We start from the raw sequence: 57,671 nt of genomic DNA, 5'->3' as shown, positions 1-57,671 counted from the left end.
CAGGAGCAAGAAAACGCGGAAAATCTACTGGGCTATAGTTTTAAACAAACCACAACAAGAGAGCGGCACGCTGGTACACTGGTTGGTTAAAGATGCGTCTAAAAATGTAACCAAAGCCTTTGCCAAAGAGAACAAAGCTGGTGCCCGATCGGAGCTAAACTATAGATTACTCGCATCTCAGCAAGGCAAGTATCTACTGGAAGTAAACCCGATTACCGGCAGACCGCACCAGATACGTGTGCAGTTGGCGAGCATGCGCTGCCCTATAGTTGGTGACCTGAAATACGGCGCTCCTCAACCCCTGCCCGATAAAAGTATTGCCTTACACGCCCGCGAACTTCATTTTGAGCACCCAACACTAAAAACAACTATAACTGTAAGCGCCTCACTTCCCGCAACCCCGGTCTGGAAACCGTTTATTTAATGAATAATGACTAACTAGTGATGAGTATAAGTTAATGATGTCCGGAAGAAAAAAGCGGATTAATTATTCATTCATCATTACTCATTATACATTATACAAAAACCTGATTTTCGTCACCTTTCTGAACTTTTATAGTTCCAGTGCTATTTTCATTCAAAACCTATTGTAATTTTGCAGTTAACTGGCACTGTATTAATGTATAGTTCCAGTCTGATCAAACTAAATACCCAATATAATCACATTAATGGCCATCCTGATTTTCTTTTTAGTACACTGGTACTTATCACTTTTTGTACAGACATTCTTTCTGCATCGCTATGCAGCGCATAAAATGTTTACCATGAACCCTTTCTGGGAAAAGGCATTTTACCTGCTTACCTATATTGCGCAGGGTTCTTCGTTTTTGTCGCCGCGCGCTTATGCTATTCTGCACCGCATGCACCACGCTTTTTCTGATACAGAACGTGATCCGCATTCGCCGCACTTCTCTAACAATGCCTTTGCGATGATGTGGAAGACCAAAAATATTTACAACGATGTATTGAATAACCGTGTCGAGCCAGAGCGTCGTTTTGATGGAAATTACCCGGTATGGAACCTGATCGAGAAAATAGGCGATTCATACTACTCCAGAATTGGCTGGGGCGTGCTGTATGTATTGTTCTACATTCAGTTTGCAGAATACTGGTGGATGTACCTGCTGCTGCCAATCCATTTCCTGATGGGTCCTGTACATGGTGCTATCGTAAACTGGAGCGGTCATAAGTATGGTTATCAGAACTTCGATAACAACGATAAGTCAAGAAACTCCCTTTTCTTCGATTTCCTAACAGGTGGTGAATTGTTCCAGAATAACCACCACAAGCTACCAAACCGTGTTAACTTCGGTGTTAAGTGGTGGGAAGTAGACCCAACCTGGCCGGTTATCTGGACGCTGAATAAACTAAGCATTATAAAACTAAAGCCTGTTAAGGTGAAAGTAAAAGCCAACGCATAACAAAAAGCCCTTCGGAAACGGAGGGCTTTTCTGTTTTACCTCACCCCACCCCTCTACTAAAACAGGAGAGGGGACATTGTCTTTAGTTTTATAGTTAGCGTTGGTCATCCCCCTACCCCCTTCGAAGGGGGACTTTGCTGCTACTGCTATAGTTTCAACTATTGTTCTATAGTTACAGACTACGAGCAGGCAGGCGCAGCGTGACCCTTGAAATTATTACCACGGAAAGGCGATGCAATTATAACCTATTAATAAACTAAAGTTGTAGCTATCGAATGACCTCAGTCTTTGGGTTGAGCGCCTTTGACTTGTTGCGGTGCCGCAGGCAATCCGAGCGCAGCGAGGGTAGCAAGAAGGCAGCAGCGCGATACCCGAAGACGGGGCCTCGCGGCCGTGAGCGCACCAAAGCTGGATTGAAACGATAGGCTAGTAGAGCTCCCAGGATCAGCAGTAACTATAGAAGAGACTGCTTGTGTCCAGTAACAACTATAGTTTACTATAGAACGATAGCTGTTTAGTAACTATAATCTCGTTACACTCGACATGACAATACAGCCCTATAACCCAAAATCAACTATAACACTGCAACTTAACAGCATAAAACGATAAGATTGCTGTATAAACTATAGTTTGAAATTAACTAAACTATCCTTACCTTTGCCGATCTAAAAAATGGCGGACGGGTTCCGCCGACTTAACTTATTTATAAACAATGGCTGTTAAAATCAGACTGGCCCGCAGAGGCCGCAAAAAAGCCGCTATCTACGATATCGTAGTAGCTGACGCTCGTGCACCACGTGATGGTAAATTCATCGAGAAACTGGGTACTTACAACCCTAACACTGTTCCTGCTTCTATCGATTTCAGCGAAGAGAAAGCATTCCAGTGGCTGATGAACGGAGCGCAACCAACTGACACTGTTAAAGCGATGCTTTCTTACAGAGGTATCCTTTACAAAAAACACCTGCAGATCGGTGTTGTAAAGGGTGCTATTACGCAGGAGACTGCTGATGCTCGTTTTGAAGAGTGGAAGAACGCGAAAGATGCGAAGATTGCAGGTAAAGTTGAAAGCCTGAGCTCTGCTAAAGAAGCTGCTAAGAAAGCTGCTTTCGAAGCTGAAACCAAGAAGAAAGAAGCGCGTGCAGAAGCTATCCGTCAGCGTGATGCTGAGAAAGCTGCTGCTAACGCACCTGCTGCTGAGGCAGAAGAAGCTCCTGAAGCACCAGCTGCTGAAGGCGAATCTACTGAAGAGCAAGCATAATTTATTTTGCCATGAATATTGATGCTTGTTTTCAGCTTGGATACATCGTTAAAACGCATGGCATAAAGGGGCAGGTTGTCGCGTTTTTTGACGTTGACTACCCCGAAGATTATGAAGATCTGGAATCAGTTTTCCTTGAACAACAGGGAAGACTGGTTCCATTTTTTATTGATGAAATAGAGCCACAGCAGAAAGGTCGCTTCATCATCAGGTTTGAAGATATAACAACTGTAGAGCAGGCCGAAAAGCTTCGCAATACAGCTTTATACTTACCACTCGACGAGTTACCAGAGTTGGAAGAAGGCCAATTCTACTTCCACGACGTGATCGGTTACAAAGTAGTGGATGCAAACCACGGCGAGCTGGGTACCGTGAAGGATTTTTATGACATGCCGCAACAGCAACTAATGGCCATGGACTACCTGGGCCAGGAAATGCTGATACCGGTAATGGATGAAACCATGTTGCGTGCCGACCACGAAGGTAAAATACTACACGTTCACCTTCCGGAAGGATTGCTGGAAGTCTATACCCAACCGGGCCGTCCCGAAGATGCAGATGATGCTGACCAGGACACGGAAGAGGAAAAATAATGCGCATCGATATTATCAGCTGTCAGCCCGACCTGTTGGACAGCCCCTTTAGCCACTCTATTCTGAAACGCGCGCAGCAAAAAGGCCTTGCCGAAGTGCATGTGCACGACCTGCGTAAGTATGCCATCAACAAACATGGCCAGATAGATGATTATGCTTTTGGTGGCGGTGCCGGTATGGTGATGATGATAGAGCCGATAGATAAGTGCATCTCAGACCTGAAAGCCGAACGTGAGTACGATGCTATAGTTTACATGACACCGGACGGCCAGACGCTGAACCAGAACACTGTAAACCAGTTTTCGCTGCTGCACAACATCATCATTCTTTGCGGTCATTATAAAGGTGTAGATGAGCGTGTACGTCAGCAGTTCATTACTCATGAGATCAGCATAGGCGACTATGTGCTTTCGGGTGGTGAATTAGGTGCAGCTGTATTGGCAGATGCCATTATCCGGATAATACCAGGCGTACTGAACGACGAAACTTCTGCCCTGACAGATTCTTTTCAGGATGGTTTGCTGGCCCCACCAGTATATACCCGCCCTGCAGAATACAAAGGACTGAAAGTGCCGGAGATCCTGTTATCAGGCGACACACCTAAAATAGAGCAGTGGCGTTTTGAGCAGGCTGTAGAGCGAACCAGGCAGCGCAGACCAGACCTGCTGAACGAATAAAAACCATAGTTTATAGTTGGCCTGCAGTGGCTGCTAACTTACTATAACACAGAAAAAATAAATTTTTCGGGCAAGTATTCCTATGTAAAAAATAATTGCATATCTTTGCAGTCCGAATTTTGAAGAAGATACTTTAGCTTTAAGAACATAGCCATGAGCGAATTAATTAAATTAATTGAGCAGGAATCTACAGACAGACGTGCATCGTTCCCTGCTTTCCAGGCGGGTGATACTATAAACATCCACGTAAAGATCCGTGAGGGTAACAAAGAGCGTATTCAGCAGTTCCAGGGCGTTGTTATTCAGCGTAAGAACGTAAATACTAATGGTGAGACTTTCACTGTAAGAAAAATTTCTAACCAGATTGGTTTAGAGCGTATATTCCCGCTTCTTTCTCCATCTATCGAGAAAATTGAGCTTGTTAGAAAAGGTAAAGTAAGAAGAGCTAGATTGTTCTACCTAAGAGGCTTGTCAGGTAAGGCTGCAAGAATCAAGGAAAGAAGATAATAATACCTGTTTTCATAAATTTTCCATAGTTAAGGAAGGAGCCGTCGCACAAACGGCTCCTTTTTTTATTGAACAACTTTATAGTTACCCAAACTATAGCTTATAGCTCTAACGATCATTTCAGCATTACTTATGAGCCGTTTATACTTTCCGTTTTTGTTACTGCTTGTAACTATAGCTTTTACTGCCTGCCAGACCAACTACGCCGAATTACCAACCTATTCTGGTGCAAGGCAACTACAGGCTGTAATAGAAATACCCGCCGGCAGCAACCAGAAAATAAGCTACAACCCGGCTAACAAGGCATTTGAGAACGAAAAACTGGCAGGCCATGACCACGTGGTGCAGCACCTGCCTTACCCGGGCAATTATGGCTTTATACCCTCTACAGAAGTAGGCAAAAATGGTCGTGGACTGAGCGTGCTGGTATTAGGTGAACGCGCCGAGACAGGCACTGTAAAAGAAGTAATTCCGGTGGCAACGCTGATGCTGGAAAAACCAACAGGAGACCTGTATCCTATTGTTGTGGCAGTGCCGGCGCGCCCAAGCGAGCAATTGATAAAGGCTTACAACTATGCCTCGCTGAGCCTGGAGTACCCGGAAGTGAAAACAACACTACAGCAGTGGTTTGTATACCACAACAGAACTGCACCTCTTAAATTTATAGGCTGGAAAGATGAGAAGTTTGCAGAAAAAGAGATTCAGCGCTGGATGAAACTATAGCTGGGATCAGACTTGCCATAAGGCGGCGAAGGTTGCCTGAGGGTGTGATTAGCGTTTGTATCTCTTTATTATTCTTTCTTCTTCTGACTCAACCTTCAGAATGATTTCTTTTGATGTCACAGAATCTATTTCTATACAATTTCTAAGTCCACCGATTTGCTCTTTTACACAGTCGGAATCCGAGAAATCCTTAACTACTATTTCTTTCTTATTCTTCAGGTCAAGTAGTTTTAGCTCTTCGTTTTCTTCATATATGTTTGTGATGTAAAGAATTACCTTTTCCGGTTGGTTCACACCTACCCAAACGCCATTCATCAATTCCTTGCCTGTCTTCTTGTCTATCAGTTGCATCTCGTGAGGGTTTCCCGCGCCGAATGACTGCACAAAAAGGAAAGTATCGCCAAAGTCTGCCCCGATGTAACCAAGATTTTTATGAGGCATCGGATAGCTTGTCTCGCGCAACTGCTTAATATCCCTTTTCCCCTTTACAAGTGTAAGTCTCTGTAATCTCTCGTCTGTAGTTGAGTCAAAGTACACTCTGTAAGAAAGGTGGTAGCCTTGACTTAGGAGAGTGTCGTAACTATACTGGTCAATTTCTTTTTTATTCAATGCTATCTTTTTCCCCTTCTTGTCCTGAGCATTGGTCGCAAAAGCAAAGAGTAAAATCAGCAATATGGTATGTAGAGCTTTTATCATTTCATTTACTCGCTTACTATAAAATCCAAGAAAAGAGGCAAGCCTATAGTTTGAAATCAGGCTATAGTTAGCAATTTAGAATAGAGAGCCAGGAATTGTTTTGTAAAATATTCCTAAACTCTCTAGCTCCAAAACTCTTAAACTGTAAAGTACGTCTCCAGTTCCTGCAGCGTGTTTTCAGTTGTCTGCATATCCTGCACTACCTGTCCTTTCTCCAAAATCACGATGCGTTCGCACACATCAATTACATGGCTTAAGTCGTGACTTGAAATGAACATAGTCATGCGTCTTTCTTCACGAAGCTTTTTCAGCAGGTTCTTCAGGCGTATCTGTGAACTTGGGTCCAGGTTGGCAAAAGGCTCATCCAGGATCAGCAATTCCGGGTTTGATAGCGCTGCTGCCGCAATACCGATCTTTTTCTGGTTGCCTTTAGAGTAATCGCGGATGTACTTGCGCTGGTTCAGGATCTCGCCGTTGAACAGGTCAGTGAAAGGTGCCAGGCGCTCGGCCACATCGCCACCAGACAGCCCGTGCAGGTCGCCAATAAACTTAAAGTATTCCTCTGATGTCAGGTAATCGATCAGGAAGCCTTCGTCCAGGTAAGAGCCCGTATACGATTTCCAGGCATCAGACTGCATCACGTTTACATCTTTCAACTGCACTTCGCCTTTGCTTGGCCTGATCAGGTCCAGGAGCATCCGGAAAAGCGTGGTTTTGCCTGCTCCGTTGTTTCCTACTAAGCCCACTGCTTCGCCTGCATTTATAGTTAGTTCGGGCAGGTTTACAACTGTTGTACCGTTATATATTTTCTGAAGATTATGTATAGTTAGCATTGCTCTGATAGTTAAATGTTATAGTTAGTTTGATTGTCTGAAGCCGGCGGCAAGTTTATACTTATGCGCTATAAACCTGTTAGCCGACCATTGCAGCAGTTGTTTCCGGAAGATGATACCCAGCAGCCCCAGGCCGCCTAAAGCAGCAATACCGGCATATGGCACGCCCATTAAACCAAAAGGAAGGTAGATCAGAATTGGAAGCAGCATAGCTGGCAACATCATCACAAATTTTGAGGCACCTACGCCCTGCCAGTTAAAAGTTGCGCCCTTGCTCAGGTCTAAACGTTCCTTGTTATAAACCGAGAAGAAGAAGATCACAAACACGTTAACGCCAATGTTATAAAGCAGCGTAGCCGCGTTTATCAGGATAATTTTAGAGCCGAAGAAGCCGTATGGCAGCGTAAGTACAAAAGCCAGCACCGTTACGGGTACCATCATCCAGTATTTGGCTTCATAAAACTGGTAAGGTGAGATGTTCTTTTGGGTAAGTAAACCATCAAAATGAGCACTCTGCCAACCCGGCACAAACTGGCCATAGTTAAACATCGGCATCCCAGACAGTATAATCCCTACAAATATTAGCATCGCGAAACCTTCCAGATAAGTGCCTTTGCCATAAAATATAAAGCCGTAGAACAGAAACACAACCGACAAACTAACAACAGACTTGGTGCGCTTGTGGCGCCAGATCAGTTTCAGCTCCAGCTCTATCAATTTACCAAGTTCACCGAAACGGTTCAGGAACGTGATATCTCTACCTGAAGCTTCAGCAGTTTTGCGCAGGTTAAGTTCTTCGGGGTAAGTATGGGCTCTCAGGTAATAAAAGTTAAGCAGATAAGCGCCTACTACCAGCACAAGCGGCACAGCTGCCAGCCAAGGCGTTACAAATAAAGCTCCGAATACAGCTTCTGACGCAGCACGCAACGATACAACATGCAGGTAGTCGAGTAGCATAAGCAGCGAGATGGCAAGTCCGAAACCAAGTGTGTAAAGCGGCTTTGTACTCATCAGGCGCTTAAAGTACAGCAGCAGGAAATTGTTGAGTAGTGTTACCAGAAAAAGCGCCGCCAGCCAAGCCAGACCTGTAGTTGTGCCATAGGCCGGTATAACCGTAGTAAACATGAACGGCACAAAAAAGAGCAGCGGGAACAGGTTAAAAATGCTCGGAATTGATTTTAAGAGCACATAATGTACCAGTCTGTTTTTAGAGATCGGAAGGTGAAGATAAGGCTGCACAGCCAGCACCGGCAGCTCCTGCATCAAAAACCTGAAAAAGAGGTCGATCAGGAAACAGAAAAGCAGCGCACCGTTAAAAATGCCTATTACATTCTGACCGGGGTGAAATTTGGTCAGTATCTCGTGCATGCCAAAACCCAGCAGCAGAAAAATGCTTCCGAAGTATAAAATAAACAGCCCGAGGATGATGTTCAGGACCAGACTTTTCTGAAAAATGGAAGAGCGTAATTGTGCCTTCCATTGATGAGAGAGTAGCGTTAGTAACATAGGCAACAGGTATTAAAGTGTATTTGCTTTCTTCAATATACCTGAAAAACCTTCATTTTTTAAATCCCTGCACCAGCATTTAGACCAACTCGCTATAAAAAAATACCGACGGCCTCCCCTGCTCGATAAAACAGGAATCCCAGCTTTTGGTGAGCTATTTTACCGGATCGTAACCGCTACCGCCCCAAGGGTGGCACCGCCCAATGCGTTTCAGGGCCATCCAACCGCCTTTAAACGGGCCATATTTTGTAACTGCCTGCAGCGCGTAAGTAGAGCAGGTTGGGGTATAACGACAGGTTGCTGGCTTTAGCGGCGAAATCATGTGCTGGTACACCCAGATCAGGCCAAGCAGTAGTTTCTTTATTATCCAGCTCATGGTTGAAGTCTCGTATTCCTGTATTGTGTGTCGAGTTAAACTTTTCCAAACTATAGCTCGTCATCGAAAAGCAAAAAACGGCACACAAAACACACTATAACTAACCCTAACATCCGTTAGGTGCACGATTTTTTCGTAAATTGCATGCAGTTTAACTAATCTAAACATATTTCTATGTTAAAAAGAATCCTTTCACTCCTACTTTTAGTCGGTTTAAGTGTGCCTTACACTGCCAAAGCCGACGAAGGTATGTGGTTGCCGATGCTGATAAAGCGTCTGAACCACGCTGATATGCAGAAAAAAGGACTTCAGCTGACAGCCGAAGAAATTTACTCTGTAAACAACTCCAGCCTGAAAGATGCCATAGTGCAGTTCGGCGGTTTCTGTACCGGTGAATTCATTTCAAAAGAAGGTTTACTGCTTACAAACCACCATTGCGGTTACGGCCAGATTCAGTCTCACTCTACTCCTGAAAAAGATTACCTGACAAACGGATTCTGGGCAAAAAACCACTCAGAAGAACTTCCGAACGAAGGCCTGTTTGTTGATATCCTGGTGCGTATGGACGATGTAACCAGCAAAGTACTGGAAGGCATCAACAATAACACACCAGAGCAGGAACGTGCGCAGAAAGTAGCACAGCGCATGCAGGCACTGGCTAAAGAAGCCAGCAACAACGGCGAGTACGTAACGTATGTGCGTGATTTCTTTAACGGCAACGAATATTACCTGTTCGTTTACAACCGTTACACCGACGTGCGCCTGGTAGGTACGCCTCCATCATCTATCGGTAAATACGGCGGCGACACCGACAACTGGATGTGGCCACGCCATACCGGCGACTTTTCTATCTTCCGTGTGTATGCCGGTAAAGATGGCAAGCCAGCTCCTTACAGCAAAGACAACGTTCCTTACCAGCCTAAGCACCACCTGCCAATCAACATCGGCGACAGAGAGCCGGGCGATTTCTCTATGGTATTTGGTTTCCCGGGCCGTACCAAGCGTTTCATGACGTCGCATGGTCTGCAACTGGAAGTTGATCAGCTGAACAACACGCGTATTAAGCTGCGCGACAAAAAGCTGGCTATCTGGAAAGAGGACATGGATAAGAGCGATGCAATCCGTATTAAATATGCATCTAAGCACGCTTCTACTTCCAACTACTATAAATACTCTATCGGTCAGAACGAAGGCATCAAGCGTATGAAAACGCTGGAAGGCAAAAGAGCTGATGAGGCTAAGTTCCAGGCATGGGCTAATGATGCACAGCGTAAGGCAACTTATGGCAACGTAATGTCTGACATTGATGCTGCTTACAAAGAGATCGAGAAATATAACCTGGGTACTGTTTACCTGAACGAAGCTATACTTGGTACTGAATCGTTACTGATGGCCTACCGCCTGATGCCGCTTTACAATGCCCTGAAGTCTGGCGACGATGCAGTGGTTAAAAGAGCAGTTGCCGATGTAACACCACGCGTAGATGCCTTCTTTAAAGACTACAACATGCCAACTGACAAGAAGGTATTTGCAGCTATGCTGAAGTTCTACTCTGACGACATTGCCAAAGACCAGCAGCCTGCTGCGTTCAAGAACCTGGTAGCTAAATACAAAGGCGATTTCAATAAACTGGCAGACCATGTATACAGCAACTCGTTTGTTGTATCGGAGCAGAAGATGAAGGATTTCCTGAAAAACCCGACAGCCAAGAAACTGGAGAACGATCCTGCTTTCTCGATTGTACAGCCGATCATGGATAACTATACAACCAACATCACGCCGGTACTGGCAGCCGCTAACACTAAACTTAACACGGCTAACCGCCTGTATGTAGCCGGCCTGCGCGAGATGAACCCAAATAAGGTTTACTATGCTGATGCTAACTCAACTATCCGTTTGAGCTACGGTGCCATTAAAGATTATAGCCCGCAGGATGGTGTAATTTACAACTACTACACTACCATGGAAGGCCTGATGGCGAAGGAAGACCCGACCAACGAGGAGTTTGAGGTGCCAGCTAAACTGAAGCAACTGTACCAGGCAAAAGACTATGGCCGCTATGCTAACTCTAAAGGCGAGATGGTAGTTAACTTCATCACTGACAACGACATTACAGGTGGTAACTCCGGTTCTCCGGTAATTAACGGCAGAGGTGAGCTTACCGGTGTTGCATTTGACGGTAACTGGGAAGCAATGACCGGTGACTTAGTTTACGATGCAGACTACAAGCGTTGCATTAACGTAGATGCCCGTTACATCCTGTTCATCATCGATAAGTATGCAGGTGCTCAGAACCTGATCAACGAGATGACGATTGTAACTACTACCAGCCCGGGTGCAGGCGATGCTGCCAGCGTAAAAGCAGAAGCTAAAACACCACAGGCAGAACTACTGAACGCAACGGTAACTGAGGCGCAGGAGAAACTGCGTGCCGGTAACACAGAGTTCAAGATCGAAAAGAAAAAAGGCAAAGCAAGAGTTAAACTTCAGGTTAAAGACTAAGCACCTTTTTAAACTATAGAAAAGCGCTGGGAGAAATCTCAGCGCTTTTTTTATGGCTAGAGACCAGTGATTTATGTAATTTCTCTGATTCGTATGATTTTATGGATTGGGGTTAGGAAGGGCGGTCTGGCTTTAACTATAGCTTATGACGCATGTTTGGTGTTAGTATAAATGAGGTTACCTATGGAGCCATTTTGTAACTGACTCTCTGGGTAAGCAGAAAAGGACAGGTAGTTGAAATCTATAGTTGAAAAGTCTATAGTTGGCTAGGTCTATAGTTGTGCTAATGACCATGGCGCGAACGTCCTTGCTCGTGTCAAACTATAGTTTGGACCTCTGGCCCAGTTGGATTGCAAATCCAACGTTATAAATAAGTCACGGATCACAGATCCGCGCCAGAAGGATTGACGTTAGGAGCAAACTATAGTTTTATAGTTGCAGCTATAGTTTGTTTTGCTTTCCCAAAGCAAAGTCAGTTGCAAACTGGCTGCCATGCACCGCCACAAGTTACGCTAAAGCTAAACTTGCAGCATTTAAAAAATGTCAAAACCCGGCCAATCCTAAAAATCTCCATTCATCCCGGTTCAGACAAAAATCTACTTTAATCGTTGGTCTTGCTGGCATTTTACAGTAATCCTGCTTAATCTTGGTATTCATAATGTTACCCATGCCGCGCCTGATTATCCTTACCCTTTTTATAGTTTACAGTTTTGCCGCTTCGGCGCAGTATAAGTCTTTTTCGTCGGTATCTATAGTTCCCCAACCACAGCACCTGCAGGAGCAGAATGGGCAGTTTATGCTTAACCCGGGCACCAAAATTTACCTACTCCCCGAGCAGCTCTATCTGGAAACTACAGCCCTGCAACTGGCAAAGCAACTACAGCGGGTGACAGGTATAAAGCCACAGCTTCTCTATAAAAAGCCCCGAAAGCGGGCGGCTAACTATATTCTGCTGCAACTAAGTAACGAACCCGACACCCTCGGCGCAGAAGGCTATCATTTAATGGTGCAACCTACTAAGGTCATTCTCTCTGCTAACCAGGCTGCCGGAATTGCAATGGGTATCCAGACGATTGGTCAGCTATTGCCACTTAGTCAGAGCTTCTCTCCTGTAGCTATTCCTGCCCTGGAAGTCACCGATAAACCACGCTATAGTTGGCGCGGCCTGCACCTGGATGTCGTGCGTCATTTTTTTTCGGTTTCGGATATCAAAAAGTACCTGGATTACATGGCGATGCACAAGCTCAACACCTTCCATTGGCACCTGACCGATGACCAGGGCTGGCGCATCGAGATAAAAAAATACCCGAAACTAACCGAAGTAGGTGCGTGGCGCGACGGAACTATAGTTGGTCATGCGTTGGAACGACCGCAGCAGTTTGATGGCAAAAGGTACGGCGGCTTTTACACGCAGGACGAAATAAGGGAAGTAGTGCAGTATGCAAAAGAGCGCCATATAACTATAGTTCCGGAAATTGAGATGCCTGGCCACGCCAAAGCCGCACTGGCTGCTTACCCTGAGTTGAGTTGCATCGGCGGCCCTATCCCGGTAGAACAGGCCTGGGGTATTTTTGAAGATGTGTTCTGTGCCGGCAACGAGCAAACCTATACTTTTCTACAGGATGTATTAACCGAAGTAGCCGCGCTTTTCCCCGGTGAAACAATACACATTGGCGGCGATGAAGTACCTAAAACCCGCTGGAAAGTCTGCTCTAAATGCCAGGCACGCCTCGCTTCGGAAGGCCTGAAAAACGAAAATGAACTGCAGACTTATTTTATAAACAGAATCGGACAATTTCTGCGCTCGAAGAACAAACGCATTATTGGCTGGGATGAAATACTGGATGGCGGCCTGCCAAACAATGCATTGGTGATGTCGTGGCGCGGAACAGCGGGCGGTGTGAAAGCAGCAGAGCAAATGCATGGGGTGGTAATGTCACCAACCTCGCACCTGTACCTGGATTATTACCAGGGTGAGCAGCAACTGGAGCCGCTAGCTTTTGGAGGATACACGCCGCTTAGTAAGGTCTATAGTTTCAACCCTACCCCATCACAGCTTTCTGCGTCGGAGCAGCGCTTTATACTGGGTGCGCAGGCTAACCTTTGGACAGAGTACATCCCAACCTTCGACCAGGTAGAGTACATGTTGTTTCCGCGAATTGCCGCAGCATCCGAAGTCTTCTGGACCAACCCGGCAAATAAAAACTGGGACAACTTTAAGCAGCGCTTGCAGCAGCAATACCTTCGTTACCAGACTTTAGGTATAAACTATGCCACCAGCGCCTACCAGGTAAAGCAGCAGGTAACTACCGATACTGCTCAGCGGGCGGCATCTATAGCTTTCAATACCGATGCAGCCGGAACGCAGGTTTACTATACTTTGGATGGGGAAACCCCGACCACTAATTCGCAACTATACGGCAAACCAATTACGCTTACACAATCTGCAACTATAAAAGCGGCTTCGTTTGTAAATGGAGAGATGGTAGATCAGCCAACAACAACCACGCTAACTATACACAAGGCCTTTGCCCGACCAGTAACGCTGCAAAAGCAGCCAAGTCGCTACTTCAGGGCACAGGGAGGTGCTACGCTTGTAAATGGGTTAACCGGCTCCAATAACCAGAACGACGGCCAATGGCTGGGCTTTGCCGCTGACGATCTGGAGACAATCATCGACCTGGAGCAGATTACAACTATAAACCGCATCAGCAGCACATACCTACAGAACATGCTGGCCAATATCTTTCTGCCAACACAGCTAGAGGTTATGGTTTCGGAGGATGGGAAGAAGTTTAAAACTATAGAAACCATAACCAATACTACCGACCCGTTAAAAGGCGGCATCTTCACTCAAACCATTTCCGCTGAATTCTCTCCTGTAAAAGCGCGCTTTGTAAAATTGGTGGCCCGTAACATTAAAGTCTGTCCGCCAAACCACCGCTCCGCCGGCAAAACAGCCTGGTTAATGGTGAGTGAGATAGTGGTGGAGTAATTGTCTTAAATGATCTGAAATAGATCTCTCACGTTGTTCGAGATGACAATGAAAAAATTAATTTATTGGTCATCCTGAATCTCCTTATTCAGAAATTTACAGAATGGATTCTGGGTTTTAACCAAAGCTTCTTTCTTGCCCCTGCTCCATTTCTTTATTTCCTTCTCCCGCTCAATGGCATGTTGGATTTGAGTGTGTCTTTCAAAGTAGATCAAATTGTAACAGTAATACTTACCTGCAAAAGTTGCTGCATCTCCACTATTCATAAAATGCTCCTGCAGCCGACGTTGCAAATCATTTGTCATGCCCACATATAAGGTCGACCTTTTTGGATTTGTAGTGATATAGACAAAGTAATTATGTGACTTCATTTTTTGTCATCTCGAACAACGTGAGAGATCTATCTCAGATGTTACCATCAACAATACTCCAAAGTTGCCACAAGCAAAAGGCAACCATCTAACAACCAAGCTACTACCCACACCGTAAATCCTATTTCGTTAATAATTAAAGCCTTACGAATGGGATAACTTTACTTCGCTGCATCTGTTTCTCGTTTTTATTTTCCCCTCTGCTTGCCTGGGCGCAGTCTGATGTGCCATTTGGTGCCCGCGCTGCTTCGCTTGGTAATGCATCCGTAACGCTTCCCGATATATGGGCATCTCATAACAACATTGCTGGTATCGCCGGCCTTTCGCAAGCCCAGGTTGGCGCCTATGCCGAGAACAGGTTTGGCATTCGGGCTTTTACTACGGTGGCGCTGCTGGCCGCTGTACCAACTCAGAAGTATGGCAGATATGGCATCAGTTTAAGTCGGTTTGGAGATGAGCTATACAACCGGCAACATATTGGAGTAGGTGCAGCGCATAAGCTTGGCCAGTTTAGCGTGGGTGCAAAAGTAGATGTGTGGCAGATTGCAGTAGCTGGTTATGGCAGTCGCAAAGCGGTAACGCTAACTATAGGTGGCCAGGGCGAAATTGTGCCGGGCCTGTTTTTCGGAGCCAATGCCTACAACCTGAACCAGGCGAAGCTTGCTGAGTTTGAAGACGAGCGTTTGCCTACCGTTATGAAAGCCGGCATAGGCTACATGCCTTACAAAAAGCTTCTGCTGCTGATAGAAAGCGAAAAGAACATCGACTACAACGCTACTTTTAAAGCCGGCATTGAGTACCAGCTGTTTCCGGAAAAGTTTATAGTTCGCAGCGGGTTTCAGTCGCTTACCAACACCTTAAATTTTGGTGCGGGATTTCTGGCCCGGCAGTTTATAGTTGACTACGCCTTTGGCTCCACCACATGGCTTGGCAGCAGCCACCACCTTTCGGTTTCCTATAGTTTCGGGAACCCGAATAGTACCACAACAGTCGTTACAACGCCAGCAACTATAAACCCGATGTAACTATGGCGCGTGTTATAGTTGTTCTGCTGCTATTCTACCTGTTTACGCCAGCGCAGGCACAGGATTACCCACGTCAACCTATAGATCTCGACCTGTTTGTGCAGGAGCTGTTTTCGGTGCAGGAAGATGAAAACATCTCCTATGAGGACCTATATGAAACCCTGTTCCAGTATTACCAGCAGCCCATCGACCTGAACAATACCACACCCGAAGAACTGGCTTCGCTGTTCATTCTTTCACGACCCCAGATCGCAGCTTTTTTCCAGCATATCCGCGATAATGGTAAGCTGCTCAGTATTTACGAACTACAGGCCATCCCTAACTTCGATCTCCTCACCATTTACCAACTGCTACCTTTTGTGCGGGTTGAGGATGCCGGTTTGTTTGCCGATACCCGGCCACTCTGGCAACGCCTGATCGGGGAAGACAACAATGCATTGGTATTGCGCTACGAGCGCACGCTGCAGCAGCGGCGTGGCTACTCTCCCATTGACTCCAGCAGCAGATCGCAGACCAGGTATGCCGGCTCTCCGGACAAGCTATACCTGCGCTACCGCCAGAGCCATGCCGGAGACCATAGCTTAGGAGTAACAGCCGAGAAAGATGCTGGCGAAGCCTTTACCTGGGACGGCAGCACCCGCCGTTACGGCTTCGACTTTTATACAGCGCATTTGCAGCTTTACAACAAAGGCCGCTTTAAAACGATAGCGATAGGCGATTATCAGTTGCAGATCGGGCAGGGTTTGCAACTGTCGTCGGGGTACAGCGTGGGCAAAGGAAGCGAAACGATCACCACCATTAGCCGTGCCAACCTGGGCATCAGGCCCTATAGTTCGGTGCTGGAATACGCCTTTTTCAGAGGCGGAGCTGTTACCTATAGTCTGACAAACAACCTGAATCTGACGGGTTTTTACTCTATCAAGCGTGTGGATGCCAACCTGCAGCCAGATACTACTTCTGAGTTCAGCCAGTCGTTTACCGGCATACAAACATCCGGCTTTCACAGAACACCCACGGAGCTGGCAAACAAAGGGCGCGTGCGGGAGCATATTTATGGCAGCAGCCTGCAATACCAGCAGCGGGCATTTACAATTGGGGTTACTGCAGTCGGCACAAACTATAGTTCACCAATCAAAAAAACGGATGCACCTTACCAGCGCTTTGAGTTTAATGGCACCAGCAACTATACAGCAGGCACAAACTATAGTTTTACCTGGCAGAATGTGTACCTCTTCGGTGAAACGGCTGTCAGCAAAAGCGGTGGCATCGGGAGCGTAAACGGGTTCATCGCTAACTTATCCAACAAAGCAGAACTGGCTATGCTGTACCGGTACTATAGCCGCGATTTCCATAGTTTGTATGGCGGTGCGTTTGGCGAGGGCGGCCGCAACATAAACGAGCGCGGCTTTTATACCGGCATCGAACTGAAACCCATTGCGCGCTGGGAAATAACAGCTTACTACGACCGTTTCACTTTTCCGTGGCTGCGCTACCGTGTAGATGCTCCGTCTTATGGCGATGAGTACTTGGTGCGGTTATACTTTAAACCAAACCGGCAAAGCGCCCTGTATGCCCAGTTCCGCACCGAAAGCAAGGGCCTGAACGCGCCAGACAATACCACAACTATAGATTACGTGGCACAGGCACTGCGCCGCAATTACCTGGTGTATTATGAGGTTAGTCCTACTCCCAAGTTAAGCCTGAAAAGCCGGGTACAGTTCAGTAGTTATGCCCACGAAGCACCAAAGCAAACCGGTTACCTGATTGCCCAGGACGCCAACTTCACTTTCCGCAATATTCGCCTGAGCACCCGCTACGCCATTTTCGACACCGACAGTTATGATACCCGGCAGTATGTTTATGAACGTGATGTACTCTATTCCTTCTCAATTCCGGCGCTGAGTGGGAAAGGCACGCGCATGTATGCTTTGCTGCAGTTCCAGCTGATCCGTGACTTGGATGTATGGGTAAAATATGCTGTCACAAACTATAGAAACACAGACACCATCGGCTCCGGCTTAGAAACGATCGAAGGCTCCCGCAGATCGGATGTAAAGGTGCAGGTTAGGTATAAGTTTTAGTTGTCGTTGTGATATTAGCGTTGGAGATTTCTCGAATATGACACAGCCCACAAGAAGGACTTGTGGGCTGTGTTTATGGATTGATAACAACAATCTAACTGGCCTTGGGCTAACTTCAACACCTGATAGATGTTATTATAGAAAAGCTTTCTATTCGCACCTAAATTCTTTGTTAAATGGGATCAACTTACTTTTTTCTACTCCATTCATAAATATTATTCCATCATATAACTCCGCAAGAGGCATTGGCTTTAAAGCATAAGCATTTCTTATAGTTTTATAAAGCCATTCATTCTGAGACGTGACAGGGATTTGCTTCTCTATTGGAAGATAGCCTGTTTTATGATCTGTGAGAGAATAAATTGCTTCTAAACTATTATCAAAAGTTTTTGACTTCAGGTTTTCTGTGGAAGTATAGAATCCAATTACAAAAGATTGGCTTTTATGTACAGGCGACAAGAAACTTCCCATAGATACAGCATCATGACTGTGATATCCTCTTTTGCTGATATGTCCATTGTGTGCCCAAACAATTATTTTTTGATCGGGGTAAAGAGAGTCAGCGATAAACTCCAAATTCTTAGCCATAATGTCGTCTCTTTCTGCATTAGTTACATGGAATTTTTCCGCATCCTTAGTTAATGCATTTGGTTTACGTAACACCAGTTGCCTTGAAGCAATTGCTTTTTGGTAAATTCTTTGTTGCCCTTCAGTGATTCCGTTCTGTCTAAACTTTCCATTTATCTCAGATAAGACAGCATCGTACTGTATAAGTAACTCCTTCTGTCTTTGGTTTAAGACTTCCTCAGTCTTCTTATCGTTTTTACCCGAGTGGAAGTATTGCGACCTTTCTAAAGCATAATGAGTGTGGAGACTATCTGCTTCATAATACATATCTGCTAAAGAACTATTGGCAGGAAACATTTGGTGATAATACTCTCTTGGCAGGTAGAGGGCATTATTGTTTGGGTCGAAGCCTGCAAATTCCATCGTACTTCCCTTTAAGTAATCAAAAAGCTGACAGTTATTCTTCACACGCCAATAGCCCATCACAGAGTGAACAAGGAGTCGCATACCATTAAGTGAGTCTTTGTTAATATTAGCAAGACCGCAATTAGAAACACCTCCTTCAAACGCCACCACTCTAAAGCCCATCTCCTGATGCAGGAAACGAATCAGACGGAATTTAAGCAAATTATTATCATTGATATCATGAGCATTTTCCCCAAGCCATACAATGCGTTTGCTCCCGATCTGCTCCTTCAGGAACATCAGGTCTGTAAAATCGTCAGACTCCCTACTTAAAATAGGTATAGTTGCTTTCTGAGCATATGCAACCCATTCTTTATTTGCTTTTGCTGTTTTGCCTTCTTTTTGCCCATAGGTTGGCCACGAGACAATAGCCAAAAGAAATACAACCAGCGTAAAAGTTGATTTACTAATTCTCTTTTCTTTCATTAAAGGATATTATCTATACTATAGTTGGCAGTATCCCAGAATCCGGACCTATGGTATATTCTTTACAAATACCAATTGCTGCGCGTCTGTCTTTACAATGTTGTTCATAAACTCCAGCATCTTGGCATAAGCTTCGGGCTTAAAGCGGCCGTCGTTTATTTGGAGCGTGCGCACGAACTTTATCTGTTGTCCGTCTACTTCTATGTTTGTCTTAAGCGAACCAAAGTCAGATTTAAACTCTGTGTTATTGGGTTTATGCTCTAATGCATACCCAGCAGGCAATTCATAAATCACGGTATCAACTTCGGTGTAGGCCTTTCTGCGTACCACATCCCACTGGCGGTTTTGCAGTTGGTTTGGCGTGCTGCTCCACTTATTCATCAGGTTTGGTGTCAGGAACATGCGTTTGCCACTAATGGTGGCACACTGGCGCAGGCTCAGCTCCAGCTTTTCAGTCACTTCGGGCAGTATGTCTTTTTTCAGATCGATCGAGAATTTATTCAGTTCGAAAGAAGGAATGCTAATGCTTCGGTATAACCACTTACGTTGGTCTTCCGGCGAAGCTGACTGTATAAGGCGGGCATATGGTTCGTGGTCGTGGCCGGTGTAACGCGTGTGCGCTGTAGCTACGCCATTTCCTTTCTCATCCAGCTTTACTCTGACAGTGCGGTGATGCGTATTCTCATTGACAGTATAGGTTGGCGTACTCACTAACTTGCCGCCATCCGGTGTAATCAGCAGGGCTTTTCTGTTACCGGTAAAGCTACCGGAGTAACCCGCCGATTCGATCTGGCTTGTGCACTCCAGCCATAGTGTATCCTGCTCCATCGGCACCGAAAGGATTACGTGGTTAAACTGGCTGCTCGGGAAGTCTTCCATTATAGGAGCCACATCATCTCCGGCACGTATCAGGGCATGGTACGACTCAATGCCGACTGCTTTCAACATAGACTGGGTATAGTTGGTAAGTGCCTTACAGTCGCCGTAGCCTTTGCTATCTACAAAAGTAGCCTCAAAAGGCTGCCAACCTCCAATTCCTAACTGTATCGAAACATAACGGGTGTTGCTTTGCAGGTACTGGTAAATGCGTTTTACTTTCTCTTCTTTTGTTTTGGCATCGGCTACCAGCGCAGTCAGCTTTGCTTTAGTTGTTTCAGGTAATTCTCCCCTACCGGCGTTCAGTTTGTTCATGTAGTGGCCGTAGCTCTGCCAGGTGCTCATGTCGCCGGCGTAACCTTGTACTTCAAACGTGATGGGTGCTGTATGTACTACAGGCACCAGTTCTGTAAAGGTTGGCATGTAAGGTTCTACCTTAAACGGCGTTAGGTTATTTACCTGCCAGGTGTATACTTCTTTACCGGCTTCGCTTTTTATAGTTACCGGGCTCGGCAGGTTCTGCTCGCGGTAGCGCATCTTCATGCCTGCAGGCATTACCACCGTAAACACTGATTTTGCTACCGACAGGTTCTCCTCATCAAGAGGCAACCAGCGCGGATAAAACATCATGTTGGTAGAGGTAGTCTGGTACTCAAACTCTACCACAAACGGGTACATGGTATGCGTCAGATCCGCTATTTTTACACGGTTATCTTCAAATAACGACCCACCCGAAACAGCGCTGATATCGATAATGTCGCTGTTCTTCAGCGATTTTATTTTCTTGCCATTTCTATCGTAAGAGGTGCCTTTAATATGGTTCACCTTCGATAGCTTATCGTAGGGCACATACACTTTGGCACGGTGCAGCCCATTCTCGTTCAGGATAGTGATGTTGACTTTATAAACAGTAGTTGCGTTGCCGGGCGAGTTAACTGTAAAAACAGTTTCTTCGGAGTTGATCACCACGTTGGCACCTTTGGTAAGATCGGTGGTGCGGGCAGCTATAGTTGCAAGCGGCAGGGTCAGCCACAACATAAGCAGTAACAGAGCCAGTTTGATTTTCATAAAACAGGTTGATTAATTATGTATAAACCTGTAACAGCCGGGTAAGCCGTTACAGGTTTTTAAATTTATATAATGTTAGTTTGCCTGTGCCTTTTTAAGTACAATCTGCTCGGCGTGTTTGGCAATAATCTGGTTGTAAAACTCCTTCAGCTGCTTGTACTCAGGGGCGTAGAATACCGGCTTGTTGATATTCAGGCGGCTCATTACCTGTAGTTCGCTACCATTTTGCTGCACCATAAATGTAAACCTGCCCCCATTCTCCGGCAATGTAACAACAGCACTTTTCGGAGCTTCATCTATTACATAACCTGCTGGTATAGTATATTTCGTGATAATGGTCTCATCAATTGGAGAGGCAAAATCTACAGGGTACATGCGCTCATCCAGCTTAAACGGGTTCTCTTTTTCACCGAAACCCAGCAATGGATTCAGGTAAATGATATCCGTTAGCTGTCCGGTACCGGCAGCGCTTATGTCGTAGCGGATCATGAAAGGCTCGTTCAGTTTATCGTTGTTCTCAAAGGTTGGTTTACCCAGCTTATAGTTGCCTATTTCACGAGTCAGCCTTTCAGAGAATTTCTCCTCTCCCTCTTCTGAAAGCGTTTTGCGCAACGACAAAGCATAATACCCGCCTGCAGATTCTGTTATCTTACCAACCAGTTCGCCATTCGGAGTAAAGGTTACTTCAGAAGATATGAACTGTGAGTAGTTTGATGGCTTCAGGTTTACCCAACGGTTTCCGTCACGCTTGATCAGGTGGCCTTCGGTGTTCAGCGCTCTTACTGGCAGCATGCCAAACGGCATCAAAGGTTCAGTAGCGTCCAGCACATATTCTTTTCCATCTACAGTTACATGTGCTACCACATAGTTAAACTTATTTACCAGCGGCGATCCTTTTGGCGGGCGACCATTGCTGCGGGTACTTACCAGTACCGGGTTCGCGTCGAACGATGCTTCCTGTAACATAGCTACCAGCATCAGGTTAATATCTGCTGCATTCCCTGATCTGGTGTCATAGGCTTTGCGAAGTGTGTTGGTCGCCAGGAAGCCATATTTCCCGTTCCAGGTCATGCGGTCTTTTACGTGGTTGTAGATTGCCTGCAACTGCTGGTCCTTTGTTTTGTTCTGAGCTGTAATGGCGGCCAGCTCGTTTTTATAGTAACCGCTGCGGTTAAGCTGCACCCCAAAACGGTCGCTCATTAAAAGGTCTTTTGTAACGTCCTGCCAGTTACCTGTCATCTGGCGTGGTGCCTGCCCCGGAAATTTAACCTGCTGCAGCTCAAACTCGATCTTTGACTGGAAATCGCGCATGGTGGTAATGTACTTCTCTTCTTTCAGCGCCGGTATATCCTTCATGGTCCAGGTGTAGGCATTGTTAATCAGCTCAGGTGTAGAGGTCGCCACATTGTTTCGTCCCTGGCTATACAACGGCTGGTAGCCTTGCATCAGGAACTTATAGTCGAAGTACTCCGGAATTTCAGCGCGGTACTCGCTCCACATAGTAGGTATCGTTGTCTGGAACTCCCATTCGCGCATGTTGTACACAAAATCCGATACAATGGTATACTGCACTTCAATCACAGATCCTTCCTTTACGTTAGGCATCGTGAATTTCTTTGTAAACCAGTTCTCGCTCATCTGTTCATCAAACACACTTTTAGCTTCCAGTTTGTGTTTCTGAACCTGCCCATTCTCCATATTGTAGGTAAAACCTTTTACTGAAATCACCTTTTCTTTATCTGCGCTCTTGATGTAGTAAGGCACCGAAAAGTTTGCCCAGTCGTACCCGGACTTCTTCAGTATTTTAATGCGGATGTGACGGTCTGTTTTTATCTGTGTTTTATGGCCAAAGGAGAATTTAGTATATCCAATATCCGAGATCACGACGGCATCGGCTGCAGTGTCCTGCGGGTAACTGGTCATCTTCAGTTCCTCGTCAGACAACTTGCCGAATTTGGCACCCTGAGCAAAGGCTCCGGCTCCCACCAGGGCAAAGCAGCAGGTAAGTAAAAATGCAAGGGTAAATGTTGCTCTCATAAGCTATAGATAAAAAAGGTGGAAAATTCTGTCTGCTAAAGCGTTTTAGTTAACTGCTGCTTTCTTCAGCACGATCTGTTCGGCCTGCTTTGCTATAATCTGGTTGTAGAATTCTTTCAGATAAGTATATTCCTCAACGTAAAACAAAGTCTTATTTAAATTGATGCGGCTCATAACCTGGAGTTGGTTGCCTTGTTGTTGCACCATAAAAGTGAACTTGCCGCCTTCCTCAGGCAATGTAATTACAGCACTTTTTGGTGCTTCCTCAACTACATAACCAGCCGGAATAGTATATTTTGCAATTATTGTTTCGTCACTGGGCCATGAAAAATTGATAGGATACAGGCGCTCCTCCAGTTTAAACGGGTTATCTTTCTTAACGAACCCCAATAGTGGGTTAAAGTAAATGATGTCCTGGTTCTGCCCGGTGCCAGTGGATCTGATATCATATTTTATCAGGAATGGCTGATTCTTTTTCTCATTATTCTCGAACGTGGGCTTACTCATACTATAATTGCCTAATTCCCTTGTAAGGTCTTCTGCAAATTTACCTTCCCCTTGTTCAGATATTTTTTTACGTAGTTCTAAAGCATAATACCCGTCAGCTGACTCTGTTAACTTGCCTTGCAGACTTCCTTCCGGAGAGAAGACAGCCTCGATAGCTACATACTGAGAGCGGGTTTTAGGATTAAGTGTTACCCAGCGACCAGCATCTTTTTTGATAAGGCGGCCTTCGTCGTTTAAAGCGCGTGGTGGTAGCATCCCAAAAGGAGCTAATGGTTCTGTAGCATCTAGCAAAAACTCTTTACCATTTACTACAACATGTGCCACTACATAGTTAAACCTTGATAACAGAGGCGAATCTTTCGGTGGCCTTCCGTTTTCGCGTGTGCTCACCAGCACCGGGTTGGCATCAAATCCGGCTTCGCGCAACATTGTAACAAGTAGCAGGTTTATATCAGCCACATTTCCTTTCGCTTCATCATAAGCTTTTCGTAATGTGTTATTGCTTGTACCAAATCCGTTCCCTTTGGTCCAGGTCATGTGGCCTTGCACATGGTGGTAAATCTTTTCAGCCAGGTCTTCCGGCACTTTAGTCTGAGCTTCTAAACCCACAACTATATTTTTAAAGGCCCCCTTGTTATTCATCGGAACACCAAAACGGTCGCTTTGCAATAAGCCTTTTGTTACTTCATCCCAGTTCCCTGATATCTGCTGTGTGCCTCTGGGGTAGCGTATCTGCTGTAGTTCAAATTCAATTTTGGTCTGATAATCTTTCAGTGTTGTGATAAAGCTCTCCTCTTTCAGGGCGGGCACATCCTTCATAATCCAGGTGTACTGAAAGTTTTTATAGTTTGTAGAACCGGATGCTTTGTTCTCCTTATTTGAGTAATAAAGCGGATGATAGCCCTGCATCAGAAACTTGTAGGTCAGGAATTCAGGTATTTCAGCATGGTACTCACTCCAGGCTGTAGGTATAGTCTGCTGAAATTCCCATGCAGGTAAGTTATAGAATGCTGCTGCCAGATAGGTCGTAAATTCAACATCAATCACAGAGCCTTCTTTTACGTTAGGCATTGTAAATTTCTTTACATACCAATCTTCATAAAACTTCTCGTCGAAAGCATTTTTCAGATCCAGCTTGGTCTTTTGTACTACGCCATCCTCCAGTGTATATGTGTACCCTTTTATACCGGCCACACTGCCTTTCACCAGGTAGGGCACTTTAAAATTGGCCCAATCATAGCCGGACTTTTTCAGGATTTTAATCCGGATATGACGTTCTGTAGATACGCCTCTGGCTCCAAATTTTGTATAGGCCTTGTCGAAAAGGATAACAGCTTCGGCGGCAGTATCGAGCGGATAGTGCTGCATCGAAAGCTCTTTGGTACTAACCTCACCAAATTTGGCTACCTGAGCGTAACCTCTGTGCGAACAAGTAAAAAGTAAGGTAAAAAGAAATGTGACTGCAAGGGTAAAGCTTGTTCTCATTAGCGGCTAAAAATTGTTTAATTCGATTTTGGTATAATATCCGACTTTAAGCAATCACTTATATAGCCGTATTATTATACAAATTAAACTATAATTTTTATACAACTAATAATTTTATGTCATTTGTTTTTAGCTTGTTAGCTCTCCGGATCTCGCGTAACCGCCCACAGAATTGTACAAAATCAAACTATTTATTGCCAGTACATTTTTAAACTATAGCAAAGTATAATTTATCCTACGTCTGGTGTTCTGAATATATTTGGGCATAAAAAAAACAGGCAGTTTGCCTGTTCAGTGATAGCGCTATAAAATGAAAAACAGAGCGACAGCCAAGGGTGAGCAAAAAGGCCTGCCGCTCTGTGTCTAACTATAGGTAGGTTTGAAAGTTTTCTCTATCCTGCCAGAACTCCCGGCATGCTTTGCGCTGTTCTTCCAGAAACTCTGAATTCTTTTTAAGTTCGCGCCAGTTACCATATCCAAGCCGTTCGCACAGCCTGAAAAAGTTATCGCCCTGATTTTTGTACCCTTTTGTACTAACCAGCGCACTCAATAATGGCCTGCCTTCTGCATGCTCTTCTTCCGAGATCTCGTCAATCACTTCTGTAAGCTGTGCCTTCTCGTAATTGTTGTCTAAATTCAGCCCAAGCTCGGCTTCGTAAATTAAGTTTTGAAAGGTAAGCTGACTGGCTCTGCCCCGGGCTACCTGAATAAGTTTTTTACGTACGCGTGCATTCATAAGTGCAAAAATTTTAGCTAAGCTATTTATGATAACATTCTGCTACAAAGGCCACTGCAGGCCTGCTGCAGCTTGTTTCTTAATAAATATATAGCTATGCTTACGTAAAACGTACAGGATATGTTACAGCTTTGTACAATTTTTTAGCCAATTTCTGGCAGAGCTACGCCAGCCTTCTTGGCTGCTTTTCGGAAAGGTACTTCCAGTAACGCTTTGGGATGTGGCGCAGATGTAGTTTAGGATTTTTGCGCTCCGGAATATTGACATGATCGAAGTACACCTGCCATAGTTGTTTATAGGTATGTTCTTCTTCCATCACAGCCGACTCGGGCAGCACACCCAGCCCTTTACGGGGAGCTACATCCAGTGTTATAAACTGTGTGGATTGCAGATCATAAAAAGCGCCGTAGCACCGACGGGTATCATAAATAGCCCAGCGTTGGTCGGCGTAGCGTTTGGTAAAATGCCGGATAATGAGCGGCAGCACATTAAAGTCAGGCTCTATGTGTGCATAATAGAGTTCATCCGTGGTTTTCTGGAAACGTACAAAGGCTTCCATACGGTGCTTCTCGCGGTGCACCTGTTTTGCTGCCTGCTGCACCTGTAATACGCAGGGTGCGGTATAGTTGCCTTCTATAGTTTGCGCGCTGTTGAAAGCAAGCTTTATATAGTCGAAAATAATCTGCTCAAAGCCTTGCTGCTCCCACAAATAGGTGTGGTATAGTTGGTGCAGTGCCGCCTCAGACAATCGTTTTCCCAGCCCCTTCCATACCCTCTGTGCTTTTTCTTCGTCGGTAACTACAACTATAGTTTCCCCAAAAATAACCGGCTGCGCAACTTGTTCCTGCGCAATGGCAGTAGGCCAGGCTTTACGCTCAAAGGCTTCGAACACCACCGTCAGCAGTCCTTCAAAAGAGCCGTCGTAGGTATAGAAGTACATAAACTATAGTTTAGTGATTGCTGTTGTTGCGGGCTTTATCCTGCTTGTTATCGTTTTGCATTCTGGCCGATGACAGGCTTTGCAGGTGAGGCACCAGCATGTTTAGTTTGCAGTAGCAGGATACGCGGGCAACTTTGTTGTTCTTTCTCATCACTTTTACTTTGATCGTTTTTATCTTTTGTTTTTCAGTTTCCTGGTTTGTAGCACCGGTTTTATATTGCTGTGCCATAACTATAGTTGGTTTATCATCCCACCTGCTTAAACAGATCCAGCTGCTGCGTTAGCAACGGACTGCGTAAGGCTCCATCTCCAAACAAAATCTTATTCCGGATGCGCTGTGAGTCGAAGTCGTAAGGTTGCAGGCTTTTGTGGTTGCAGGTGATAAAGTATTTCGCCCGCTTCAGCACCACTCCCATCTGGCGCAGGTGCTCAAAATTAAGCGCAGCAAACCTGCGCGCCGATACAATCTTCTTCGCCGACTTCACACCGATTCCCGGCACACGTAGTATCATTTCATAATCTGCTGTATTCAGCTCCACGGGGAATACATGGCGGTTGCGCAGTGCCCAGCTTAGCTTCGGATCTATGTCAAGGTCCAGGTGCGGATTCTGGTCATCCAGTATTTCCTTCACGTCAAACCCGTAAAAGCGCATCAGCCAGTCGGCCTGGTAAATGCGGTTCTCTCTTATAATGGGCGGCTCCGTGATAATTGGCAACCGGTTATCTGCGCTTACCGGCACATAGCCAGAGTAGTACACCCGCTTTAAACTATAGTTCTTATACAGATCACTGGAGAGCTGCAGAATCTGCTGATCATTCTCTGCGGAAGCGCCAACTATAAGCTGTGTGCTTTGACCCGCCGGTGCAAATGATGGCGCAGATTTAAACAGTTTCTGCTCCTCTTTGGCTTGCACTAACTGCTGGCTGATGTTACTCATTGGCAGCAGTATCTCAGTATAATTCTTCTCGGGCGCTAACTTAACCAGGCTCTGTTCTGATGGCAGCTCGATGTTCACGCTCAGCCTGTCGGCATACAATCCGGCTTCCTTTATTAATTCGTCGCTGGCACCAGGTATTGTTTTCAGGTGGATGTAGCCGTTAAACTTTTCTTCCTGGCGCAGTTTTTTAGCGATGCGTACCAAACGCTCCATCGTATAGTCCGGGTTAGAGAAAATACCAGAGCTCAGGAACAAGCCTTCGATATAGTTGCGGCGGTAAAAGTTTATGGTCAGATCCACTACCTCCTGTACCGTAAAAGCTGCACGTTTAATGTCGTTGCTTTTGCGGGTAACACAGTAAGCACAATCGTAAATGCAATGGTTAGTAAGCAGGATTTTCAGCAAGGAAACACAGCGGCCGTCTTCGGTATAACTATGGCATATTCCCATGCCTTCGGCGTTACCCAGCCCCTTGTTCGTATTCTTACGCTTCCCACCGCTCGACGAGCAGGAAACATCGTACTTGGCAGCATCTGCTAATATCTTTAGTTTCTCTGTTATCTTCTCGTTCATTTGCGGTACTTAATTCTTCATTAACGCTTTAAAGATACTACACCTTTAGTAACACACCTAACTTTTTTAGCAAATATTTATTCACACCTTTATCAACAACTCATTTTATACTAAATTATTTAGTATACAAACTCTGCAATTCATTTTCCCAAATGCTGTAACTGTACTGCACCTAAAAAACGTTATCTTAGATGGCTATAAAAGCCATTTGCGCTACCTGAGTTATTTTATGCCTCACCTTCACCCTTCTTGTCGCCTGCTGCTTTGCCTGCTTTTAGTGGGCTTATTGCTGTTACTCGCCCAGGAAGGTATGGCTCAGAAAAAACCGGTAACAAAGCCAGACACAACTATAGTTAGCGACACTACCCGCCGCTTTGAGGACCGCGTGATGCAGAACCTGCGAGAGCTGTCGGAGCGGAAAACCATCATGGGCAAGCTACTCAGCGCCATACTGGACTTTACCCCGGAAACTGAACCTCTTCTGAACCTGGATGCTGAGCTGATAGAGCGCGAATATGAACGCCATAACTATAAGGTTGTGCGCAACATAGAGGTTATATCGCTGGATGCTTTTGGTTATTCTATTCAGGATACTGCCCGAACGCCTCGGAACTGGCTTGAGAAAACAGGTAACTTCTTTCATGCCAAAACCAAGAAAAGCCTGATTCGGAACAAGCTGCTGTTCGAAAGCAACAATATTCTGGAGCCACTTGCACTGGTAGAATCGGAGCGATTGCTGCGCCAGACCGATTACATTCTGGATGCCCGGATTATAGTTGATGATCGCACCACAACCGACGATAGCCTTGATGTGATCGTGGTTACAAAAGATGTATTCAGTTTGGGAGGCTCTGGCTCGTTCACGCCTTCGTCCGGCTCAGGTCGGATAACTTTGCGTGAGCTTAACTTTCTGGGACTGGGGCATCAGCCTGAAGTAACATATCGGTTTAATAAGCAGGACACCCCGCGACCGTGGGAATTTGCCGGGCGCTATAGTATAGAGAACATAGGCCGCTCATATATCACCGCCGACATTGCTTATATAGACCAGAACTACTACCGCGAGAAAAGCGCTTTTCTGCACCGTGACTTTTATGCTACCAATACCCGCTATGCAGGCGCCGCCGGTATAAGCCAGATCGAGGAGCGTATTCTGCTTCCGCCAGCCAACGCCGACACGATTCCGACCTACGGTAAATTAGGATACACCCGACACGATGCTTGGCTTGGCCGTGCCTTTAAGTTTAAGACATACAACCTGGGATACGAGCCGCGCGGCCGCCTGATTATAGGTGCACGCATCATTAACACCAACTATAACACCGTTCCTACCGAGAATTACCAGAGCAACCAACTGTACCTGGGAAGCATAGGCTATAGTGTGCGTAAATACTTTAAGGACCGCTACTTGTTTGGTTTTGGTAGAACAGAAGATATACCAACGGGTAGCATTGTGTCGGTTACGGCTGGCTATGAAAATGGCACGTTATATAGCAGAAGGTACCTGGGTGCATCTGTAGCCTTTGCCCGCTACCGCACCAACCAAGGCTACTTTTATGCCAACGTTTCTTACGGGTCTTTTATCAGGGACAGCAACTGGGAGCAAGGCGTTATGGAGCTGCAATCGTTGTACTTTACCAGGCTGTATGAGAACGGTAACTGGAAACTGCGCCACTTCCTGCAAACACGCGCTACGTTTGGCATAAACCGCAACCCGGAAGAGCTGCTTACGATCAACAACAACGATGGCCTTCGGGGTTTTAACTCTGAGTTTTTGCGAGGCAGCAAGCGTGTTACCCTGAGTTATGAGGCAAACCTTTACACGCCTTTCTCTTTTCTGGGCTTTAAACTGGCAACCGTTGCCTTTGCAGATGTGGCTTGGTTATCGGCGGGTAACAAAACAAGTCCTTTAAAGAACAAACCTTACACGGCTCTGGGTTTCGGCCTCCGCTTCCGTAACGAATATCTGTCGTTCAGCACCATCCAGATCCTGTTCAACTTTTACCCGCGCCTGCCAGCGAACGAAGACATCAGAGGCTTTAAAGTATATCCGGTATCACGCCCATACTACGACTTTACCGACTTCCGTTTTGAGCGCCCCGGTGTAGCAGAGTTCAGGTGATCCTTTTCTTAATTATTACAGGTTAAAAGCAGAGCGGGCGTTAAGCTAAAGTTTGTGAGTTTAGACTTTGGCCATAGTGTATTGCTCTTGCAGTGGCATGGCTGCTTTGCATATCAATAGCATTTCCAGCACATCAGGGCAAACATTGTACCTGGCATGGTCGGTTTCCAGCTTTTCCCAGGAGTTAAAGATGCGCCATGTTGCGGCTTCTCCAAACCGGGCAGTCTCGTATGTAGTAACATCGCGCTGAAAAAATGCCTGCAGTATCACATCTTCTTCCGGGACCGGAATCCGGATTACATCAGCGTCGCTGTTAACTATAGCAATGATCTCTGCTGCCTTACTATCGGAGGCAGACATGTAAAAGTAGCGAACCTGTGGCTGGCTCACAGAAGGGTGATGTGCTTGCAGCATAATTGCAGAGGTTTAGATGATACTTACACAACTGACTCTACAGGCTGACAGAATTATTATAATCCGGCCAGGAGCTCAGAAAATCATCGGGCTACGTTATCCCCATGGCTCCATATACTTACAAGTTCAAAAAGAGTTTTACCAGCTGCATTCTTTCATAAAACAATGCAATTCTTTACTATTACAACCATGTAGCTAACTATAGTTGGGCTGTTACCGGGATGGCACTTTGCGCCTTTAGTATGTGTTAATTGTTTTGTACCTTTGCAATTCAAGTTTTACTCTTAAATAAGACCGATTATGGGAATGTATCCTGAATATATGGTTGCCCCGATCCGCGAGGACCTTACCTCTGCAGGCTTTGAGCAACTGATGACTCCTGAAGAAGTAGAGCAAGTACTTTCTGCTAAAGAGGGAACAGTACTGGTAGCAGTTAACTCTGTTTGCGGTTGCGCGGCCTCTAAAGCGCGTCCTGCTCTTAAAATGGCTGTTGCTGCTGCTGACCAGAAGCCTGATAAACTGATTACGGTTTTTGCCGGCATGGAAGCTGATGCCGTTGCCAAGGCTCGTGAGTTCATGCTGCCTTACCCACCATCATCTCCATCTATCGCCCTTTTCAAGAATGGCGAGCTGGTGCACATGATCGAGCGCTACCACATTGAGGGCAACGAGCTTAATCGCATTGTTGATAACCTGAAAGGTGCATTTGAAGCATACTGCTAACTATAGCGCTGCTTAACAACAGAAAAGGCCGGTTTTGCAACCGGCCTTTTCTGTTACTATAGTTTATAGTTACTGTACACGCGCCTGACGTAGGTCAAAACCAATGTCGCGGCGGTAGTAGCGGTCTTGCCAGGTTATAGTTTCGGCGGCCTGGTTTGCTTTAGCCAGTGCTTCTTCCATCGTATCGCCCAGGGCTGTTACAGCTATCACGCGTCCGCCGCTGTTTACCAGTTTATCGTCCACTTTTTTGGTACCGGCATGAAACACCAGCACATCCGGACTTACCTTATCCAGGCCTGAGATCTCTTTGCCTTTCTCAAAGCCTTCCGGATAGCCACCTGATACCAGGAATACTGTAGCAGCCGTACGCGGATCTACTTCCAGTTGATAGCTGCCCAAGGTATGGTCGTGCAGCGATTTGAACAGCTCGAACAAGTCTGATTTAATGCGCGGCAGAATGGCTTCAGTTTCAGGGTCGCCGAGGCGTACGTTATATTCAATTACATAAGGCTCACCGTTCACGCTCATCAACCCGATAAACAGGAAACCGGTATAGTCTATACCTTCCTGCTGCAGACCGGCTATAGTTGGCTCTATTACGCGCTCTTTCACCTTCTGCATAAATACCTCATCGGCAAACGGCACCGGCGAAATTGCTCCCATGCCACCTGTATTAAGTCCGGCATCGCCTTCGCCTATGCGCTTATAATCTTTGGCTTCGGGCAGCAATACATACTCTCTGCCATCGGTTAAAATAAACACAGACACCTCAATACCCTGCAGGTATTCTTCAATCACTACTTTACTACCTGCTTTGCCAAATCGGTTGTTGCGCAGCATATCTTCCAGGGCATCCAGCGCATGCTCAAAATCATGCGATATGATAACGCCTTTTCCGGCAGCAAGTCCGTCGGCCTTCAGCACCACCGGGTAACTATGGTTGCGCAGGTATTCTACAGCTTCGCGGTAATTTTCTTCGGTAAAGGTTTTGTAGCGGGCAGTCGGGATGTTATACTTCTGCAGAAATGCTTTACAGAAATCTTTGCTACCCTCTAGCAGAGCACCGGCTTTTTTAGGCCCGATCACCAGAATATGTTTCAGGTACTCTTTTTCCTGAAAATAATCGTGAATGCCTTCTACCAGCGAGTTCTCCTGACCCACCACCAGCATCATAATATTGAAGTCGGTAGCAAACTTGGCTAGTTCTTCAAAATCGTGAATGTTAACACTGGCGTGGGTGCCATAGGCCATAGTTCCGGCATTACCGGGTGCCACAAATACTTCTTCACAGTATTCGCTCTGCTTCAGTTTCCAGGCGATGGTATGTTCACGGGCTCCGGACCCAATTATCAGTACGTTCATAGTTTTTGCTAATTGTTGATTGCTGTACTCCCTGCTGCGAAGTTAAAGATTTATAGTTGCCCATGCAGCACAAACTATAGTTTTATAGTTGAGCAACTATAGGCTTATACCCTTTCGAAACAAAAAAGCCGCTGTATTACTACAACGGCTTTTAGCTATACTTATGCTGAAAAATTATCAGCGATCATCAAGTAACAATTAATTTGCATACTCGCTCAGGAACTTGATACGCATCAGGCGTAGATCTTCTTCCGTGTAATCATCGGTACCTAACTCCTTCAGCGCAACCCCGATGTTGTCGGTGCTGGCATTCATAAAGTAGTCGTAAATCTCCTCCTGGCGCTCGTCATCCAGAATGCTGTTGATATAGTAGTTAAGGTTCAGCTTGGTGCCGGAGTAGCAGATGTGCTCAATCTCCTCAATCAGCTCCTGCATGGTCAGGTCTTTAGAGGACGCGATCTCTTCCAGGTCAACCTTCTTATCTATCTGCTGAATAATGTAGATCTTGATCTTAGACTTGTTAACTGTAGTTTTCACTACCACATCGGCGGCAGTTACAATGTCGTTCTCCTCTACATACTTCGTGATCATATCCAGGAACGGCTTACCGAACTTCTGCACCTTACCCATACCCACGCCGGCAATATGCGCCAGGTCTTCTTTGGTAGTCGGGTAAACAGTAGCCATCTCTTTTAAAGACGGATCCTGGAACAGCACGTATGGCGGCAGGCCTTTCTCTTTTGCCAGCTTTTTGCGCAGGTTTTTCAACAGGTCGAAGAGTAGCTTGGGCCTGTGTTTCTTCTTTTTCCTCGTCTTCTTTTACTTCCTGCTCAAAGTTGTGGTCTTTCGTCAGCTCGATAGGGTGTGGCTTCTGTATAAACGCTCTGCCTTTATCTGTCAGCTTCACAACGCCAAAGTTCTCAATGTCCTTCTCCAGGAACTCAGACAGCAACACCTGGCGCAGTACCGAACTCCAGAACTGTACATCCTGGTCTTTGCCTGCTGCAAATACTTCCAGTTTATCGTGCTCGTAGCTGCTTACATGCTGGTTACGCAGGCCTGTAAGTACAGCAGTAATGTGCTCTATCCCAAAACGCTCTCCGGTCTGCTCTACTGCTTTCAGGGCTTTCACCACTTCTTCCTGCGCTTCAAACCGCTCTTTCGGGTGAAGGCAGTTGTCGCAGAAACCGCAGTCTTTTTCATAAGCCTCGCCAAAGTAGTGCAGCAACTGCTTGCGGCGGCAAACGGCAGAGTCGGCGTAGGCGGCCATTTCCTGCAGCAACAGCTTTGAGTTGTCGCGCTCGGTTACCGGCTTATCTTTATTAAATTTCTCAAGCTTTACAATGTCGTCGTAACTATAGAACATCAGGCAGTTACCTTCCAGTCCATCGCGACCGGCGCGCCCTGTTTCCTGGTAGTAACCTTCTATAGATTTCGGTGTATCGTAGTGAATTACAAAGCGCACATCCGGCTTGTCGATACCCATACCAAAAGCTATAGTTGCCACAATCACATCAGCCTCTTCGTTCAGGAAGGCATCCTGGTTGGCCATACGTATGCTGGCATCCAGACCGGCATGGTAAGGCAGCGCTTTAATATCGTTTACGCGCAGTAGCTCAGCTATCTCTTCTACTTTCTTACGGCTCAGGCAGTACACAATACCGCTCTTGCCTTTGTTCTTTTTAATGTATTTAATTACCTGCTTCTTGGTCTTATGCTTAGGGCGTACCTCGTAATACAGGTTGGTACGGTTAAACGACGACTTGAACACCGAAGCATCATCCATCTGCAGGTTGCGCTGTATATCGAGCTGCACCTTTGGCGTGGCTGTAGCTGTAAGGGCTATAATTGGCAGGTTACCGATCTGGTCTATAATACCACGGATGCGGCGGTACTCCGGGCGGAAGTCGTGCCCCCACTCCGAGATACAGTGTGCCTCATCTATAGCTACAAACGAGATGTTAGAAGCACGCAGAAACTCCAGTGTTTCATCTTTTGTAAGCGACTCCGGAGCCACATACAAAAGCTTTACTTCACCGGCCAGGGTTTCCTTCTTCACCTTATTCATCTCGGCCTTCGACAGCGTAGAGTTCAGGAAGTGCGCATTTACCCCGAAGGCATTCAACTGGTCTACCTGGTTTTTCATGAGCGCAATTAGCGGCGATATAACTATAGCCGTGCCCGGAAGCGATAAAGCAGGCAGTTGATAGCACAACGACTTGCCGGCGCCTGTAGGCATAATCACAAAGGTGTTTTTCCCGTTGATAATATTGTTTATTATCAGCTCCTGGTTGCCTCTGAATTGATTATACCCAAAAACTTCCTTTAATTTGTTCTTGAGATTGATCTCTTTAACTGACATGTAATTCCTGCAAAAATTAATAAAGTTGCAACGTACTCAAATAAGCGTACATTAACACAAATTTAACTTGAATCTGATTAATAATATAACCCAAATAGCAAAAAAAGTCTTACTATCTGAGGCCGAAGCAATCGCCAGACTGGCAGATTTTATCGACGAAGATTTTGAAAAATGCGTCGAAGCTATTTTACACATAAAAGGTCGCGTAGTTGTGACCGGTATTGGTAAAAGTGCTAATATAGCCCAAAAAATCGTAGCAACCCTAAACTCCACCGGCACCCCTGCTTTGTTTATGCATGCTGCCGATGCCATACACGGAGATCTGGGTATGATACAATCCGAAGACTTCGTGATCTGCATCTCTAAAAGTGGCAACACACCCGAGATCAAAGTTTTAGTACCCCTGCTGAAGCGCAAAGGTTCCAAACTGGTAGCACTTGTGTCCAGCACGGATTCTTACCTGGCCGAAAACTCTGACTTTGTGCTTAATGCCAATGTAGAGCGCGAAGCCTGCCCTAATAACCTGGCACCAACCACCAGCACTACAGCTGCCCTTGCGCTTGGCGATGCCCTTGCAGTTTGCCTGCTGGAAGCACGCGGTTTCAGCAGCGCCGATTTTGCACGTTTGCACCCGGGAGGCTCACTTGGTAAGCGTCTGTATCTGAAAGTAGAGGATATCTATAAGCAAAACCAGGCCCCCAGGGTTACTGAGAACGCTAACCTGCGCCAGATAATTATAGAGATTTCTTCTAAAAGACTGGGCGCCACGGCTGTAGTGAAAGAAAATTCGAATGAGCTGGTCGGGATCATAACCGATGGCGACCTTCGCCGTATGTTGGACAAATATGAGTCGACAGAAGGCATCAAAGCTTCTGATATTATGACTGCCTCTCCGCTAACGATAGAGCCAGACCAATACGCTGCTGAAGCGATGGCCATTATGCAGGAGAAAAATATAACGCAATTAATTGTAACCAACTCCGGACAATTTGAAGGCTTTGTGCACCTGCACGACCTCCTGAAAGAAGGACTTGTATAAGACAACACCCATGAACAACGATACCTTTGTGGTAATAATGGCTGGCGGCATCGGAAGCCGCTTCTGGCCAATTAGCCGTACCAACTTTCCTAAGCAGTTTCACGATGTGCTGGGCACCGGCGAAACAATGCTCCAAATGACGTTAAAGCGTTTTGAGGATATCTGCCCTACCGAGAACATTTTTGTAGTTACAAACAAAGACTATGAGCACCTGGTAAAAGAGCAGTTACCCCAGCTTAGCGACAACCAGATTCTGCTTGAGCCAGTAGGCCGCAACACGGCACCTTGTATTGCCTATGCTTCCTACAAAATAGCACAGATCAATCCGGACGCAAACCTGATCGTTACCCCATCAGACCATGTGGTACTGAAACAGGAGGCATTCAACCAGGTTATCTGCACAGCGCTGGATGCAGCTGCTTCTGATAACGTACTTATTACGCTGGGCATTACGCCAAGCCGCCCGGATACAGGTTACGGCTACATCCAGTTTATTGCGGATGGCGACCAGCCAATTAAGAAAGTAAAGACCTTTACCGAAAAACCGAACCTGGAACTGGCCCAGATGTTCCTGAACAGCGGCGATTTTGTCTGGAACTCAGGTATTTTTATCTGGAACGTACAAAGTATCCTTCGCGCCTTCCGCCAGCACCTGCCAGAGGTTTCGGAGATATTTGAAGAAGGTGGCAGCAAATACAATACTGCCGAAGAATCTAACTTCATTACAAAAGCCTACTCGCATTGCCGCAACATCTCTATAGACTATGGCATTATGGAGAAAGTGGATAACGTGTACGTAGTACTCAGCGATATCGGCTGGTCAGACCTAGGCACCTGGAACTCGCTTTACACTATCAGCAACAAAGACGAAAGCGACAACGTGGTGGATGGCGACGTGATGCTTTACGACACCAAAAACTGCATCATCAAAACTCCGAAAAACCGTTTGGTAGTACTACAAGGCCTGGAAGGTTTTATCGTAGCCGAACACGACAATGTGCTGATGATCTGCAAGCTGGATGAAGAGCAGAAGGTAAAGGAGTTTACAGCTGATGCCAAGTATAAGAAAGGACAGAATTATATTTAAGTTTATAACGATCTGACTATAGAAGAGCTGAAACAGTGAAGTGCTGTTTCAGCTCTTTTTGTTTTATAAGGTTTGGAATGTAGTGACCCAACTTAGGTTATAGTTATTCTAGCGTGTTATAGTTTCCTTCTGTCATGTCGAGCGCAGTCGAGACAACTTATGTGTCCTATAGTTTATTTTTTGTCATGTCGAGCGTCAGTCGAGACATCTTATTTGTCTTATAGCAAACTATAGTTGCCACTGGGAACAAGCAGTTCGTGCTATAGTTACTTTTCATCCTAGGAGCTCTAAAAGCCTACAGTTTCATCTCTTGCTTTGGTGCACTCACGGCCGCGAGGCCCCGTCTTTGGGCATCGCGCTGCTGCCTTCTTGCTACCCTCGCTGCGCTCGGGTTGCCTGACGGCACCGCAACAAGTCAAAGGCACTCAACCCAAAGACTGTGATCCTTCGATAGCTAACCTATAGTTTGATTGAACAGCTATAGTTGCTTGGCTTTTCTGTGGTAGTAGTTCCAAGGGGACAGGTAAACCTGTCCTGTTCGCGGTCTGTAATTATAGACCGAGTTAAAACTATAGAACTATAGTTCGAACTATAACTATAGCCGAAATTCCCCTCTTGGGAGGGGTAGGGGTGGGTTAAAATGTTAACTAAATTTTAACTATAAAACTATAGTTTCAGCAATAGCCAGACCCAATCAAATAAATCCATCTCAACCCATAAATCTGCGGCTCAGGGAAAACCTTTCTTCCCGATGCTTCAGGCAGCTATAAAACAAAAACAGCCCCCGCGTTGGCGGGAGCTGCTTCTGTTTGTTTTAAGGTAGTTTTTAGGTGCTCTGAGGCTTAGTACAGGTAGTTCAGGGCAGTTTTGTCGTTCGAGTTGAACGGGCGGTTCTGGCCGTTACCGATACAAGCTAGCATCCATGAGTTTGGATCCTGCCCTGTTGGCGTACCCGGGATATGAACAGCACCTACTGTAGAAGCGCCTTCGTTAGCATAACCACCACCGCAAGAGTAGCTTCTATCCATATAGTCTGTGTGACGGAAGCCGATGCAGTGACCGATCTCGTGTGCCAGGATAGTAGCAAACCATCCCTGGTTCGGGTTGCTGCCGATAAATCTCGTCTGTACCAGGATTTCCTTGTAAGGATTACCTCCTGTAGGGAAACCAGCTGATGCCAGGTACTGTGCTCCTTTTGGTGAAGATTTAATGTGGATGTTACCACCAGAAGAAACGCGGCTCATGGTGATCGTCAGACCTTCAGCATTGTAACGAGCAATTGCTTCATCCAGTGCTGTTACGTAAGTCGAAGGCAACGAAGCATCCATGGAGATGGTGATGTTACGGCCTGTACCCGCATTTACCAGATTAGTAGTGCGGTACTGCTCCGACTCGCCTACGCGTAATGCCTGGGTATTGTGGGCAGCAGTCAGGTCAGCCTCAGACAGGAAGATGTCTCCTTCTACTACATAACCGCCATCTACTTTCTGTACATTCTTGTTATAGAATCCCAGCTCAGCGATCTGAGTTAATGCACTTTCAGAAACAGTGTCCTGAGTTACAATTTCTTCATCCTGCTGGCAAGATGTGAAACCGAAGGCCGCTACCAGCGCGCCAACAATAAGTAAACGATTTACTTTCATAAATTTTTTAAGGTGTTAAAGTTAAACATGAAAGTAAAGTAAAAAACTATATAGTAAAGCACAAGCCTATTAACCAATAATTTACATTCACTCATCAACAAATATTCAAACTAATAAAGGTTATACCATATTCTAACGAATAGTATAAATTTTATAATATAGTTCGTGTTCCAACATCGAAATTACACTATATATCATGTTCAAACATGCTTTTTATGCTGGAGTTCAAAGGGCGGCACACTTAATAGTTCTGGGCAGGTGTAAAACAAAAGCAGCCTGCCGGTTTATACTTCGGCAGGCTGCTTGTTATGTCTAAACTATAGTTCTAGAGTATGTTGTTGATCTGCTCTTTTATCTTTTCCAGTTCCTCCTTCATCTCTACCACATGATGTTGAATAACAGAATCGTTGGCTTTTGAACCAATTGTATTGATCTCGCGGCCAATCTCCTGCGAAATAAAGCCCAGCTTTTTACCGGTAGGTTCCGGCAAATAAACGGTTTCGGTAAAGTAATGCAGGTGGTTTATCAGGCGTACTTTTTCTTCGGCAATATCCAGTTTCTCTATATAATAGATCATTTCCTGCTCCAGGCGGTTCTCATCAAAATGCTCTGCCGATACCAGCTCGTTCATGTGATTTCTGATGCGGTTCCGGATCTGCTCTATACGTACAGGGTCATGCTTGTCAATTTCGGCCAACAGAATTCTGATCTTATCAATGTATGACATGATCTCGGCAGAGAGGGCCTTGCCTTCATCGTTTCGGAAACAGATAATATTCTTGAGCGCAGCCTGCACCAGCGGCAGTACATGCTCCCATTCCGCTTCGCCATTAACCTCCTCTACCTGGTCCTGCAGCAGTACATCGGGCATATGCAGGGCAAGTCTGAACAGGTCGTTCTTGGCGCCGCCTACCACATCGGCCGCCTCATTCAGTTCGCGGTAGTAGGTATTCAGTAACTCTTTGTTTATTGTGCTTTTGGCCTTTTGGGCTTTGTTCTTAACATAATCTACAGTTACGCTTACCTTGCCACGCACCAGTGCTTTCTGCACCAGGTTCCGGATCTCATATTCTTTATCAGACAGGAAGCGCGGCAGGCGCACGCTCATGTCCATGCTCTTAGAGTTTAACGATCTGATCTCAACTGAAATGCTGTATTGGTCTGTGTCTAATCGGGCACTACCAAAGCCCGTCATGGATTGCAACATAGGATAATAGTAATTGTATTCCGGCAAATTAATTATAAATCTTTGTTTTTACGTTACCCAGTACCTAAAAGCTACTTTATCCTGAAAGTGTTGGTGTAAGTTCTGTCTATTTTTATTTACCTTTGATGTATGAAATTTGGTGTAGTCGTTTTCCCGGGGTCCAACTGCGACCAAGACCTTGTAGATGCTCTAAGCGTGGGCATGCAGCAGGAAGTTGTAAAACTATGGCACAAAGACCACGACCTGCAGGGTTGTGACTTTATATTGTTGCCTGGCGGTTTCTCTTATGGTGATTACCTGCGCTCTGGTGCTATTGCGCGCTTCTCTCCTATTATGCAGGAGGTGGTGCAGCATGCCAACAAAGGTGGTTATGTAATGGGTATCTGCAATGGTTTCCAGATTTTAACGGAAGCTGGTTTATTACCTGGCGCCCTGCTGCGTAATGCTAACCAGAAATTCATCTGCGACAATGTGTACATCAAACCGGTTACAACCAACCTGTTACCAACCCGCAACCTGGACCTGAACAAAGCTTACAAAATTCCGGTAGCACACGGCGAAGGCCGCTACCACGCCGATAAGGAAACGCTGCGCAAACTGGAAGACAACGACCAGATCATGTTTAAGTATAGCAGCAATGTTGCCGACACGCACGACATTTACAACATAAACGGCAGCTTACTGAACATTGCAGGCATTGCCAACGAGAAGAAGAACGTGTTTGGTATGATGCCGCACCCGGAGCGCGCAGTAGATCCGGATTTAGGAAACACCGACGGCCGCGCCATCTTCGAATCTATACTTGACCTGGTAAACGCCTAAGTTAGACGTTAGATTTTAGACTCAAGACAGTAGACTTTTATAGTTTATACTTTAAATCAGAAGCCCCGCTTGCTACCACAGGCGGGGCTTTTTTCTCGGACACTGCACAGGTATTGCTAATAAAGAGTTACCCACTCCTAACCCCTCCAAGGAGGGGAATTCTTTTTGGAATGACCGAGCGTCCCTGCCCCAAAACAAGATCCAGATAGCAGATCCGCACTAAAGCAGAGAATAAAACAACCTTGCTCCAAGTAGAGGAGTTATCTTTCAGCAGTAATTTATTCCCCTCCTCGGAGGGGTTGGGGTTGGTTTCACATGCACAACAATTAAGCTTAGAGCTTACCTCGCAACTATAGTTAATTCATGAAACAAGTTTTACGTCTCTTCGACTTCCGCCAGAAAGTTGATTACAAAGTAGAGATTCTGGCAGGGCTTACCGTGGCCATGACCATGATGCCTGAGTCGCTGTCGTTCGCTATACTGGGTGGTTTTCCGCCGCTGGTTGGGTTGTATGCCGCTTTTATTATGGGTTTGGTTACAGCCATATTCGGTGGCCGGCCGGGTTTGATCTCAGGTGGTGCAGGGGCTACAGTGGTCGTGCTTATCGCGCTGATGCAGTCGCATGGCATTGATTATGTTTTTGCAGCTGTGGCGCTTGCCGGTGTATTCCAGATTTTGGTAGGTCTTTTTAAACTTGGCAAATTCATCCGCCTAGTACCCCAACCGGTAATGTATGGTTTTGTGAATGGCCTGGCAGTTATCATTTTCACCTCGCAGCTCGAGCAGTTTAAAACTATAGTTAACGGCGAAACTACCTGGCTCACCGGTAGCCCGCTTTGGATCATGCTCGGGTTGGTGGCGTTAACTATAGCCATCATCGTTATCTTCCCAAGAATCACCAAAGCTGTTCCGCCCTCGCTGGTAGCCATTATCGTTGTATTTCTGGTTGTACTGGGTTTTAACATCGACACGAAGATAGTGAAGGATATTGCTTCCGTAAGCGGCGGCTTCCCTCCTTTCCATATTCCACAGGTGCCTTTTACTTTGGACACGCTCTACATCATTTTTCCATATGCGCTGATTATGGCAGGCGTAGGCTTAACCGAAAGCTTGCTGACCCTAAACCTGGTAGATGAGATTGTAGGTAACCGCGGCAACAGCAACCGCGAAAGTATAGCCCAGGGTAGCGCCAATGTGTTGAACGGCTTTTTCTTCGGGATGGGTGGGTGTGCCATGATCGCTCAAACGCTTGTTAACCTTTCGTCCGGGGCCCGCGCTCGTTTGTCTGGTATAGTTGCCGCTTTAACTATACTATTAATTGTGCTTTATGGCGCACCTGTCATTGAGTTGGTACCCATGGCCGCTTTGGTTGGTGTAATGGTGATGGTGTCGGTGGGAACGTTCGAGTGGATCAGTTTCCGAATCATCAACAAAATGCCGAAGCACGATATTTTTGTAGGCATACTGGTAGCTTTGATTACCATCTGGCTGCATAACCTGGCACTGGCTGTATTGATCGGGGTTATCATCTCTGCGCTGGTATTTGCCTGGGAAAGCGCCAAACGTATACGGGCCCGCAAGTATACCGATGCCAACGGTGTAAAGCATTATGAGATCTATGGCCCGCTGTTCTTCGGTTCTGTAACAGCCTTTAATGAGAAGTTTGATGTGCAGGATGATCCACAGGAAGTGATCATCGATTTCAGGGAAAGCCGCGTAGCCGATATGTCGGGGATTGATGCACTGAACAAGCTAACGGAGCGTTACCGCCAAGCCGGCAAAACGCTGCAGCTACGCCACCTCAGCCAAGACTGCCGCCGCCTGCTCACCAATGCTCAAGATGTAATTGATGTGAACATTCTGGAAGATCCGAACTATACCGTAGCAGCAGTTAAACTATAAACAATAAGGTCCCGGAAGTTTTAAGCTTCCGGGACCTTATTGTTTTAATCAGCACTACTCTTGTAAATTCTCCTCTCTGTAAACCATATCTTATCCGGCATGTCATAACGTTCAATTCTTTCGGTTTCATGTAGTGTTACCATCTTACCTTCCCGAATGTCTTCAACATCAAAGTTTAGATAAGGTCTTCGATAGACTCCTTCTTTCAAAGTATCAACATCTGGTATCAAAGTTATAGTTACCAAACCTCTGTCGGGATTTTTTAGAACAAAGTATCTCCCTTCATACTTCCCAACAAGATCAGAGTCCCACCAATAGTAGATAAATTTTTGATCTTCAGAAAAAGCTATAGTTGTTGTCTTCTTGCTTTTCTGCAACCCTGCTCTTACAGTAGTAGTGCTGTCTAACTCCCAAACACCAATCAACTTTTCTTGTATTTCTTTAACTTCCGGATCAGCCCTTGAGCAACCAACTATAGCCAAAGCTACACATACAACTATAAACAGAGATTTCACCTTCATAGCTGCTTATTTTACCACCTTATTCACGGCATCAATCATCGCTAGCACCTCACTTGGGTGGCCGTTGATGCGCTCGCCGCGTTGTTTGCCTAAACGCACGATAACTACATTTTTCTCAGGGATGGCAATGATGTACTGGCCCAGAATGCCGCGGGCGTAGAAGATGTTCTGGCCTTTATAGTTGGGGAGCAGCCACCATTGGTAGCCATAGTCAGCTGGTTTGCCGGAAGCTGTTGGTAAGCCATTTGGTATAAGCGACTCGTGCACGTAAGTCGGGTCAACTATCGTATCGCCGTTCCAGATGCCGTTGTTTAAGTATAGTTTACCGATGCGGGCAAAGTCGCGGGCATTACTGAAAAAGCAGCAGTAAGCTTTCTCTATGCCAGTTGGGTTATCTACGCTCCATTCGGCATCATGCTCAGCGCCCATTGGTCGCCATAGTTTCTCTTCAGCATACAGACTCAGCGATTTTCTGGTGGCAGCTTCCACTACCATTCCTAAAATCTGGGTATCACCGCTTTTGTAACTGAATACTTGCCCCGGCTCTTCCACAGCTTCCAATCTGCGGATCACTTTTTTCAGGTTAGTGCCATAGTAGGCTTCCGTAGTTACCGACAAAGGATTGGAATACGATTCATCCCAGTTCAGGCCGGAGCTCATCATCAACAGGTGTTTTATCGTTATCTTCTGCTTGGCTCCTTCTTTAAACGACGGCAGAAAATCGGCAACAGGCTGGTCTATAGTTTTGATGTGCCCATCGCGCAGGGCTGCTCCAACCAAAATGCTCACTATACTTTTGGCAACCGAAAAAGAATTACTCAGCGACTCGTCCGAATAGCCATCCCAATATTGTTCGTGAACTATAGAATCGTTTTTGACAACCACAAAGGCTACCGACTGTAGTTGCTGGTGCAGTTGCTGCAGGCTGTCGGGCCAGGTTATTTTGTTATAGTTGGCGGCATGTGGCCAGGGCTGGGTTTTGGCAGGGGCATCTATCTTTCGCTGGTCAAAGATCAGGTTATCGTCTATATCAGCGAAGTTGTAGCGCAGTGCCTTATAGATATAGTTCTTATCGGCGATATGCAGCCAGGCCGCCAACAGGCCCAGCAACAATACTCCCCCGAAAGTAAAGCGTTTTGCTTTCCGGTTCATGTGTGGTGTTTAGAAATCGTAGCCGAGGGTAATGTATAGCTTCGGCCCGTTGCTGCCCATATCTTCTTCGCTCCAGGCTACATCCAGCTTGCCGTACACACCAAACAACGTAGAGCGTGCACCAAAGCCATAACCAACCAGGAACGGGTTACGGTAGTTAATTACTGTTATTTCGAACGGATTCACGTTGGTAGCATCGGTCCGGCCACCAACTATACGCGTGTTGATAGAGTTATTTCCGGTAAATGGGTTTGAGCCATCGTAAGCAGACCCGGCATCGGCAAAGGCTGTTAGCTGCAGGTTACGGAAGAAACCGGAACTGATGGTACCATTATACAGATACTGCGTGATCGGGATACGAACCTCCAGGTTTGCCAGCAAGTGCTTGCTGCCTGTACGGGTGTTATAGTTAAAGCCACGCAGCGGCAAGGCATACTCCAGGTAAAACAAGTCCGGTGCCGATTGAATGTTCACGTCATTACGATCGGTTATATCATCTTCGCCGGCAAACAGCCAGTTGTCCATACCGCCAATCAGGTACTTTTTAGGGGAGTTTCCGAAAAATGCTCCGTAGCTCAGGCGGGCAGCCAGTATAATTTCGCGGTGCAGTTTCTGGTAATGGCGTAGGTCTACGTAAAATTTACTGAAGTTGGCTCTGCTGCTTTCAAAATCGCGCATCGAAAGTAACCCAACTTTCATGCGGGTTCCTTCCATCATGTTTACGCCGGTCACCACTGAGTTATCAAACACGAGCTCTACGTTACCGCCATACAGGTTATTTACGCTATCCGGGGTAGAGAAATCGTTTACTTGTGTAAAGCGGGTGCTTACCAGGCGTGGCTGTGCACGCAGGCTTGTACTATAGCTTAGCGGATAAACCAGCAGCGGGGCCACTTCGTTGCGGGCAAAACGCACTACAGCACCCGGAGCTTCCAGTACTGAGCTCACCAGCACATCGCGCCTGTATTGCACGCCCAGATCTACACGGTTTTTCAGGTTCACGTATTCCGCAAACATGCGGCTTGTTTCCAGGTCGGTGCGCAGGTAGGCTGTACCTCGGATATGGTGATTCTCAAACAAATCACTCATGTTTACGCCGGCAACTATACCGAAGCCTAATTGCGGATCAGCATAAACAGACGTAATGATCTCGTGTACACTGAAACGGGTGTCGTAATCAGCAGGACCTGTGAGCTTGAACTCCGGTGCGACAGTCGCTCTCGGCGCCGCAGCTTTTTCAGGTACTTTAGGAGCCGCAGCCTGCGCAGCAGTAGTGTCAGCTTTAGTTTTCCGGGCAGTAGTAGTATCAGCCTGCTGTTTGTTTACTTCGCCAAATTCATAGTTCTCAATGTTTACCTCTCCCTGCTTGCGCTCTGCTGTGCTCCTGGCTTTCTCATTTTCGAGCAGCTTGCGGGTAGTAGCAGTAGTTGCAGCCTGAGGTGCACGCGCACGCGTTTCCAGAATAATCTGTCGGGCTGTTTTTGGCAGGGTATCAAGTGGAGCTACTGCGTAATCCGGCAATAGGTAAATAAAGTCACGGGACAGATCCTGGGCGCTTAACGCCAGTGTATTGGTTGCTGGTGCGTAATCGAAAGAGTTGATGTTCTGCACAAAGTTGGAAACCGGGCGCTGCTCTCGCGTTGCCATGTTGTAAGAATACAACCCACGGATACCATTTGCCTCGCTCAGAAACAGGAAATTACCATCAATAGTAGCACGTGGCCGTAGCTCGCTGGCTATGCCGGTGGTAAGCTGTGTAATGCTCACCGGCGCACCGGTCTGAAGCAGGAAGATGTCATAGTTATCTACCACATCCTTAAATGTGGCAGCCTGTAATGTTCCGGCCGAATCTACCCAGCGGTTAGAGCTGAACACAATATTTTTGCTACCCTTCAGAAAAACAGGCTCAATGTCGTCGTAAATATCGTTCGTGAGCTGCCCTACTACTTTACCATTACTCTGTAGCAGGTAAAGGTCTGTTTGCCCATCTGCTACAGCACTTACTACGAGTTGACTGCCATCGTCGGAGTAGCTCATGTTGCGCACCTGCGAGAACCCAGAAAGTGTAGCTGCTGGCTTGGTCAGGTCATCGTAAAAAGGCAGGAAAGAGCTTTTGTTGCGAGCGTTTACCTGACGAAGCAGCATCTTGCCCCGGCGTGCTTCCACAAATCCGAGCTGGGTATTGGTGCGCCAGGCCAGCACAGGCAGGTTCATGTCAATCGGCTGATCCAGGGTTTTATAGCCACCCTGCCAAACCACACGGCTGCCTTTGCCTTTTACTTCCTTCACAATGATCTTATAGCTTCCGTAGTCGTTTTCTACATAGGCCAGCAACGTGCCATCGGGGTTCAGCACCGGCTCCGAGTAATGCAGGTTGCGTTTGTTTTTATCGAACAGCTTGTTGTTTTCCGGTAATGATACAAACGGATCATCGGTACGGGAATTTATCTGGATGTAGTAATTGATCCAGTCCTGCAGAAAGCGTTTATAAGGAATGTTCAGGCTGCTGGTTATCCCGATCTCAACGTCTCGGGTAATGCGTGTAAGGTTCAGGATATTCTGGATGGAGGTGTAGCCGTAGCGCTCCGCAATATAGTTCCAAACCGATTGACCGGTCATTTCAGGGTAGCGCATCAGGGCCTGATCCGGCTTTAATTTTTCGCCTTCCAGCAACAGGTCGCGTACGTGGCTGTCCATGTCCAGGCTCCAGCCTTCAGCGGTGTAACCGGCTACGCCTTTTACAAACCACTCTGGCAGTCGCAACAGGTAACTACTCTGTAGTGCCTCCTTCAAACTACCGCCATACATCATGTCGTTCAGCAGCAGTTCGGTCAGTTTATAGCTCAGGTCATTCTTAAAGTCGGTTTTAGTACCTTCGTAGGCCAGCTGCAGCTTATTTTTCATAAACAGGGTTTCGCCCCCGGTCTGAAACTGGTCGCTGTACAAGCCGATGTTACTCTGGCGCAGGTCTGTGGCCGAGTTATAAATTATGAGCGTTATTTTGGAATAAGGATAATACCCGATCAGGCTGGTAATCCGCTTCAGCTCGCGCTCTGCGTAATCGGCGGCATCTTTGGCTGTCTGCTCTCCGCCTTTATAAAAATACAGGTTAAAATTCTGCGTGCTGTATAGTTTCCAGTCAAAGTCTTTGTATTGGATGCGGCTCTTACCAAAAGGGTCGCGGCCAGGCTGTGCATGCAGGGCAGTGCCCGCCAGCGTGCAGCACACAAACAGCAAAAGTAACCTTGTATAAAAACGCATTCGCTTAGAGTTGTAGGTTCTGGTGTTTTATGTAGTCGTAATATAACGAAAAATATCTCGAAATATGTATCTCAGGCATCAATTCTGATTGCCCAGCCAATGCGTCGGCAAAGTGCGAAGCCAGGTAAGGTGCCATTAATACGCCCTTCGAGCCCATTCCGTTAAACACACTTAGTTGCTTATAGTTTGGGTGTGTTCCAACCAGAGGTCTGCGGTCACGTACGGCAGGGCGTATTCCTGCCCAATGTCCTGTCACTTTAAACTCCTGCGGTAAGATCTGCCGGAAACGTTCGCTCAATTCATCTGCTCCCTGCGGCGTGGTCTCTTCGTTGGGGTTTCGCCAGTCGTAAGTAGCGCCAACAATAAAGCGCCCTCCTCCCTCCGGAACAACGTAAACTGCTTTGTTATAGATGCATTCCGGGCTCAAATTCTGCGCTGTCTGCACTTCCAGCACTTCGCCTTTGGTTGGTTGCAGTGGCAGCCACGCAAAATACGGATTATTTACCACCTGGTACCCTTCGCAGAACACCAGGTGCTTTGATGTTATAGTTTTATAGTTTACGCCTGTTTCGGTCAGTTGGAGCTGGCTCATGTCAAACCTTTCAGGCAAGAGTAATTTTTGCTGCAACAGGTCTTCCGTCAGCATATCGAGCATAGCGAATACGTGCAGAAAACCGCCGCGCTTGATCATAATGCCCCCAAACGGATCGTCTACGCCAGGCTGATTTATAGTTTGCGTGTAGGTGGCCTCAATATAATCGCTCCAGTTGCTGCCGGCGCTTTTGGCCATCCAGGTGTTCTGCTCTTCTATAGTTGAGAATATTTTATAGATGGGTTTGTGAAAGAACAGCTCGCGCCCGTATCGTGCTTCCAGTGCATCATAAAAGGCATCGGCAGCAGGCACCAACGTATCTACAAGCCATGATTTGGCAAAGCGCTTACCTGCAACCGGGTTTAACAAACCAGCAGCCACTCTGGATGCCGAGTTTTCTTTTGGCTCATCAATTACCAGCACTTTATTTCCGCGGCTGCGTAGGGTTTCGGCTAAAATGGCGCCGGCCAGGCCGTGGCCCACAACTATAAAATCGTAATTCATGCAGGCAAGTTACGAGATGTACCCGTTAAATTTGTAACTTAGAACCCGATTTTACAGGCTATAGCTACCAGTATACTATGAAAATAGCACGCTTTACGTTTAACCCCTTCGCCGAAAACACCTATGTGCTGTACGACGACACCAATGAGTGCGTGGTAATAGACCCGGGCTGTTCGGATAAAAAAGAAAATGATAAACTACAGCAGTTTATCACGAACAATAACCTGAAGGTGGTGCGCCTGCTGAACACACATTGCCACATAGACCATGTGCTGGGCAATAAGTTTGTAGCCGATACCTATAACGTAGGACTTGAAATACACGAAAAAGACCTGGATACCCTGCGTGCCATACCTGTTTATGCGCCGGTTTATGGTATTACAGGCTACGAAGAGCAGTTGCCAGCCTCTTATTTAGAAGAAGGCGGACAGGTGAAATTCGGTAATACTACCCTGGAAATTATTTTTGCACCGGGCCATGCACCGGGCCACGTGGTGTTCTATCATAAAGAAGACAAGACCCTGATTGCCGGCGATGTGCTGTTCCAGGAAAGTATTGGCCGCACAGACCTGCCCGGCGGCGATTATGACACCTTAATTTCAAGCATCAGAACCAAGCTATTTGTGTTGCCGGATGAGGTGACCGTATATCCAGGCCACGGGCCGGAAACCACCATCGGCCACGAAAAGAAATACAACCCATTTTTGCAGTAACACCCTTGCTGCGAACTATAGTTTTCATGAAGAAACACATCCCTAACTTTATCACCTGCCTTAACCTGTTTTCGGGTTGCGTGGCACTATATCTTATTTTCCAGAACGAACTGGTTTATGCCTCTTACCTGGTCGGCCTTGCTGCTGTTTTCGATTTTCTGGATGGCATGGTAGCCCGCGTGCTGGGTGCTTATTCCGAAATTGGCAAGCAACTGGATTCGCTGGCCGATGTGGTATCGTTTGGCGTAGTGCCCGGGGCGATGATGTTTATGCTGCTGCAGCGCGCAGAAGAAGTTTCGTTTTTACCGGAAACTATAGTTCCGTTTGCCGGTTTCATTATCACGGTTTTCTCGGCGTTGCGTTTAGCCAAGTTTAACATCGACACCCGTCAGACCACATCGTTTATCGGGTTGCCTACGCCGGCCTGCGCTATTTTTGTGGCTTCGTTGCCGCTTATACTGGCCAGCGGCGAGCTGATGGCTTTTGCCATTATCCTGAACAAGCTGGTGTTGCTGGCAGCTACGCTTATTCTTTCGTTTTTACTGGTGGCAGAGCTGCCACTTTTTGCGCTAAAATTCAAGAACCTGAACTGGGCCGACAATTCAGTGCGCTTTATTTTCGTAGGGCTTTCGGTTATATTACTGGCTCTTCTTAACTTCGCAGCTATACCACTTATCATAGTGCTATATATAGTGTTATCTATTTTCAATAAACAAACCGCGTAACCATGAAATTCGTTGCCGAAATAAATGTAATGCCACGCCCAGAGTTGTTAGACCCACAAGGTAAAGCTGTATTGCTTGGCCTGGAGCATCTTGGCCTGGACCAGGTAGAGAACGTGCGCATTGGCAAACACATTACCCTGCACCTGGAAGCCGAAAATGAAACTATAGCCCGCGAGAAAGTGGAGAAGGCGTGCAGCAAACTGCTGGCTAACCTGATCATGGAGTCGTATGAGTACGACCTGAAGCAAGTATAAATTACCGGGCACAATAAGCTGCCTGTTTTTATGTTATTTACAGATGATGCCTTCCTGATACAGGTGGGCATTATCTGCTTTTTTAGTTCTGTGCAATGCCTATGCAGTCACGTTTACATTTGCTGGTATACTTGCTGCTTTTCCTAAGCTCCTTGGCTGGCACAGCTATAGCCCAACAAAAAGCCACAGAACCTATTACCTTAACCTGGGATACTCAGGAAGCCGTGTTTCCGGTTACCGGTCATGAAGCAAAGATACCGTCATTTAAAGGTGCCAGTATCGATCTACTGGGGCGTCTGCCTTACTACCGCCTCTCCATCCCCAACACGCACATCAGTAATTTTAAGGTAACAGATGCTGTATTTGCACCTTTCACAACTAAAGAGCAGGATCAGTTTAAGGACATAATTTTTAGCACAGAGCCAAAGGTCGAAATTTTAAATGCCCGGCAGAATAAGCTACCGGTAACTATAGTTTCGATCCTGCCCATTCGTCGCAACCCACAAACCAACCAGCTCGAAAAACTTACCCGTTTCAGCTATAGTTATAGTCCCGAAACTATAGCTACTCAAACAATAGAACGAACTAATGCAGATAATTTTGCTACCAGCTCCGTGCTCAGCTCCGGCGAGTGGTATAAGCTGACTGTAACACAATCGGGTATTCATAAAATAGATAAGGCTACCTTACAGGCCCTTGGCATCAACCTCCAAACTATAGACCCCAGAACAATACAGCTATTCGGGAACGGCGGTAAAATGCTTCCTCAACCTAATAACGCACCGGTTGTTGATGACCTGCAGGAGAATGCTATAGTTGTAGCAGGCGAACAGGACGGGCAATTCAACGACAGCGACTATATTCTTTTCTACGGGCAGGGGCCACACACCTGGCACTATAACCAGCAGCAGGACAGGTTCGAACACACCTATAATGTTTACTCAGATACAGCCTTCTACTTTTTGCGTGTAGGCTATAGTTCGGGATTGCGTGTGCAAAGCAGACCACAGATTTCAGGAGCTGCCCAAACTATAAACACGTTTAACGAGTACGTTTTTCATGAACGGGATTTGATGAACGCGGTGCACTCCGGCCGCGAATGGTACGGCGAAGAATTCAATACCTTTACTACTTCTCGGGAATTTACATTGCCCGTATCGGGGTTAGTGTTAGGCACTACACCAAAGTTAACAGCCGCCATGCTGGGGAATTCCTCTACGGGCAGTTCGTTTACCTTCAGGTCCGGCAACGCTACACTGGGAACTATAACTATAGCTGGTCGTGGCACTTACCCCTACCACCCCGAGGGCGTAGATGGCGCCCAAACATTTAGCCTTCCGCTTCAAGCCAATGCCACCGAAGCCAGGATCAACATTACATTTAATTTGCTGACCGATGCATCCGCAACAGGCAACCTGAATTACCTCGAGCTAAACTACCAACGTCAGCTCAAACTATACAACCAACAAACTGCTTTCCGCTCTGCAGCCAGCTTAAACAGCTCCATCAGCAACTATAGCATTGCCGATGCACCCAACACCGCCAAAGTGTGGGATGTTACCGACCCGCTGCGCCCACTGCAACAACAGACCAACTATAGCGGTGTGCTGCAATTTGCTGCCCCTTCTGATGTGCTGCGCGAGTTTGTGGTGTTCAATGAAAACGGCATCGACCTGAAACCTATAGTTAAGGGCAAAGTGGCAAACCAGAACCTGCACAGCCTGAACCTGGATGGAACGATAGATCATGTTATAGTTACACATCCGTCACTGTTGCAGGAAGCTAACCGCCTGGCAGCACATCGTAACTCCAAAAGTAACCTGAAAAGTATAGTTGTTACCACTACGCAGGTATATAACGAATTTTCGTCGGGCAGACAGGATGTAACGGCTATCCGGAATTTTATGCGCATGCTGTATAACCGCAGCAACAAGCCCGCCAACGAATTGATGTACCTGTTGCTGTTTGGCGATGCATCCTACGACTTTAAAAATCGCCTACTGAACAACACCAACCTGGTTCCTACTTACCAATCACGGCAGTCGCTGCACCCTATTGCCAGTTACTCTTCCGAAGATTACTATGGTTTCCTGGACCCTGAAGAAGGCGAATGGGCTGAAGACAACTCGGGTGATCAGCTGCTGGACATTGGCATAGGCAGGCTTCCGGCCAAGAACGCACAGGAAGCCGCTACTATGGTGAATAAGATTATCGCCTATGAAACCAACAGCCACCTTGGCAAATGGCGCTCGCAGGTAACACTTGTATCAGACGACGGAGACTTTAACGAACACCAGGAAGACGCCGAAGCCCTGGCAGATTTTCTGGAAAGTGAAGCGCCAAACTATACCGCCAGCAAACTATACATTGATCTGTACCGGCAAGAGGCTGTAGCCAACGGGCAGCGTGTTCCTCAACTTAACCAGGACCTGAATGCTGCTATAGAGCAAGGCACGCTCCTCGTAAACTATACCGGTCACGGGAACGAGGTAAGCTGGGCGGCAGAACAGGTGCTTACTATACCCCAGATCGCGTCGTGGCAAAACTCCGACAGGCTTACCTTTATGCTTACCGCCACGTGCGAATTTGGCCGTTACGATGACCCTACCAGAATTTCAGGAGCTGAGATTGCTCTACTGCACCCAAATGGCGGCGCTGTCGGCCTTATTACAACTACTAGACCGGTCTACTCAAGCGGCAACCGTGTACTAAACCGTAATTTCTTTAAAAGCGCCTTTACACCACCAACAGGCATCATACCACGCCTCGGCGACCTAGTACTGCAAACCAAGAATAACAGTATTACCGATAATGTAAGTGGCTCGCGTGGCGTTTATAACCGTAACTTCACACTTTTATCTGATCCAGGTCTGAGGCTGTCCTCCCCTCCTCTTAAAGCACAGATCACCCATATCAATGATCGCGAAGCTGCAACTGATACCCTCCGTGCTCTTGGCAAAGTAACACTGAAAGGACAGGTTACGAGCACTACGGGCTCATTAGCATCAGACTTTAATGGTACATTACGCATCACCATCTTCGAGAAACAATCTACCCAGCAAACTTACGGAGATGAACGTGCACCACAGGTACCTGTAAAATTGCGCAAGAATGTGTTGTACGAAGGGGCTGCCAGTGTTACGAATGGCCTGTTCTCTGTTAGCTTTGTAGTTCCAAAGGACATTGCTTACCAGTACGGAACAGGTAAAATCACCTTACATGCTAGCAGCGCTACACAGGATGCAATCGGCTCAAATACAACTATAACAGTTGGTGGAACAGCAACCCAAGTAGTTACAGATAACACACCACCAAGAGTTGAATTATATTTAGAAGACGAATCTTTTGTTTTTGGTGGTAGTACCGGTGCCACACCTAATTTACTGGTAAAACTGTTTGATGAGAACGGCATAAATACGGCGGGATTGGGTATTGGCCACGAGCTGGTAGCAGTACTGGACGGAAACGAGGAGAACCCGATCATCCTGAACGAATACTACACTTCTGATAAAGACAGCTACCAGAGCGGTCGGATTACTTACCAGTTGAAAGACCTGGAAAACGGGCTGCATACCCTCCGATTTAAAGCCTGGGACACGCATAATAACTCTGCCGAAGAATACATAGAGTTTTTTGTATCTAATGATGCAGATTTTTCGTTAGACCATGTGCTTAACTACCCGAACCCGTTCTCAACAAATACAACATTCCATTTTGACCATAATCGGGCTGGCGAAGACCTTGATATTCAGGTACAGATTTACACTATATCTGGTAAACTGATAAGAACTTTGGAGACAACAAGTTATACTGCGCCGGCTCATGTAGCAGCAATTTCATGGAATGGGCGCGATGAATATAATGATTTACTGGGTCGTGGCGTTTACATTTATAGAATCTCGGTTCGTTCGCGCCATGACGGTGCCAAAGCGTCTAAATTTGAAAAACTTGTAATTTTAAATTAGAACAATACTGTATTATCCCTATATTTGATATAGTTATCAATTCTACTTATGTATAGAAAAAGTATACTACTAAAGGTTGCAGCATTTGCGTTAGCCTTAACCGCAGCCCCAGCTGCTTTTGCTCAAACTACCATTGGCCAGGATGGGCAGGTTTTAACAACCGCAGTACCTGTACTTTTGGTTGCCCCGGATGCCCGATCAGCGGCGCTCGGTGAAGCTGGTGTAGCCTTAAGTCCTGATGCAAACGCTCCTTTCTGGAACCCGGCCAAACTTGGCTTCGCTCCTAACGACCTGAGTGTGAGCTTCTCATACTCGCCATGGTTGCGCAACATCACCGATGATATGTCGCTGAACTACCTGTCTGGTTATAAAAAGATAAACGAAACATCAGCCATTTCGCTTTCTCTGATGTACTTTGACCTGGGAGAGATACAGTTTATAGATGATCAGCGTAACCCGATACAGGATTTCAATCCGAAAGAATATGCTATATCGGTAGCTTATGGCCAGGCACTGAGCGAGTACCTGAGCTTAGGTATTGCTGCCCGCTTTATACATTCTAACCTGGCCGGCGATGTAAACGTGAGCAGTACATCAAACATAGAAGCAGAGCCTGGTAACACAGCCTCTGTAGACGTTGGCGTGTACTATAACCGCGACCTGAACCAAAACCTAAACCTTGGCTTGGGTGCTAACATATCTAACATTGGTGGAAAAATAGCTTACTCGGAGTCTACTGCCAAAAGCTTCCTGCCTACCAACCTTAAACTAGGTACGGCCATTAAATATAACATGGATGCTTTTAATAGCATTACCTTCTTATTTGATGCGAATAAGCTGTTGGTACCATCTCCTTCTGCCGATCCGGATCAGTCTGTGGTTAGCGCCATCTTTACATCCTTTGGCGATGCAGAAGGCGGAGCAAGCGAAGAGTTTAAAGAAGTAAACTTTAATACAGGTTTAGAGTATTGGTATAACAACCTGTTTGCGGCAAGAGCCGGTTATTTTTACGAGAATGAAGAGAAAGGCGGTCGCCAGTTCTTTTCGCTGGGCCTGGGCCTGCGTTACCAGAAATTTGGTGTAGATGCAGCTTACCTGATCCCGAATGATAAGAATAATCCTTTAGCCGAAACATTGCGTTTTAGCTTAGCACTCAACCTTGATTAAGAACAACAATTTAGAATGCTTGACAGAACAAAAGCACCAGAAATAAAAGAAATAGATGCGGTTTCACTTCAGGTTGCTGAAGTAACAGTATTACCAAACGGAGTAAAGCTGCATATTATAAAGAGCGAAACCCAGCCTGTTGTCAGGCTGGATTTTGTTTTTAAGGCCGGTAAGATCTACGAAAGCGTTAAAGGCGCTGCCGATCTTACTGCTAAGATGCTCTTTGAAGGAACAAAGAACTATAGCGCCAAAGACATTGCCGAAACTATAGCCTACTATGGGGCATCCTTCGACAATACACCGGGCTACGATAGAACCGAATTTACTTTGTATTGCCTGTCTAAGTATGTAAAGGAGCTAATGCCTGTTGTATTGGATGTTTTGCAAAACCCAACCTTCCCTACAGAAGAGTTCGAACTGCTGAGAAAACGGAATCAACAGAACCTTAAAATACAGCGTCAGAAAAATAGCTATCTGGCAACACACTCTTTTACTAAGCTTATATATGGTGACCATCACCCATACATATTTGGCTACGATGATAATGGGTTAGATACTATTGCGAAACAGGATGTTGAGCAATTCTATAAGGAGAACTATAGTTTAGCTGGCCTTGAAATATTTGCCTGTGGCGCGATAACAGAAGAACTAGAAGCTATGCTAGTACAGGAATTATCAGGATTATCCATTTCTGGATCTGGAAGCCGAAAAGCGACTTATGAACAACAGGATAAAGAGAGTGGGTCATTGATTGTAGATGAAATAAAAGACAGTTTACAATCATCTATTCGTACAGGCACACTCTTCCCACATATTACACACCCTGACTTTAACAAGCTTATAGTTTTGAATGAAATACTAGGTGGCTACTTTGGCTCCAGACTCATGAAAAATATACGGGAGGATAAGGGATATACCTATGGAATCTACTCCACTATTTCTCCCAAGGAGAAAGATAGTTTGTTCTTTATAGGTACTGATGTAAACTTTCAGGTTACGCAAAGTACACTTGACGAAATAACAAAAGAAATCAAACAACTACAGGAAGAACTTATTCCAGAAGATGAGCTTGAAACTGTAAGAAGCTATATGATTGGTAAGTTCCTGAACAACATAGCGACCATATTTGAACAAGCAGATAAGTATAAGCGCATAATCCTCTATAACCTACCTACCGATCATTATAGTAATTACCTTACCACTATCCGAACTATAACAACTGAGGAACTAAGGTCTTTAGCTCAGCAATATCTGGAAGTAGATAAATTTAAAACTGCAGTTGCTGGAAAACTGGCGTAATAAATAGATTACCTCACCTCCTTAGCCATAACAAAAGAGCCCCTGAGATTATCAGTGGCTCTTTTGTTTATTACCCACATATGATCAATATATTAGATATAAGAAGCTATTGATCCATGATTTCTATAAAGCTTATAGTAGCTACAAATAGCTCCTATAAGCCTAACTTAAAACAAAATGACAATTTAAAATCAACTGACAAGTATCTGAAATGTAGTCAAGGCTTTTGTTTGATCGAGCAGCCAACAGGGATACGATGGCTATAAGAATAAAGGATTATGGAGCAGGCAAGGTTGCGCATTCCTCACCTAGCTTTAACTGTAAAAGCCAGGCCCGAAGCACCGCTGTCTTAGCGATGGAAGGCTGATGGGCATTTCTACCTGCCGTTTGGCGTTCCTCTTCTCACCTGTATGTAGCCCTTCGAACGGCTACAATGCCGGGAACAAGCCCGCAGTCTTTCTTTTCGCACTTTACCTCTTGCACCCCTTTTTGCTTTAAACGCGCGCCCTTGCCCTCCTGCAGAGGGTGGGGGGATTAAAACGCAAAAGCCCTGTCCTTTTGTAGGGGACAGGGCTTTGTAAGGGGTTGGCGGCCACCTACTCTCCCGGCGGTGAGGCCAGTACCATCGGCGCGTCCGGGCTTAACTTCTC

At 46.1% G+C, this 57,671-nt stretch carries 44 protein-coding genes and 1 pseudogene (1 of these 45 running past the window's edge); 23 read left to right on the top strand and 22 right to left on the bottom strand.

Annotated elements, in window-relative coordinates; genetic code table 11:
* The 7 genes from GXP69_RS09845 to GXP69_RS09815 all read left to right on the top strand — a co-directional run.
* Positions 1-424, top strand: the 3' portion of a protein-coding gene (locus GXP69_RS09845; RefSeq protein ID WP_163914875.1) for an RluA family pseudouridine synthase. 248 nt of this gene lie to the left of the window's left edge; 424 of the gene's 672 nt are visible here — the last part of the coding sequence; the start codon falls outside the window, past its left edge; the stop codon is at positions 422-424.
* Positions 425-668: 244 nt separating this feature from the next.
* Positions 669-1,421, top strand: a complete 753-nt coding sequence (locus GXP69_RS09840) for an acyl-CoA desaturase (protein WP_163914873.1) — start codon at positions 669-671, stop codon at positions 1,419-1,421.
* Between the two features lie 712 nt (positions 1,422-2,133).
* Positions 2,134-2,682, top strand: coding sequence for a 30S ribosomal protein S16 (locus GXP69_RS09835; RefSeq protein WP_163914871.1), 549 nt, complete (start codon positions 2,134-2,136; stop codon positions 2,680-2,682).
* An 11-nt stretch (positions 2,683-2,693) separates the two neighbouring features.
* Positions 2,694-3,275 carry a ribosome maturation factor RimM gene (rimM, locus tag GXP69_RS09830; protein ID WP_163914868.1) on the top strand — a complete coding sequence of 194 codons (582 nt, stop codon included), beginning with the start codon at positions 2,694-2,696 and terminating at the stop codon, positions 3,273-3,275.
* Positions 3,275-3,952, top strand: a complete 678-nt coding sequence (gene trmD / locus GXP69_RS09825; protein WP_163914866.1) for a tRNA (guanosine(37)-N1)-methyltransferase TrmD — start codon at positions 3,275-3,277, stop codon at positions 3,950-3,952. The genes rimM and trmD overlap by 1 nt, the downstream gene beginning before the upstream one ends.
* A 153-nt stretch (positions 3,953-4,105) precedes the next feature.
* Complete coding sequence (rplS, locus tag GXP69_RS09820; RefSeq protein WP_163914864.1) at positions 4,106-4,459, top strand: 50S ribosomal protein L19; 354 nt, start codon at positions 4,106-4,108, stop codon at positions 4,457-4,459.
* Positions 4,460-4,591: 132 nt separating this feature from the next.
* Positions 4,592-5,182, top strand: a complete 591-nt coding sequence (locus GXP69_RS09815; protein ID WP_163914862.1) for an inorganic diphosphatase — start codon at positions 4,592-4,594, stop codon at positions 5,180-5,182.
* A 48-nt stretch (positions 5,183-5,230) separates the two neighbouring features.
* On the opposite strand, the gene GXP69_RS09810 is transcribed toward GXP69_RS09815, so the two are convergent.
* The 4 genes from GXP69_RS09810 to yidD all read right to left on the bottom strand — a co-directional run bounded on the left by GXP69_RS09810 (position 5,231) and on the right by yidD (position 8,593).
* On the bottom strand, positions 5,231-5,878 hold the full coding sequence (locus GXP69_RS09810; RefSeq protein WP_163914860.1) for a hypothetical protein: 648 nt from the start codon (positions 5,876-5,878) through the stop codon (positions 5,231-5,233).
* A 137-nt stretch (positions 5,879-6,015) separates the two neighbouring features.
* Positions 6,016-6,711: an ABC transporter ATP-binding protein gene (locus GXP69_RS09805; RefSeq protein ID WP_163914858.1), complete on the bottom strand. Its 696-nt coding sequence runs from the start codon at positions 6,709-6,711 to the stop codon at positions 6,016-6,018.
* Between the two features lie 24 nt (positions 6,712-6,735).
* A complete protein-coding gene (locus GXP69_RS09800; protein ID WP_163914856.1) occupies positions 6,736-8,217 on the bottom strand; it encodes a DUF5687 family protein in 1,482 nt (493 codons plus the stop codon).
* A gap of 154 nt (positions 8,218-8,371) precedes the next feature.
* Entirely contained in the window at positions 8,372-8,593 is a 222-nt protein-coding gene (yidD, locus tag GXP69_RS09795; RefSeq protein WP_163914854.1) for a membrane protein insertion efficiency factor YidD, read from the bottom strand.
* Between the two features lie 174 nt (positions 8,594-8,767).
* Here yidD and GXP69_RS09790 point away from each other — a divergent pair, with 174 nt between their 5' ends.
* Positions 8,768-11,095 carry a S46 family peptidase gene (locus tag GXP69_RS09790; protein ID WP_235925658.1) on the top strand — a complete coding sequence of 776 codons (2,328 nt, stop codon included), beginning with the start codon at positions 8,768-8,770 and terminating at the stop codon, positions 11,093-11,095.
* A 667-nt stretch (positions 11,096-11,762) separates the two neighbouring features.
* On the top strand, positions 11,763-14,090 hold the full coding sequence (locus tag GXP69_RS09785) for a glycoside hydrolase family 20 protein (protein ID WP_163914852.1): 2,328 nt from the start codon (positions 11,763-11,765) through the stop codon (positions 14,088-14,090).
* Positions 14,091-14,152: 62 nt separating this feature from the next.
* Here GXP69_RS09785 and GXP69_RS09780 read toward each other — a convergent pair whose 3' ends face one another.
* Positions 14,153-14,461, bottom strand: a complete 309-nt coding sequence (locus GXP69_RS09780) for a GIY-YIG nuclease family protein (RefSeq protein WP_163914850.1) — start codon at positions 14,459-14,461, stop codon at positions 14,153-14,155.
* 224 nt (positions 14,462-14,685) lie between these two features.
* On the opposite strand from GXP69_RS09780, the gene GXP69_RS09775 reads away from it, so the two are divergent.
* Positions 14,686-15,486: a PorV/PorQ family protein gene (locus GXP69_RS09775; protein WP_163914849.1), complete on the top strand. Its 801-nt coding sequence runs from the start codon at positions 14,686-14,688 to the stop codon at positions 15,484-15,486.
* Between the two features lie 2 nt (positions 15,487-15,488).
* Positions 15,489-17,567, top strand: a complete 2,079-nt coding sequence (locus GXP69_RS09770) for a helix-hairpin-helix domain-containing protein (protein WP_163914847.1) — start codon at positions 15,489-15,491, stop codon at positions 17,565-17,567.
* 150 nt (positions 17,568-17,717) lie between these two features.
* Here GXP69_RS09770 and GXP69_RS09765 read toward each other — a convergent pair whose 3' ends face one another.
* The 8 genes from GXP69_RS09765 to GXP69_RS09730 all read right to left on the bottom strand — a co-directional run bounded on the left by GXP69_RS09765 (position 17,718) and on the right by GXP69_RS09730 (position 28,185).
* Positions 17,718-19,025 carry an erythromycin esterase family protein gene (locus GXP69_RS09765; RefSeq protein ID WP_163914845.1) on the bottom strand — a complete coding sequence of 436 codons (1,308 nt, stop codon included), beginning with the start codon at positions 19,023-19,025 and terminating at the stop codon, positions 17,718-17,720.
* A 48-nt stretch (positions 19,026-19,073) separates the two neighbouring features.
* Positions 19,074-20,969: a DUF3857 domain-containing protein gene (locus GXP69_RS09760; RefSeq protein WP_163914842.1), complete on the bottom strand. Its 1,896-nt coding sequence runs from the start codon at positions 20,967-20,969 to the stop codon at positions 19,074-19,076.
* A 75-nt stretch (positions 20,970-21,044) separates the two neighbouring features.
* Positions 21,045-23,006: a DUF3857 domain-containing protein gene (locus GXP69_RS09755; protein WP_163914840.1), complete on the bottom strand. Its 1,962-nt coding sequence runs from the start codon at positions 23,004-23,006 to the stop codon at positions 21,045-21,047.
* Positions 23,007-23,051: 45 nt separating this feature from the next.
* Entirely contained in the window at positions 23,052-24,998 is a 1,947-nt protein-coding gene (locus GXP69_RS09750; protein WP_163914839.1) for a DUF3857 domain-containing protein, read from the bottom strand.
* A gap of 367 nt (positions 24,999-25,365) precedes the next feature.
* Positions 25,366-25,734 carry a hypothetical protein gene (locus GXP69_RS09745; RefSeq protein ID WP_163914837.1) on the bottom strand — a complete coding sequence of 123 codons (369 nt, stop codon included), beginning with the start codon at positions 25,732-25,734 and terminating at the stop codon, positions 25,366-25,368.
* A gap of 163 nt (positions 25,735-25,897) precedes the next feature.
* Positions 25,898-26,674 carry a TIGR03915 family putative DNA repair protein gene (locus GXP69_RS09740; protein WP_163914835.1) on the bottom strand — a complete coding sequence of 259 codons (777 nt, stop codon included), beginning with the start codon at positions 26,672-26,674 and terminating at the stop codon, positions 25,898-25,900.
* Positions 26,675-26,684: 10 nt separating this feature from the next.
* A complete protein-coding gene (locus GXP69_RS09735; protein WP_163914833.1) occupies positions 26,685-26,903 on the bottom strand; it encodes a hypothetical protein in 219 nt (72 codons plus the stop codon).
* A gap of 16 nt (positions 26,904-26,919) precedes the next feature.
* Entirely contained in the window at positions 26,920-28,185 is a 1,266-nt protein-coding gene (locus GXP69_RS09730; RefSeq protein WP_163914832.1) for a putative DNA modification/repair radical SAM protein, read from the bottom strand.
* A gap of 229 nt (positions 28,186-28,414) precedes the next feature.
* On the opposite strand from GXP69_RS09730, the gene GXP69_RS09725 reads away from it, so the two are divergent.
* Positions 28,415-30,307 (top strand): BamA/TamA family outer membrane protein, encoded by a 1,893-nt coding sequence (locus tag GXP69_RS09725; RefSeq protein WP_163914830.1) that lies wholly within the window; start codon positions 28,415-28,417, stop codon positions 30,305-30,307.
* Between the two features lie 60 nt (positions 30,308-30,367).
* On the opposite strand, the gene GXP69_RS09720 is transcribed toward GXP69_RS09725, so the two are convergent.
* Positions 30,368-30,721: a hypothetical protein gene (locus GXP69_RS09720; protein WP_163914828.1), complete on the bottom strand. Its 354-nt coding sequence runs from the start codon at positions 30,719-30,721 to the stop codon at positions 30,368-30,370.
* 306 nt (positions 30,722-31,027) lie between these two features.
* Here GXP69_RS09720 and GXP69_RS09715 point away from each other — a divergent pair, with 306 nt between their 5' ends.
* Complete coding sequence (locus GXP69_RS09715; RefSeq protein WP_163915232.1) at positions 31,028-31,444, top strand: BrxA/BrxB family bacilliredoxin; 417 nt, start codon at positions 31,028-31,030, stop codon at positions 31,442-31,444.
* A 69-nt stretch (positions 31,445-31,513) separates the two neighbouring features.
* Here the strand turns inward: GXP69_RS09715 and purD are convergent, their stop codons facing one another.
* Positions 31,514-32,806: a phosphoribosylamine--glycine ligase gene (gene purD / locus GXP69_RS09710; RefSeq protein WP_163914826.1), complete on the bottom strand. Its 1,293-nt coding sequence runs from the start codon at positions 32,804-32,806 to the stop codon at positions 31,514-31,516.
* 198 nt (positions 32,807-33,004) lie between these two features.
* A pseudogene (recQ, locus tag GXP69_RS09705) lies at positions 33,005-35,168 on the bottom strand (DNA helicase RecQ).
* A gap of 67 nt (positions 35,169-35,235) precedes the next feature.
* On the opposite strand from recQ, the gene GXP69_RS09700 reads away from it, so the two are divergent.
* The gene (locus GXP69_RS09700) at positions 35,236-36,207 is read left to right on the top strand and encodes a KpsF/GutQ family sugar-phosphate isomerase (RefSeq protein ID WP_163914824.1); all 972 of its coding nucleotides are present in this window, start codon (positions 35,236-35,238) and stop codon (positions 36,205-36,207) included.
* 10 nt (positions 36,208-36,217) lie between these two features.
* Positions 36,218-37,294 (top strand): mannose-1-phosphate guanylyltransferase, encoded by a 1,077-nt coding sequence (locus GXP69_RS09695; RefSeq protein ID WP_163914822.1) that lies wholly within the window; start codon positions 36,218-36,220, stop codon positions 37,292-37,294.
* 842 nt (positions 37,295-38,136) lie between these two features.
* Here the strand turns inward: GXP69_RS09695 and GXP69_RS09690 are convergent.
* Positions 38,137-38,937, bottom strand: a complete 801-nt coding sequence (locus GXP69_RS09690; protein WP_163914820.1) for a M57 family metalloprotease — start codon at positions 38,935-38,937, stop codon at positions 38,137-38,139.
* Positions 38,938-39,262: 325 nt separating this feature from the next.
* Complete coding sequence (locus GXP69_RS09685; protein ID WP_163914818.1) at positions 39,263-40,144, bottom strand: YicC/YloC family endoribonuclease; 882 nt, start codon at positions 40,142-40,144, stop codon at positions 39,263-39,265.
* A 129-nt stretch (positions 40,145-40,273) separates the two neighbouring features.
* Here GXP69_RS09685 and purQ point away from each other — a divergent pair, with 129 nt between their 5' ends.
* Both purQ and GXP69_RS09675 read left to right on the top strand, forming a co-directional pair.
* Positions 40,274-40,966 carry a phosphoribosylformylglycinamidine synthase subunit PurQ gene (purQ, locus tag GXP69_RS09680; protein ID WP_163914816.1) on the top strand — a complete coding sequence of 231 codons (693 nt, stop codon included), beginning with the start codon at positions 40,274-40,276 and terminating at the stop codon, positions 40,964-40,966.
* A gap of 363 nt (positions 40,967-41,329) precedes the next feature.
* A complete protein-coding gene (locus GXP69_RS09675) occupies positions 41,330-42,868 on the top strand; it encodes a SulP family inorganic anion transporter (RefSeq protein WP_163914814.1) in 1,539 nt (512 codons plus the stop codon).
* A gap of 44 nt (positions 42,869-42,912) precedes the next feature.
* Here the strand turns inward: GXP69_RS09675 and GXP69_RS09670 are convergent, their stop codons facing one another.
* Genes GXP69_RS09670 through GXP69_RS09655 form a run of 4 tightly spaced genes read right to left on the bottom strand, consistent with a single transcriptional unit; the run spans position 42,913 to position 48,898 of the window.
* Positions 42,913-43,389: a hypothetical protein gene (locus GXP69_RS09670; RefSeq protein WP_163914812.1), complete on the bottom strand. Its 477-nt coding sequence runs from the start codon at positions 43,387-43,389 to the stop codon at positions 42,913-42,915.
* A 6-nt stretch (positions 43,390-43,395) separates the two neighbouring features.
* Positions 43,396-44,541 (bottom strand): serine hydrolase domain-containing protein, encoded by a 1,146-nt coding sequence (locus tag GXP69_RS09665; protein WP_163914809.1) that lies wholly within the window; start codon positions 44,539-44,541, stop codon positions 43,396-43,398.
* Positions 44,542-44,550: 9 nt separating this feature from the next.
* On the bottom strand, positions 44,551-47,802 hold the full coding sequence (locus GXP69_RS09660) for a TolB-like translocation protein (protein ID WP_163914807.1): 3,252 nt from the start codon (positions 47,800-47,802) through the stop codon (positions 44,551-44,553).
* Between the two features lie 4 nt (positions 47,803-47,806).
* Positions 47,807-48,898, bottom strand: coding sequence for an NAD(P)/FAD-dependent oxidoreductase (locus tag GXP69_RS09655; RefSeq protein ID WP_163914805.1), 1,092 nt, complete (start codon positions 48,896-48,898; stop codon positions 47,807-47,809).
* 77 nt (positions 48,899-48,975) lie between these two features.
* Between GXP69_RS09655 and GXP69_RS09650 the strand changes: the two genes are divergently transcribed.
* The 6 genes from GXP69_RS09650 to GXP69_RS09625 all read left to right on the top strand — a co-directional run bounded on the left by GXP69_RS09650 (position 48,976) and on the right by GXP69_RS09625 (position 57,021).
* Positions 48,976-49,611 carry an MBL fold metallo-hydrolase gene (locus GXP69_RS09650; RefSeq protein WP_163914803.1) on the top strand — a complete coding sequence of 212 codons (636 nt, stop codon included), beginning with the start codon at positions 48,976-48,978 and terminating at the stop codon, positions 49,609-49,611.
* A gap of 26 nt (positions 49,612-49,637) precedes the next feature.
* A complete protein-coding gene (pssA, locus tag GXP69_RS09645; RefSeq protein WP_163914801.1) occupies positions 49,638-50,336 on the top strand; it encodes a CDP-diacylglycerol--serine O-phosphatidyltransferase in 699 nt (232 codons plus the stop codon).
* 2 nt (positions 50,337-50,338) lie between these two features.
* Positions 50,339-50,590, top strand: coding sequence for a phosphoribosylformylglycinamidine synthase subunit PurS (gene purS, locus GXP69_RS09640; protein ID WP_163914798.1), 252 nt, complete (start codon positions 50,339-50,341; stop codon positions 50,588-50,590).
* A 101-nt stretch (positions 50,591-50,691) separates the two neighbouring features.
* The gene (gene porU / locus GXP69_RS09635) at positions 50,692-54,555 is read left to right on the top strand and encodes a type IX secretion system sortase PorU (protein WP_163914796.1); all 3,864 of its coding nucleotides are present in this window, start codon (positions 50,692-50,694) and stop codon (positions 54,553-54,555) included.
* A gap of 48 nt (positions 54,556-54,603) precedes the next feature.
* Entirely contained in the window at positions 54,604-55,722 is a 1,119-nt protein-coding gene (gene porV, locus GXP69_RS09630) for a type IX secretion system outer membrane channel protein PorV (RefSeq protein ID WP_163914794.1), read from the top strand.
* Between the two features lie 15 nt (positions 55,723-55,737).
* The gene (locus GXP69_RS09625) at positions 55,738-57,021 is read left to right on the top strand and encodes a M16 family metallopeptidase (protein ID WP_163914792.1); all 1,284 of its coding nucleotides are present in this window, start codon (positions 55,738-55,740) and stop codon (positions 57,019-57,021) included.
* Positions 57,022-57,671: the final 650 nt, after the last annotated feature.

The organism is Pontibacter burrus (genome assembly GCF_010686685.1).
GTDB lineage: Bacteria > Bacteroidota > Bacteroidia > Cytophagales > Hymenobacteraceae > Pontibacter > Pontibacter burrus.
Note: the sequence above shows the minus strand (reverse complement) of the source record. Positions and strands in the feature narration are given on the sequence as shown.

What these genes read in the sequence shown, in the direction of transcription:
- GXP69_RS09740 (WP_163914835.1), bottom strand. Translation starts at nt 26,674, where the DNA reads ATGTACTTCTATACCTACGACGGCTCTTTTGAAGGACTGCTGACGGTG.
- GXP69_RS09785 (WP_163914852.1), top strand. Translation starts at nt 11,763, where the DNA reads ATGCCGCGCCTGATTATCCTTACCCTTTTTATAGTTTACAGTTTTGCC.
- rimM (WP_163914868.1), top strand. Translation starts at nt 2,694, where the DNA reads ATGAATATTGATGCTTGTTTTCAGCTTGGATACATCGTTAAAACGCAT.
- GXP69_RS09745 (WP_163914837.1), bottom strand. Translation starts at nt 25,734, where the DNA reads ATGAATGCACGCGTACGTAAAAAACTTATTCAGGTAGCCCGGGGCAGA.
- GXP69_RS09760 (WP_163914842.1), bottom strand. Translation starts at nt 20,969, where the DNA reads ATGAAAATCAAACTGGCTCTGTTACTGCTTATGTTGTGGCTGACCCTG.
- GXP69_RS09800 (WP_163914856.1), bottom strand. Translation starts at nt 8,217, where the DNA reads ATGTTACTAACGCTACTCTCTCATCAATGGAAGGCACAATTACGCTCT.
- GXP69_RS09810 (WP_163914860.1), bottom strand. Translation starts at nt 5,878, where the DNA reads ATGATAAAAGCTCTACATACCATATTGCTGATTTTACTCTTTGCTTTT.
- yidD (WP_163914854.1), bottom strand. Translation starts at nt 8,593, where the DNA reads ATGAGCTGGATAATAAAGAAACTACTGCTTGGCCTGATCTGGGTGTAC.
- trmD (WP_163914866.1), top strand. Translation starts at nt 3,275, where the DNA reads ATGCGCATCGATATTATCAGCTGTCAGCCCGACCTGTTGGACAGCCCC.
- purS (WP_163914798.1), top strand. Translation starts at nt 50,339, where the DNA reads ATGAAATTCGTTGCCGAAATAAATGTAATGCCACGCCCAGAGTTGTTA.
- GXP69_RS09650 (WP_163914803.1), top strand. Translation starts at nt 48,976, where the DNA reads ATGAAAATAGCACGCTTTACGTTTAACCCCTTCGCCGAAAACACCTAT.
- porU (WP_163914796.1), top strand. Translation starts at nt 50,692, where the DNA reads ATGCAGTCACGTTTACATTTGCTGGTATACTTGCTGCTTTTCCTAAGC.
- rplS (WP_163914864.1), top strand. Translation starts at nt 4,106, where the DNA reads ATGAGCGAATTAATTAAATTAATTGAGCAGGAATCTACAGACAGACGT.
- GXP69_RS09770 (WP_163914847.1), top strand. Translation starts at nt 15,489, where the DNA reads ATGGCGCGTGTTATAGTTGTTCTGCTGCTATTCTACCTGTTTACGCCA.
- purQ (WP_163914816.1), top strand. Translation starts at nt 40,274, where the DNA reads ATGAAATTTGGTGTAGTCGTTTTCCCGGGGTCCAACTGCGACCAAGAC.
- GXP69_RS09790 (WP_235925658.1), top strand. Translation starts at nt 8,768, where the DNA reads ATGTTAAAAAGAATCCTTTCACTCCTACTTTTAGTCGGTTTAAGTGTG.
- pssA (WP_163914801.1), top strand. Translation starts at nt 49,638, where the DNA reads ATGAAGAAACACATCCCTAACTTTATCACCTGCCTTAACCTGTTTTCG.
- GXP69_RS09695 (WP_163914822.1), top strand. Translation starts at nt 36,218, where the DNA reads ATGAACAACGATACCTTTGTGGTAATAATGGCTGGCGGCATCGGAAGC.
- GXP69_RS09805 (WP_163914858.1), bottom strand. Translation starts at nt 6,711, where the DNA reads ATGCTAACTATACATAATCTTCAGAAAATATATAACGGTACAACAGTT.
- GXP69_RS09735 (WP_163914833.1), bottom strand. Translation starts at nt 26,903, where the DNA reads ATGGCACAGCAATATAAAACCGGTGCTACAAACCAGGAAACTGAAAAA.
- GXP69_RS09665 (WP_163914809.1), bottom strand. Translation starts at nt 44,541, where the DNA reads ATGAACCGGAAAGCAAAACGCTTTACTTTCGGGGGAGTATTGTTGCTG.
- GXP69_RS09835 (WP_163914871.1), top strand. Translation starts at nt 2,134, where the DNA reads ATGGCTGTTAAAATCAGACTGGCCCGCAGAGGCCGCAAAAAAGCCGCT.
- GXP69_RS09765 (WP_163914845.1), bottom strand. Translation starts at nt 19,025, where the DNA reads ATGAAAGAAAAGAGAATTAGTAAATCAACTTTTACGCTGGTTGTATTT.
- GXP69_RS09655 (WP_163914805.1), bottom strand. Translation starts at nt 48,898, where the DNA reads ATGAATTACGATTTTATAGTTGTGGGCCACGGCCTGGCCGGCGCCATT.
- GXP69_RS09625 (WP_163914792.1), top strand. Translation starts at nt 55,738, where the DNA reads ATGCTTGACAGAACAAAAGCACCAGAAATAAAAGAAATAGATGCGGTT.
- GXP69_RS09660 (WP_163914807.1), bottom strand. Translation starts at nt 47,802, where the DNA reads ATGCGTTTTTATACAAGGTTACTTTTGCTGTTTGTGTGCTGCACGCTG.
- GXP69_RS09685 (WP_163914818.1), bottom strand. Translation starts at nt 40,144, where the DNA reads ATGTTGCAATCCATGACGGGCTTTGGTAGTGCCCGATTAGACACAGAC.
- GXP69_RS09730 (WP_163914832.1), bottom strand. Translation starts at nt 28,185, where the DNA reads ATGAACGAGAAGATAACAGAGAAACTAAAGATATTAGCAGATGCTGCC.
- GXP69_RS09670 (WP_163914812.1), bottom strand. Translation starts at nt 43,389, where the DNA reads ATGAAGGTGAAATCTCTGTTTATAGTTGTATGTGTAGCTTTGGCTATA.
- purD (WP_163914826.1), bottom strand. Translation starts at nt 32,806, where the DNA reads ATGAACGTACTGATAATTGGGTCCGGAGCCCGTGAACATACCATCGCC.
- GXP69_RS09675 (WP_163914814.1), top strand. Translation starts at nt 41,330, where the DNA reads ATGAAACAAGTTTTACGTCTCTTCGACTTCCGCCAGAAAGTTGATTAC.
- GXP69_RS09780 (WP_163914850.1), bottom strand. Translation starts at nt 14,461, where the DNA reads ATGAAGTCACATAATTACTTTGTCTATATCACTACAAATCCAAAAAGG.
- GXP69_RS09840 (WP_163914873.1), top strand. Translation starts at nt 669, where the DNA reads ATGGCCATCCTGATTTTCTTTTTAGTACACTGGTACTTATCACTTTTT.
- porV (WP_163914794.1), top strand. Translation starts at nt 54,604, where the DNA reads ATGTATAGAAAAAGTATACTACTAAAGGTTGCAGCATTTGCGTTAGCC.
- GXP69_RS09815 (WP_163914862.1), top strand. Translation starts at nt 4,592, where the DNA reads ATGAGCCGTTTATACTTTCCGTTTTTGTTACTGCTTGTAACTATAGCT.
- GXP69_RS09690 (WP_163914820.1), bottom strand. Translation starts at nt 38,937, where the DNA reads ATGAAAGTAAATCGTTTACTTATTGTTGGCGCGCTGGTAGCGGCCTTC.
- GXP69_RS09750 (WP_163914839.1), bottom strand. Translation starts at nt 24,998, where the DNA reads ATGAGAACAAGCTTTACCCTTGCAGTCACATTTCTTTTTACCTTACTT.
- GXP69_RS09725 (WP_163914830.1), top strand. Translation starts at nt 28,415, where the DNA reads ATGCCTCACCTTCACCCTTCTTGTCGCCTGCTGCTTTGCCTGCTTTTA.
- GXP69_RS09720 (WP_163914828.1), bottom strand. Translation starts at nt 30,721, where the DNA reads ATGCTGCAAGCACATCACCCTTCTGTGAGCCAGCCACAGGTTCGCTAC.
- GXP69_RS09755 (WP_163914840.1), bottom strand. Translation starts at nt 23,006, where the DNA reads ATGAGAGCAACATTTACCCTTGCATTTTTACTTACCTGCTGCTTTGCC.
- GXP69_RS09715 (WP_163915232.1), top strand. Translation starts at nt 31,028, where the DNA reads ATGTATCCTGAATATATGGTTGCCCCGATCCGCGAGGACCTTACCTCT.